This window comes from Mucilaginibacter sp. (assembly GCF_039207105.1).
Taxonomy (GTDB): Bacteria; Bacteroidota; Bacteroidia; order Sphingobacteriales; family Sphingobacteriaceae; genus Mucilaginibacter.
The window spans coordinates 1-48,747 of sequence record NZ_JBCECK010000011.1 but is presented as its reverse complement, the minus strand read 5'-3'; the positions used below and the strand labels follow the sequence as shown (position 1 = coordinate 48,747).

Here is a 48,747-nt window from a genome sequence, read left to right as displayed (position 1 = left end):
CTTAAATTAGGCTTTAATATCTCTTACGCGTCAACTTATCAGGATATCACAAGTTATAATGTAATTGGCAAGATAGTGGGTACCGATCCGGAATTGAAAAATGAATATGTGGTGCACAGCGCTCACTTAGATCATTTGGGTATCGGTAAACCTGTGGAAGGTGATTCTATTTACAATGGCGCACATGACAATGCTTCGGGTGTTGCCAGTTTACTGGGCATTGCTAATGTTTATAAAAATCTGAAGGTTAAACCCAAACGCTCTATATTACTGGTTCTTTTAACCGGAGAGGAACTGGGTGATCTTGGCTCGGGCTATTTTGCTAAATATCCAACCGTACCTGTTAAAAGTATGGTAGCTGATGTTAATACAGATATGCCTACCATTATTGCTCCGTTGTTGTCAATTACGGCTTTAGGAGCCGAGCTTTCATCTCTTTCAAACCAGGTAGCACAGGCGGCTGGTTACCTGAAGTTAGATGTTGAGCCTGATCCAGAGCCCAAGCAAGCCCGCTTTACCCGGAGCGACCAGTATAGTTTTGTTTTACAGGGTATACCAGCCCTGCACATTAAATATGGTAGCAAAACAGCCGATGGTAAAAACAATATGAATGAGATTGTAGCTCCCTGGAGGGCCAAATATTATCATAAGCCCCAGGATGATATAAACGGTATATTTGATTTTGAAGCCGGAAAAAAATATGCCCAGCTCAATTTTTTGATTGGCTATCTGGTAGCTCAACGGCCCAATAAGCCCACATGGAATGCTGGAGACATTTTTGCAGGAGAATAAACCTTAGAGGTATAGAAGAAGATTAGTGTATATAAATAGAATTATCAGTGATTAATAATATTGAACTGACAGCAATGTCATTGTTAACAAATTTAAAATGCCCCGAATGTGGCACTATACATAATGCTGCAGTACTTAATACGGTTTGTATTAATGAAAGTTGTAAATCAACATTGTTTGCCCAATATAATTTAACGGGTGGCATCAGTAAATCTATTTTGCAGGGCCGGCCTGCTACCATGTGGAGATATAAGGAGTTTTTGCCGGTTACTGATGAAAAGTACATCGTTACTTTAGGTGAAGGTTTTACGCCCATTATTCCTGTTGAAAATCTTAAACAATTTACTACCGGGAATGAGGTGTTTTGGAAGGATGAATCAGGCAACCCGACCGGATCTTTCAAAGCACGTGGTATAAGTGCTGCTGTATCAAAAGCTAAAGAGTTAGGTATACATACAATTGCTACCCCCACAGCCGGAAACGCCGGAGGTGCCTTAGCCGCCTACGCTGCCCGCGGTGGTATGAAAGCTATTGTTTATATGCCTAAGCAAACTCCACGAGTTTTTAAAGATGAGTGCCGTTTATATGGTGCTGAATTGGTTGAAATAGACGGTAACATCAGCGATTGCGGCAAACTCGTTAACGAGCATGCTTTGTTGAATAACTGGTTCCAGGTATCAACACTTAAAGAGCCATACCGATTAGAAGGTAAAAAAACAATGGGCTATGAAATAGCTGAGCAGTTTAACTGGCAATTACCTGATGTAATATTTTACCCTACAGGAGGCGGTACCGGATTGATAGGCATTTGGAAGGCTTTTGATGAGATGGAACAATTAGGCTGGATAGGTGCTGAAAGGCCAAGAATGGTAGCCGTACAATCGCAAAGCTGCGATGGTATTGTTAAAGCATTTCATGCAGGCCAATATGTATCTGAATTTACCGATGGTGGTTTCACCATAGCTAATGGCTTGCGTGTGCCAAAACCTTATGCTGATAAAGTGATACTTAAAGTTTTACGCGATAGCAAGGGCACTGCAATAACTATCAGCGACGAAGAAATGAGCATAGCCCTAAAAGAAATAGCCCGGAACGAGGGCATATTGATGGCACCTGAAGGTGCATCTTTATGGCAGGCCTACAAAAAATTAAAAGCATCTCAATGGGTAAAACCCCAGGAAAAAGTATTGCTCATCAATACTGGCAGCGGTTATAAATACCTCGAAAATATTAAGATATAAGAAGTAGGTGTTCGTTAAAAGCAATTATTTGCTTTTAACGAACATGGAAAGGACAGCTAAAAACATATAAACAATATCCGACCTGGAAAACTGGGCTCTTAAATTTTTGAGTGCAGCAATAAGATGGTTTTTTACCGTGTTTTTTGATATCTGCAGCCGATCTGCAATTTCATCATAGGATAGCCCTTCTTCACGACTGAGCCTGAAAACAAGCTGTTGTTGTTTAGGGAGGCTTTTATAGGCAGTTTCTGCAAAGTCCTGCAAATTGTTAAGTAATATGGTTTCTTCGGTATCGTTATGCAGGTATGTAATCGATTGCCAAAGTTTTTCCAAACTTGCTTTTGAGGTTGTAAATTGCCGTAATGCGTTAAGGGTTAATCGTCGACCTATGGTGAACAGAAGGGGGCCAACCGGGTACGATTCGTTGAGCTTAGCCCGGTTTATCCATAGGTTTAAAAAGGCTTCCTGAACAACTTCTTCACTTAATTCTTTGTTTTTCAGAAAACTGTAAACAAAGTTATAAAGCCTCTTACTGTAAATGCGGTAAATCTCATGAAATGCCGCCTGATCGTCTTTTTTCAGACGGGCAGCGTACTTTTCATTATGATCTTCCAATAACTTCACTTAATACAAGGGGTTAAATTACTTCGAGCTATCAAATCTAAAAAAGATTTGATAATAAAAAGATAATGTTGCGATAAAATATCGTGGTGGTAATTAACAATGTTGTATGTTTAATTGGCCTTACTGCAAAATTATATACATATGTTAAGCGATTCCTTAATATTCTATATGGATTTCAGCTAATTTATTACTTTTTAAAAATATTTTAAAAGCGGGTAGTCCTAAACTGCTTCAGATGTGTATTACGTTTATATTCGGCATCGATTGTAATTTAAAATAAACCAGGTGAGTAAGGAACGTATAAGCTTTCTTTTAAAAAAATATACCACTAACAGCATCAATCGGGAAGATTATGATGAACTTATGGGCTACATTTCCAGATCGGGTAATGATGAGGAATTGTATGAGCTTATGGAGAAAGAGTGGGATAATCTGAACGAGGAAGGTTCTTTCCATGATTTGGATCACGCGAACTTGTATCATAAGATTACTTCCGATCCGCGATTTTCCTTGAGCACTGAACCATCTGAAAAGTCAGTTTTTTATTTTAGAAGATGGATGTCAGTTGCTGCCGGAATATTTATGGTGTTTGGTGTAGTGGCTTTTCTATTGCACAGAACAAAACAAATGTCGCAACAACAGGCGGTTGTTTATTATGAAAAAACAGTTCCTTACGGCAAAAAAATACAGATAGGACTATCCGATGGTACGCAGGTTTGGGTTAACTCTGGCAGCAAGCTAAGGTATCCATCCAGTTTTACAGGTAGTAAACGAGAACTATATTTAGAAGGCGAGGCCTATTTTGATGTGGCCCATGATGAAAAACGGCCATTTATAATACATACCGGTAAAGTGTTTACGCAGGTACTGGGAACTGCTTTTAATATTAAGGCTTATGGTTCAAGCAAAATGAGCGTTACCGTGGCACGGGGTAAAGTGAGTGTAGGTTTACAACGTAAGTTGCTGAGTATATTAACACCTAACCAATGCTTAAGCTATAATCAAATAAGTGGCGATGCTAAAAAATATAAAGTTAATGCCTCCAGGCTACGCTGGATGAATGGCGATCTGATTTTGGATGATACCAACCTCGGCGAAGCAGCTCAGGTGATTGAACGTTGGTATAATGTTAAAATAACATTCAATAATCCTGATGTAAAGACTTATCACTTTACCGCGTCATTCTTAAAACATGAAAATATAGATCAAGTAATGAACGTACTTAGCGAACTTACCAGGTTCAGGTATGAGCGCAACGGCAGTGAAATTATTATCAAATAATTATAAAGACACTAATTAACTAAACTTAAAGAAATCAATATATGAGAAAAAAATAACGCAAACCCAGGCCATCAAACCATGATGGTAAACCCTTTATTAAAAAAACCGCTGCGGCGCCAACCGCAACGGCTTTTAGCAGGATAACAGAAGTATCAGTTCTGTTACCGGTCAGAGTTTAAACCAGTTTCCTAAAAACCGCTTAAATCCAAGTAAAATTATGAAATTTTTACTACTTAAATTTTTTTCTGTTCCCAAAAGGAACTCAGACCAATTAACCATACTTCTCCGTATTATGAGGTATACCACCATTACCTTTACAGTTTTACTTACTTGTTGTAATATGCTGTTTGCCCACGTAACCAACGGACAAACTATCAAAAACATCAATGTAGTTATTGGCGTAACAAACCAAAGCCTAAAATCAGCTATCAAACAAATTGAAAAACAAACTGATTTTCGGTTTGCCTACAAAAATGATGAGCTAAAGGCATACAATAATGTTACCATACCTGCAGGCAACCGTACCGTTGAAGAAACACTCAAGCTTTTGTTAGATCAAACAGGCCTGATGTACAAACAACGTAATAACTACATTCTTTTAGTACCTAAGCCAGTTACTCCGGTACAAGCTGAAGCTAAAGCCGAAGTGATGATCCCGGCAACTGATATAACCATCAAAGGTAAAGTTACCGATAAAGCTACAGGCGAAGCCCTGATCGGTGTTTCTATCCGTGTTAAAGGTGGTACTAACGGTGTAGCTACTGATCTGAACGGCGCTTTTTCTATCAATGCTCCTGATAATGCTATATTAGTAGTATCATACCTGGGTTATGTAACCGCAGAAGTAGCTGTTGACAAAAGAACAGCTATTAATATTGCTTTAGATGCTTCATCAAAAGGTTTAAGTGAAGTTGTAGTTGTTGGTTATGGCACGCAGAAAAAGGTGAACCTGACAGGTTCTATCGCTACTGTAAACAGCGACAAATTGGAGAACCGCCCAATGGTTAACCTTGGCGATGGATTACAAGGCCTTATCCCTAACTTAAACGTAAGTTTAGGCGGTGGCCAACCAGGTACAGCTGCTACGTTCAATGTTCGTGGTGGTACAACAATGAGTTTAACAAATGGCGATGCGGCCACTACTCCGTTAGTATTAATTGATGGTGTGGCACGTGACCCTAACCTGATTGATCCTAATGATGTAGCCAGTGTAACTGTGTTAAAAGATGCGGCATCAGCAGCTATATATGGTGGCAGGGCTGCAAACGGCGTTATTCTGATCACTACTAAAAGTGGTAAAGCCGGCCCAACACGGGTTACCTATTCAGGTTCTTACACTATTTCAAGACCTACACGTTTGGTAGAGCAGGTAAACTCGCTTGATTATATCAAAATGTTTAACGAGGCTAATCGCACGGGCTTAAAAAGTGGTGGTTATTCAACCACGCCTTTTACCGCGCTTGACTCTACTATGGCGACTGCATATTTTAATGATCCGGCCAATAACCCTACTGGTTATCCTGATCCTGCTAACCCTAAAAGGTATCGTTACGTAGGTAACACCGACTGGACAAAAGTATTATACCCCGGTTGGGCTCCTCAACAACAACATAACATATCGGTTTCTGGTGGCGAGGGTAAAACAACATTCCTAACCAGTATGGGATATTTCAGACAAGAAGGTTTAGAAAAATCTGCTAACCAGGTTTACCAGCGTTATACCCCAACCTTAAAGGTTAATTCTGATGTGGCTAAATGGTTAACATTGGGTTTAAACATGAGCATGACCCATACCGACAATAACCAGCCTGCATCAACCCGTATTAATCAAGGCGGTGCATGGTTGTATTCAAATATTCCGCCGGTAATGCCTGTTTACAACCCAGATGGTAATTTTGCAGGTCAGGGTAATTACACCAACCCATTGGCAGTTAATGCTTTGTCTGGTCGTGATATTGATGCTCAAAATGATTTCTGGACAACAGGTCGAATAATAATTAAGCCGGTTGATCACGTGTCTGTAAATGTTGATTATACCTGGAACGCGCTGAACGATAACCGTAAGGCTAACCTGATACCATTTAACGAATATGGTGTTAATGGTACATTCCTGGATATTTATCCATGGACAAACCCATCGCAGGTAATTGAAAACAAAACTAATAATAACTACAATGCTTTAAATGCCTTCGCTACTTACGAAAACAGGTTTGGCAAACATTATGTAAAAGCGTTAGTAGGTTACAATCAGGAGTATCAGCACTATCAATTAGGCAGTACATTAGTTAAAAATTTGATTGACCCTAATCTACCAGCATCGGGTATTAACAATGACCCTAAACCACAGGTAGGAAGTGTTGAAACCGAATATGCCCTGGTAGGTACCTTTTCAAGGTTGAACTATATCTATGATGATAAATACCTGGTAGAGATCAATGCTCGTTATGACGGTACTTCACGTTTTCAGCCAAGCAGCCGTTATTCTTTTTCTCCATCTGCATCAGTAGGATGGAACGTAGCTCAGGAATCATTTATGGAGGGTATCAGAGGTACACTTAACCAGTTGAAATTAAGAGCATCTTATGGTCAGTTACCAAATCAATTGGTACCTGGCGTGGGTTCAAATACACAAATGCTCAATATGCTGGCTAATTCTGTAGCTTCGTCAGCATTCCAGTATCCTTACATCGCGGTCCAACAAACAGGTTTGGTTAATTACCTGTTGAATGGCCAGCAAGGTATAATGGTGGCAGCACCTGGTTTAGTAAGCTCATCTTTTACATGGGAAAAAGTGCAAACCAAAAACTTTGGTTTAGATTATGCTTTGTTTAACAGTAAGCTAAACGGATCATTTGATTATTTTATCACCAATATTAAAGATATTCTTGCTCCGGGTGCTCAAACACCATCTACCTTAGGTGCACCCGTTCCGCCAACTAACTCGGCAGCTGTAACATCTCATGGTTGGGAATTTAGTTTGAATTATTCGGATAAGATCAATGAATTAAATTACAGCGTTACACTTGGTTTATCTAACACATCTAATACCCGTGTAACTCAATATGCCGGTAACCCAACACAGGATATTAGTAACCCAATCAATTATATATTTATAAAGGGTCAGGATCTGGGTAATATATATGGTTATGTTAATCATGGTTTTTATAAAACCGATGCTGAAGCGGCGGCTGTTGATAATTCAGCATTAGCGGGTTATAAATGGCTTGCAGGTGATATCAAATACAAAGATTTGAACGGTGACGGCAAGATCAACTACGGTAACAACACGCTCGGCAATATGGGCGATAAGAAACTGATAGGTAACACCACGCCTCACTACAAATTCGGTTTTAATTTAAACCTGTCATACAAAAGCTTTGATTTTGCAACCTTTATCCAGGGTGTCTTAAAACAAGATTTTTATCCTAATGAATACGTGTTTTACGCGTTCAGAGATGATGAGTACAGCATACCATCGCAAATGACAACCAATTACTGGACACCTACTAACACTAATGCCTATTATCCGCGTATCCGATTTAGTGGTGGCGGTAACGAGCAGGCACAGGATAAATATATTTTGAACGCCGCTTATGCCCGTATTAAACAATTAACATTTGGATATACCTTGCCATCGGCAATTGTTAAAAGTATTAAACTGCAAAAACTGAGATTTTACGTGACTGGCGCCAACTTGTTTACGTTTACATCGCTTAATAAAAGCTATGATCCGGAAACAGCTACCAATTTTGGCACATATCCGCTTAACAAATCGTTGTCATTTGGAGTTCAGGCAACATTTTAATCAATGCCTATTGTTTAACCGATGTTAAAAATTATAACAATGAAAAATAAATATATCCTATATATAGCCTGTGTGGCATTAACCATAGTTTCATCATGTAAACGGGAAAGCTTCTTGAACAGGCAGCCTTTGAGTGATATTATCCCGGCAAATTTCTTTAAAAATGAAACCGACCTGCAATTATATTGCAACCAATATTATCCGGCATTAACTATCCAAAACTTCCTGAAACTGGATGATAATTCTGATGATAAGGCTAATGCTACTATAAATGCACTATTGGCAGGTACTTATACTATTCCCAGTACTGCTACCCACAACTATTCAGGAAGTACTACATTAAATTTTGATGCAAATAATATATCTGGTAATGTAAATGTTAATCAATCAGGTACTGATTGGGATTTTGCACTCATCAGAGCTTGTAATTTCTTCCTGATCAATTATCAGAAAGCCGATATTCCTGACGCTACCAAAAACATTTACGTAGGCGAAACACTGTTTTTTAGAGCTAATGATTTCTGGAAAAAAGTGAAAGCTTTTGGCGACGTTCCTTATATCAACAAGTACATCGTTGATACTTCAAAATCTGTTTTATACGGTCCAAGAATGCCGCATAAACAAGTGATGGACTCTGTATTGAAAGATATCAATTTTGCAGTAGCTAATTTGCCTGTATCTCCAGCCAACGGACGTTTGGGTAAATATGCAGCGCTTGCATTAAAAGCACGTGTTTGCCTGTGGGAAGGAACATACAGAAAGTATTCAGGTGCTGGTGATGCAACTACTTACTTACAAGCTGCCTCTGACGCTGCAGAGCAGATCATGAATTCGGGATTGTATAAATTATACACTACCGGAAACCCAGCTTCTGATTACTATAATCTGTTTATTCAGGAAGAGTTACAGGGTAATCCTGAGGCAATATTGCCTATGCGTTATCTGCAAAATATTTTAATGAACGGTATTGATCGCTCATTAGGTGAAGCTGGCGATGGTTACAGCAAAGATTTTGTGAACTCTATTTTATGTTCTGATGGTTTACCTATTTCATTAAGCCCGCTTTATAAAGGTGATAATACGCCTGAAGACGAGTCAACCAATCGTGACCCGCGCTACAAACAACAGATAGCAACACGCGGGTTTGATTTTCTGGCTGGTGACATCATTACTTTGCCACGTATTGGCACAACCGTTACTTCAACCGGTTATCAACCTATCAAAGGTCGTTCAAATAGTTTGGCTGCATGGAACGCTAATGCATCTATATATGATTTCTTTATCTTCCGGTATGCTGAAACTTTGTTGATTGAAGCAGAAGCTAAAGCCGAACTTGGCCAGGCCGATCAAACTGTTATTGATAACACCATCAATAAATTGCGCGATAGGGTAGGCATGCCGCACATGATCATTGCTAACCTGGTTAAAGATCCTAAATCAGATTTTCCTACATTACCTGTTTTGATCGATGAAATCCGAAGGGAACGCCGTGTTGAATTAGGTTCTGAAGGTTTCCGTTTTGATGATATCAAAAGGTGGAGAGCTGGTACACTGATCAACAACCCTAATACTATTTTGGGTATGAAACTTACTCCGGCCTTGCGCGCTCAATATGCGGCGGCCAAGTTAGATGTAAGTAGTGTTGTTGTTGATGCCAATAATTACATACGCCAATATCCGAGTATCACAAACCGTACCTGGAACGATAAAATGTATTTGTTGCCTATCCCAACACAGGAGCTAACGCTAAATCCAAACCTGAAGCAAAATCCCGGATGGTAACCGGTGAGCAAAGGGTATAAATACCAATGCGCAATTTCAGTCCTGTTTGATTAACTTTAGGATGTATCAAACAGGACTGTGTTGTTTTAAAACCATCCGAAATAAATAAGTTTACCTATCAGAAAACTATCTTAAAAAGAATGAAAAAGCTAACAATTGTTGCCTTATTGCTGGTAAATGCATTAACAATCTTTGCACAATCGGCCCCTAAGCCTTACGGTGTGCTGCCTTCACAGTTGCAATTACGATGGCAGGAAACAGAAATGTATTGCATAGTGCATTTTAGTGTGGCCACCTATACTGATAAGGAATGGGGTTTTGGCGATGAAAAGCCTGATATTTTTAATCCTTCAAAATTTAGCGCTTTACAAATAGTAGGAGCAGCTAAAGCGGGTGGGTTTAAAGGTATAGTTGTGGTGGCTAAGCACCATGATGGCTTTTGCCTTTGGCCTACCAAAACAACCGATCATAACATTAGCCAAAGCAGTTGGAAAAATGGCAAAGGCGATGTGGTGAAAGAATACCAGGAAGCGTGTAAGCAATTGGGTATGAAAATGGGTATCTACTGCTCACCCTGGGATAGAAACAATGCAATGTACGGCAAGCCTGCTTATGTAACGGAAGTTTATCGTAAACAGTTGGAAGAGCTTTATGCTAACTATGGCCCCATGTTTATGTCGTGGCACGATGGTGCTAATGGCGGCGATGGTTATTATGGCGGCGCACGCGAGCAACGGAAAATTGACCGCTCGACTTATTATGGCTGGGATACTACCTGGGCCATTACCCGTAAAATGCAGCCCGGCGCGGCCATATTTGGCGACGCAGGTCCCGATGTACGCTGGGTGGGTAACGAAGAAGGCCATGCAGGTGAAACTTACTGGGCAACCTTTACTCCTGAAGCTGCTGATGGTAAAATTCCTTCAAATGGCAACGTGAAATATGAAACAAGTCCTGAAGGTACCCATAATGGAAAATTCTGGATTCCAGCAGAGTGCGACGTGCCTTCAAGACCTGGATGGTTTTACCATAAAGCACAGGATGGTCAAACAAAATCGGCTTATACTTTGCTTGATCTTTACTATAAAAGCGTAGGTCGTGGCGCCTGTCTTGATCTTGGTTTGTCGCCGGATAAAGATGGCGTACTTACTGATGAAGACGTACAGATTCTTAAACAATTCGGTACAGTCATCAAACAAACTTTCGCGGTTAATGAGTTAAAGGGCGCAACGCTAAAAGCAAGTAACATAAGAGGTGGTAATTCAGTAAAATTCGGTACCTCATTTTTATTGGATAATGACCGCTACACCTATTGGGCTACTGACGATGCTGTAACCACACCATCATTAACAGCTGATATGCATACGCCTAAAACTTTCAATGTAATACGCTTGCGCGAGAACATTAAGCTTGGCCAGCGTATTGAAGGCGCGGCTATTGATGTTTGGCAAAACAATGCCTGGAAGGAAATAGCAACTGTACCCACTATTGGTGCAAACAGATTAATACGGTTACCACAAAATATAACAGCCAGCAAAGTAAGGCTACGCATCACCGGTTCGCCGGCGGCAATTGCCCTGAGTGATTTTGGATTATTTAAAGAGCCAACACATTTATCGGCACCAGCAATACTCCGCAGCATTAAAGGCGAAGTAAGCATGAGTACTGAAGCACCTGTAAGCAGTATTCACTATACTACAGATGGCACCGAACCAACTTCAAATTCGCCGGTTTATAAACAGCCATTTGAATACAATAATGGTGGTACTATAAAAGCCGTAAGCTTTGATGGTGCTACAAATCACAGTGAAGTTAAAACCCACGTTTTTGGTGTAAGTAAAACCGGATGGGTAGCATCGGCCCCGCAGGCTGGTAACAACCGGATGCGCCGTGTAGCCAACGCTATTGATGATGATCCTAAAACCATGTACAATACCTGCACTAAAAATGATTCGATCACTTTTAAACCGCAGGAAATTACTATTGATTTAGGTAAATCACAAAGCATAAAGGCTTTCACTTATTTGCCACGTCAGGATAAAAATCCGGAAGCCGAGGGTATTGTAGATAGCTACATTTTCCAGGTAAGTACCGATGGCCAAAACTGGACTCAGGCTGCTGAGGGCGAGTTTTCAAACATCGCTTCAAACCCTATTGAGCAAACTGTAAAACTGAACGCGTCGGTAAACGCCCGTTATTTTAAGTTTACTGCTCATCACGTAATTAAAGGGAATGGGTTTACTGTTGCGGAGATTGGAGTGTTATGATCCGTCGATCAAACTATAATTTATAAGAACAATATTTTCTATGAAGAAGCTTATTCTTTTGCTTTTAATTTTTTCTACCGGTTTGGTTAACGCGCAGAAAAAGCATGTGTTTTCGCTCAGTAAAAATGATTTTTTGTTGGATGGTAAACCTTTCCAAATCATTAGCGGCGAAATGCACCCAGCCCGTATCCCTAAAATTTACTGGCGCCAACGCATCCAGATGGCTAAGGCTATGGGCTGTAATACCATTGCCGCATATGTTTTCTGGAACTACCTGGAGCAGCAGCCCGGTGTATTTGATTTTACTTCTGAGAACAGGAACATAGCCGAATTTATCAAAATTTGTAAAGAGGAGGGGATGTGGGTGCTGTTACGCCCGGGCCCTTATGTATGTGCCGAATGGGATTTTGGCGGCTTGCCTCCATACCTTTTAAAAATACCTGATATTAAAGTACGCTGTATGGATCCAAGATATATGGCTGCGGTTACCCGTTATGTAAGCGTGCTTTCTAAACAGGTTAAGCCACTACTTTGCACTGCAGGTGGGCCAATAATCATGGTACAGGTAGAGAATGAATACGGAAGCTACTCAAACGATAGGGAGTACATTAAAACCCTGAAAAATTTATGGGTAAGCAATGGCATCAATGTGCCTTTTTACACTGCCGATGGTCCTACAGCTTTTATGCTGGAAGCCGGTAGTGTTGATGGCGCAGCTATTGGTTTAGACAGTGGTATCAGCGATGCCGATTTTGAACATGCGGCTCAGCAAAATCCTAACGTACCTGCCTTTAGCAGTGAAACCTACCCGGGTTGGTTAACCCACTGGAAAGAGAAATGGCAAAAGCCTGATAAGGCCGATATATTAAAACAGGTAACTTATCTGCTTGAGCATAAAAGGTCATTTAATTTGTATGTGATTCATGGTGGTACCAACTTTGGCTATAATGCAGGGGCAAATGCGTTTAATCCAACACAGTTTCAGCCAGATGTTACCAGTTATGATTATGATGCACCTGTAAATGAGCAGGGTGCGCCAACCGAAAAATATTTCGCGTTGCGCGATCTGATCGCCAAATATGTGAAATATAAAATCCCTGATGTTCCTAAGGCCATACCTACTACAGAGATACCTGCCTTCCAGATGCAGCCTTTTACCACCGTGTGGAAAGAGTTGCCGGCAGCCATTAAATTGCCGCAGGTAAAACCGATGGAAAGTTTGGGTCAGTACAGTGGGTTTATTTTATATCGTACCAAACTTATTGGTCATAAAAGCGGCAACTTAACTATTACCGAACCTCATGATTATGCTCTGGTTTTATTGAATGGTAAACTGGTTGATTCCGTATATCGCGATGGTGGCAAGTGGACAATCAAATTGCCAAAAAGCGATTTGAAAGATCCAGTTTTGGATATTTTAGTAGAAAATATGGGGCATATTAATTTTGCCCAATACATGATTGACCGTAAGGGTATTACAGATCGTGTTACATTGGAAGGCATGACCCTCACCAATTGGGAAATATACAAGTTACCTATGGACGAAAAGTTTGTGGCTTCGCTTAAACCTAAATATCCCGAAGGTTTTCATGATGGCGTATATTTTGGTGGCAGCTTCGACTTAAATACCGTTGCCGACACCTACCTTGACCTGAGTAATTTCAAAAAAGGAGTGATCTGGGTAAACGGACATAATTTGGGACGCTATTGGAACGTAGGCCCTCAATTTCATCTGTATTGCCCTGCAAACTGGTTACATAAAGGAAAAAATACGGTGACCGTATTTGATCTCCACCAGGAAAAAGCCGCGAATATCAGCGGTGTAAAAACGTTAGAATAACATTAATACTTATACAAGCAAAAAGCCTCATATCGTGAAGATGTGAGGCTTTTTACTTAAAAAAGTTTTTGTGAGGATGACCTGATGATGAGTTCGGTTTCTACCTGTTCAGTAATAAAATCTTCAATGGGCCATTTACTTTCAATGGTTTTTATCAGCATTTCGGTAGCCATTTGCCCAATCTGAAATGCAGGCTGGCGTATCACCGTTAAAGGCGGATCAAATAATTCGGCCACATCTGAGTTGGTAAAGCCTGCAATACCAATGTCCTGTGGTATTTTTATGCCCAGTCTTTTCAGTATATGCATGCAACTAATAGTAAGGCGATCGCTGGCTATAAAAATAGCATCAGGGTGTTCATCCATATTCAGTAGTTCTTTAACAGCTAATTCCACTTCATCCTGTATCATGCCACCGTGATTGCAATGCTTTAAATACCCGGGTTTAAAATCAAGCTGGTGCTTATCAAGAGCGGCTTTAAAGCCGTCAAACCTTTCCCTGCTGATCAACAGGTTATTGGAGTTGGTTAAGTGGGCTATTTTGGTAAAACCGGCTTTGATTAATAATTCAGTAGCGTCAAATGATCCCTTAAAATTATTCGCGATAATTTTATGCGTGTTTACATCGGCTGCTACACGATCAAAAAACACAATCGGAAAACCTTTATCGTGTAGGTATTTATATTGAGAGGTATCAGCGGTTTCGGCAGATAGTGATACCAGCAGGCCATCTACATGTCTTGATAATAAGTGTTTCACGTTGGTACTTTCCCTGTCAAAAGATTCATGGGTTTGCGTAATAATAACATGGTAGCCGCGATTATAAGCTATAGATTCAATACCATTAATAGCCTGCGAAAAATAATCATTAGCAACCTCGCATACTACCACACCAATAGAGTGGCTTTTTTGTTCTTTAAGGCTTAAGGCAATAGGGTTAGGGCGATAATTTACCTTCTCAGCATATTCCAGTACCAGTTTTTTGGTTTCGGCGCCTATTTCATAACTTCCGTTTAATGCTCTTGATACGGTTGATGTTGATAAACCCAGCGCCTTGGCTATGTCTTTAATGGTATAAGATTCAAACATACTTTACTCTCAGATCCTGTAAATAATCGATGAAAACCAAGCGGTTTATAATAATAAGGAATTATTTATTATCCGGCCAATTTACAGTAAAAATTGAGATTTAATAGCTTTCATCAAATGCTGTTAATGTGCAAACGTTCCCGGAAACGATTGCACAGATTTAGTTGCGCATATCTTTTTTTTATTAGCAAAGAGTAATTAATCTTGTTTGGGGATTTGCATTTTCTATGTGCTTAACACAGTGAAAGAGTATTTGCCTTCAACCAATTATAAGCGTTATAAACATGTTCATCATTAAAGGGTCATTAGGTATTGCTACCTTGTTAGTAGCCGGTTTATTAACTGCTTCGGCGCAGGTTACGCCATATTCATGGCAACATTTGCCCAAGGTAAGCAGCCCCGTATTTAAAAAGGATACAGTTAATATCGTGACCTACGGTGCCAAAGCCGATGGCATTACGCTGAACACCAATAGTATCAACAAAGCTATTATTGCATGTAGTGCAAAAGGCGGCGGGGTAGTGCTTATTCCGCAAGGATTGTGGCTTACCGGTCCGGTAATTATGAAAAGTAATGTAAACCTGCATGTAAGCCGGGCAGCCCTGTTACAGTTTACCGATGATAAAAGCCAATATAAACTGGTGGAAGGCAATTATGAGGGTCACCCCGCAGTACGCAATGAGTCGCCTATTTCAGGTACTAACCTGCAAAATATAGCCATAACAGGCGATGGTATTATAGATGGGCATGGCGAGGTTTGGCGTGCCATTGGTAAAGACAGACTTACCGAAGTTGAATGGAAAAAGCTGGTGGCCTCGGGTGGTGTGGTAAGCGAAAACGGCAAAACCTGGTACCCATCTGAAAGTTTCATGACCGGGGCTAAAACACCAGGAGTAGGTGTACTTGGTGCGGGTAAAACTATTCAAGATAATGAGCCTCTAAAAGATTTTTTCCGTCCAAACATGTTAGTGCTTACCAATTGTAAAAAGGTATTACTGCAAAACGTTACCCTGCAAAATTCACCGGCCTGGGATATTCATACTTTGTTGTGCGAAGATCTTACGGTGCAAAATGTGCGAGTGCGTAATCTTTGGAATGCACAGAATGGTGATGGCATTGATGTAGAATCATGCAAAAATGTATTGATCGAGGGCAGCACCTTTGATGCCGGTGATGACGGCATTTGTATTAAATCGGGCCGTGATGAAGAGGGGCGCAAACGAGGCAAGCCTACCGAAAATGTAATTGTTCGTAACAACGTAGTTTACCGGGCGCATGGCGGTTTTGTGATCGGTAGTGAAATGTCTGGCGGGGCCAGGAATATTTTTGTATCCAACTGTACTTTTATAGGTACCGACATTGGTTTGCGTTTTAAAACTACCCGTGGTCGTGGTGGTGTGGTAGAGAATATATTTATCAAGAACATCAGCATGCGTGATATTTTGCATGAAGCCATATTGTTTGATATGTACTATGGAGGGAAATCGCCGGGCGAAGATGGGGATGTAAAAGATGAGGCTGTGATCCCAGTAACAGAAGCTACTCCAGCCTTTAGAGATTTTTATGTAGATAATGTGGTGTGCAACGGCGCCGAAAAGGCACTCCTGATCCGCGGCCTTCCTGAGATGAGCATTAAAGGAATCCATATCGAAAATAGCACTTTCCAAACGAGCAAAGGAGTTGATATTATCGAGGCGCAAAACATCAGCCTTAAAAATATACGGTTAAATAGTAAAGACACCAGCCCATTGATCAATATCAAAAATGGCAATGGTATTGTATTTAACCGTATAACCTATGATCAGGCTCAACTGTTGTTTAAAATAGGCGGTAAAAAATCTGCCCAGGTCAAGGTGGTAAATACAGATGAGTCAAAAGCTAAAACTAAAGTGGAGTTTGAGCAAGGGGTAAATAGCAGTGTACTCACGGCTGCTAAATAAGAATAGGTGTTTAAAATGAGGGGGATAATTTTATTCATATTTACATTTTTGGCACCGGTTATTGCACTGGCGCAAGCAGCTGTGTTCCCGGCTAAGTTTACCGTAGCGCAGGATGGAAGCGGTGATTTTAAAACCATTCAGGAAGCGGTAAATGCTGTGCGCGACCTATCGCAGCAGCAGGTATCCATCTACATAAAAAAAGGTACTTATCATGAAAAGCTGGTTATCCCCTCATGGAAATCCAAAATTTCATTAGTTGGCGAGGATAAGGAAAATACCATTATTACCAATAGTGATTTTTCGGGTAAGCCAAACCCACAGGGTAAAGATGCTTTTGGCAAGGATAAGTTCACTACCTACACATCATACACAATTCTGGTGCAGGGTAATGATTTTGTTGCCGAAAACCTCACAATTATTAATGCTTCCGGCCCAGTGGGGCAGGCCGTTGCCTTTCATGTGGAAGGCGACAGATGCGCCGTGATCAATTGTCGGTTATTAGGCAACCAGGATACGCTATATGCTGCTACTGAAAACAGTCGCCAGTTTTATAAAGATTGTTATATTGAAGGAACTACCGATTTTATTTTTGGCGAAGCCACAGCCGTGTTTCAGCATTGTGTGATCAAAAGCCTTAAAAACTCTTTTATCTCTGCCCCGGCAACTACCGCTCGCCAGCAATTTGGTTTTGTGTATCTTGATTGTGAGCTTACAGCGGTTGATAGCGTTAAAAAAGTTTTCCTGGGTAGGCCCTGGCGTCCAGATGCTAAAGCTGTATATATCAATACGCAAATGGGCAAGCACATAACTGCCACAGGCTGGGACAACTGGCGTAATCCCCAAAATGAAAAGACCGCATTTTTTGCCGAGTACAAAAGTACTGGTAAAGGAGCAGAAGTAAACGGTAGAGCGACATGGTCGCATCAGCTTACGGCGACCGAAGCTAAAATGTATACTATAAAAAATATTCTTGGTGGTCAGGATCACTGGGATGTATCATCTATAAAATAATTTGTATGATCAGGAAACTATTAATATTGTTCACTATTCTTTTTTCGGGTTTGTTGCTTCATGCGCAAACAGAAAAACCGTGGTCGCAGCGCATGGCTGCTACGGCCATGCATTTATGGAAAGATTCGTTACCCAGTAATGCCTGGTCATACGATCAGGGGATAGTTTTACAGGGATTGCAAAGTGTTTGGCTGCAAACGGCGGATAATAATTATTTTAACTATATACAGCGGGCTATGGACAGGTATGTTGGTGCCGATGGCTCTATACGTACCTACAAGGCAGAAGATTATACGCTGGATAATATTTTATCGGGTCGTAGCCTGATGATGCTTTACCAGGTTTTAAATTCAGAAAAATACTACAAAGCGGTTACGTTGCTGCGCAAGCAGCTTAGCCAACATCCCCGTGTACCCGAAGGCGGTTTCTGGCATAAAAAACGTTACACCAACCAAATGTGGTTAGATGGCCTGTACATGGCCGGCCCTTTTTATGCGGAGTATGCCGCGGCCTTTCATGAAGACGCTGATTTTGATGATATAGCCAGGCAGTTTATCCTGATGGAAAAACAGGCACGCGATCCTAAAACGGGTTTGTTGTATCATGGCTGGGATCAAAGCAAAAAAGAAAAATGGGCCGATCCTAAAACCGGTCTTTCTGCAACATTCTGGGGTAGGGCTGTTGGCTGGTATGCTATGGGGCTGGTTGATGCGCTGGATCAGTTTCCGGCTAATCATCCTCAAAAAGCAGCTTTATTGGCTATTTTAAATCGTTTGGCCACAGCTATTACCAATTATCAGGATAAAAGTACCGGAGTATGGTATCAGGTATTGGACAAAGCCGGTGAAAAAGGTAACTATCTGGAATCATCTGCATCGTGCATGTTTGTGTATACCCTGGCTAAAGGCGTAAGGGAAGGTTATTTACCTGCAAAATACCAGGCAGTAGCCCAAAAAGGGTATGATGGTGTTATTAAACAATTTATAGAAACTGATACCAGCGGCCAGGTTAATATTAAAGGTGTTTGCGGTGCTGTGGGCCTGGGCGGGAATCCGTATCGTGATGGTAGCTATCAATACTATACCAGCGAAAGACCTGTTGTAAATGAAACCAAAGGTGTGGGCTCCTTTATGCTGGCCAGCACAGAAATAGAACGACTTGCCAAGGCAAACACAGCCAAAGGAAAAATAGCCCTGCTGGATAGCTATTTTAACGACGAGCATCGCCAAGATAATATCACCGGTAAAAGCATTTCTTTCCATTACAAATGGGAGGAATGGGATAACAACGGCTTCTCCTTACTTGGCCATATTTTTAACAGTAATGGTCTGCATACTGAAACCCTTTATCAGGCACCTGATGCTGAAAATCTTAAAAAATCGGCTGTTTATATCATCACAGATCCTGACATTCCTAAAGAAAACCCACAGGCAAAATACATTGAACAACCTCATATTAAGGCTATAAGCGATTGGGTTAAAAATGGAGGTGTGCTGTTAGTATTAAATAACGATACAGGTAATGCAGAGTTTAAGCACCTTAATCAGCTGATGGTAAAGTTTGGTATCCGCTTTAATGAAAATAGTGTTAACCATGTAATCGGCCGCCAGTTTGAACAGGGCGCTATTGAGATACCTGCTGACAATAGCCTATTTAAAACAGCCCGGAAAGTTTACATGAAAGAGTTAAGCACCCTTGAAGTTACTACCTCGGCAAAGGCTGTGCTAACCCATAAAAACGACATCGTTGTTGCTACCGCTAAATATGGGAAAGGAGTTGTTTTTGCCGTTGGCGATCCCTGGCTTTACAATGAATACACCGACGGCCGCAAACTACCTGCCGATTATGACAATTTTAAGGCCGCAAACGATCTGGTGAACTGGGTGGTACAACAAATAACAGCGAAATAATTTAAACAATATTAAATCCCCTTGAAATTAGTATATGATCTTATCAAAGTATAACCTCAACAAAATAAGTGTTCCGTCGCTTGAATTGCCCGGCGAAAAGGTATTTGACCTACCTGAAAAAGTGCTTCAGTTTGGCACAGGCGTGCTTTTACGTGGCTTGCCCGATTATTTTATAGACAAAGCCAACCGCAACGGCATTTTTAATGGCCGGGTAGTGGTAGTAAAATCAACAGATACTGGTTCGGTAAGTGATTTTGACAAACAGGATAATTTATATACTGTTTATTCTAAAGGTATCGAAAACGGTGCTGAAGTAAACGAACAGGTGATCTGTTCGGCCATAAGCCGGGTGCTTTCAGCTGCTAACGAGTGGGATGCTATTTTAGAAGTAGCCCGTAACCCAAACCTGCAAGTGATAATCTCCAATACAACCGAGGTTGGTATTAAGCTGGTAAAAGAAGATGTGAGTAAGCATCCACCGGTATCTTTCCCGGGTAAGTTACTGGCTGTTTTGTATGAGCGGTACAAGGCTTTTAATGGCAGCACGGATAGTGGACTGGTTATTATCCCGACAGAGCTTATTGTTGATAATGGTAAGAAACTGGAATCAATAGTATTGGAGTTAGCGCATCTCAATAAGTTGGAGCATGCATTTATGGATTGGTTGGAGAATAGTAATAGTTTCTGCAATTCATTGGTTGATAGGATTGTGCCTGGGAGGCCGGAGCAATCAGTAAGTGATGAGCTGGATGCTAAAAATGGTTATACCGATAACCTGAGCATCATGGCAGAAACTTATAGCTTATGGGCAATTGAGGGCGATGATAAAATAGCATCGGTATTATCATTTTGTGAGGCTGATAAGGGAGTGGTGATCACCCCGGACATAGAGCTATTCAGGGAGCTTAAACTGCGTTTGTTAAATGGTACCCATACACTGAGCTGTGCCGTGGCCTATCTTTCGGGTTTTAAAACTGTTAAGGAAGCGATGGATGATGAAGGTTTTACCAAATTTATTACCCAGCTGATGTTTAACGAGATTATGCCGGCTATTCCTTATCAGATTGAACACAATGTGGCTGCTGACTTTGCCGGCAAAGTACTTGACAGGTTCCGCAATCCTAATATCAGGCATGAGTGGCTGAGCATTTCTATGCAATATGCCACCAAAATAAAAATGAGAGTTATTCCGCTGTTGCTTAATCACTATAAACGGAACAACACAGCGCCCGAATGTATGGCGCTCGGGTTTGCAGCATTTATCAGGTTTATGCGGGTAAAGCTAAATGCCGAAGGTCAGTATACAGGCGTCGCTAATGATCTGGAATATAAAGTTACCGATAATCAGGCCGAGTATTTTGCCAAAGTTTGGGAGGCTCAGGATACCGGAACTGTGATACAAAACGTATTAAAGAATAAAGACCTATGGGATGCCGACCTGAGTGTGCTACCTGGTTTTAAGGATGCGGTATTGGAGCAGTTTAATCGTATTGATGCAAACGGCGCTTTGGTATTGGATACCATTTAATATTTAAACATCATGAAACAAAGAATTATAAAAGTACATCCTGCAGATAACGTGCTTGTAGCGCTCACCGATTTGCAAACTGGTGAGGAAGTAGTTTATCAGGGTAATAAATATATACTGGTTGAAACGATACCCGCCAAGCATAAATTTGCCATTAAGGATATCCCCAAAGGCGGCGAAATTATAATGTACGGTGTTTTAGTGGGTAAGGCCCAAAGCTATATACCGGTAGGTGGTTTATTATCAACTGCTAATGTGGTTCATGCCGCCAATAGCTTTTTAACCGGTAGCAGCCACACCGACTGGCACAAGCCCGATGTAAGCAAATGGCAAAGCCAAACCTTTAACGGTTATCATCGTGAAGATGGCAGTGTAGGTACAGCAAACTACTGGTTAGTGATCCCGATGGTATTTTGTGAAAACCGCAACATTGAAGTATTGCAGGAAGCTCTGGTAAAACCGCTGGGCTATGGCCGTAAAAAAACATATGAGATCAAGGCTCAGCAATTGATTAGCAAGATCAAAGCAGGCGGAGCCATAGATGAAGTTTTATACACTGAAATTGAAGGCGATACGGCCCGCAGTAGCAGCGATAAATTGTTTCCCAATGTAGATGGTATTAAGTTTTTAACGCATACAGGTGGCTGCGGTGGCACACGTCAGGATTCAACCACTTTATGTGGTTTATTGGCAGGTTATATTACGCACCCCAATGTGGCAGGCGCAACGGTACTAAGTCTGGGTTGCCAGAATGCCGAGGTTAAAACCTTACAGGAAGAGATAGCCAAGCGCTCGCCGAATTTTAGCAAGCCATTATATATTCTTGATCAGCAAAAAACAGGTAAAGAGTCTGATTTGCTGGAACAAGCTATTCGGCAAACTTTGGCCGGTTTAATGCAGGCCAATGAATATACTCGTATGCCTGCGCCGTTGAGTAAACTGGTTATCGGCTTGGAGTGCGGTGGTTCTGATGGCTTTTCAGGTATTTCAGCAAACCCGGCTATCGGCTATACTTCAGATCTATTGGTTACGCTTGGTGGTTCGGTTATTTTGGCCGAGTTTCCTGAACTGTGTGGGGTTGAGCAAAACCTGATTGATCGCTGCCTGGATAAAGGCAATGCCGAGCGTTTTGCCAGTTTGGTAAGCAGTTATAGCCAGCGCGCAGAAGAAGCTGGTTCTGGTTTCTATATGAACCCATCACCGGGAAATATTAAGGATGGATTGATTACGGATGCCATTAAATCTGCCGGAGCGGCAAAAAAAGGAGGTACTTCCCCGGTGGCTGATGTGCTGGATTATCCTGAAAAGGTAACCAGGCCGGGTTTAAATCTGCTGTGTACTCCTGGCAATGATGTGGAATCAACAACTGCTGAAGTAGGCTCTGGGGCAAATATTGTATTGTTCACTACTGGTTTAGGTACACCAACAGGAAATCCGATCGCTCCTGTTGTAAAGATCGCGACAAACACTACCTTGTACAACCGAATGAGTGATATCATCGATATCAATACCGGTACCATTGTGGAAGGCGACGAAACCATTGAGCAAGCCGGCGAAAGGATACTGGATTATGTGGTAAAAGTAGCCAGTGGCGAAATAGAGGTGAGTGCTGTACGCCACGGTCAGGACGATTTTATCCCCTGGAAAAGAGGGGTTTCTTTATAAAATATTTATTGTAAAATAATGAAGGTACTAACCTGTATAACACCCGGCCAACTGGAATATGGCACCGCTGCCCAACCTGAACTTAAACCCGGCCATTCGCTGTTGAAGATTAAACGCATAGGTATCTGCGGAACTGATTTGCATGCATTTGAGGGAACGCAACCATTTTTTAGCTATCCACGCGTATTGGGCCATGAACTTGCCGCCGAATTGATTGATGCAGGTGATGCAAAGGGTTTTGAAAAAGGTGAATCTGTAACTTTTATTCCGTATTTCAATTGCGGTAAATGTATTGCCTGCCGCTCTGGTAAACCTAACTGTTGTGTGAATATTCAGGTTTGCGGTGTACATGCCGATGGTGGTATGGCTGAGTATCTGCAGGTGCCCTCACATTTGTTAGTACATGGCGAAGGGCTGAGTTTTGATGAGTTGGCGCTGGTTGAACCATTGGCTATAGGTGCGCATGGTGTGCGCAGGGCGCAAGTACAACCGGGCGAATTTGTACTGATAATAGGTGCAGGCCCCATTGGCTTGGGCATCATGGAGTTTGCGCGTATTGCAGGTGGAACTGTCATTGCTGCTGATGTGAATGCCCAGCGTTTAGCCTTTTGCAAGGATAATTTAAAAGTGCCGCATACTATTAATGTAAAGGACGAGGATGTAATGGCAAGACTTTCGGCCATTACCAACGGCGATATGCCTACTGTAGTTATTGATGCTACTGGTAATCAGAAGGCTATAAATGGCGCGTTTCAATATATGGCGCATGGAGCAAGATATGTATTAGTGGGCTTACAGCGCGATGAGCTCATCGTTAGTCACCCTGAATTTCATAAGCGCGAAGCTACATTGATGAGCAGCCGCAATGCCACGCGGCAGGATTTTGTACATGTGATCCGGTCAATGAAGAATGATCTTGTCGATCCGCAGACCTACATTACTCACCGGGCAAAATTTGATCAGGTAAAAGACCAGTTTGAAAGCTGGTTGGATCCGGCCAACGGGGTGATCAAAGCTATGGTTGAATTATAAAGTTGATAATGAGGAGAGCCGTTATATTGGGTTTGATGATCAGTATGTTTTGCCTTAGGCTAAGTAATACTTATGCACAGCAAAAGCATATCCTGGGTTTTGATAAGCTCAAAACTTACGTGAGTTACTTTAATGCTATTGATACCGAAACGGTAAAGAATTACATTACCAATGATCATGCTTATGATTGGCTGGCCAAAAACGTACCATTGTTTGAATGTCCGGATTCCGCTATCCAAAAGATATATTACTATCGCTGGTGGACGTTTCGCAAACACCTCAAACAAACACCCGATGGTTTCATTTTTACAGAATTTATTATCCCGGTAAGTTTTACAGGGGTTTATAACAGTTCCAGTAGTGCCTTAGGTCACCAGGTTTACGAGGGGCGCTGGCTGCATGATCCGCAATACATTAACCAGTATATTAACTTTTGGCTGTATGCAGATCCTAAACAAAAAAAGCCGCATGGGCATGCCTTTAGCAGTTGGATAGATGATGCTGTTTACAATTACTACCTTGTGAACCTTAACAAGACTTTTATTCAGCAAAATATTCAAACCTTAAATCTCGATTATAAGCAGTGGGAAACTGAAAAGCAGCTGCCATCAAAATTATTCTGGCAGTTTGATGTGCGCGATGCTATGGAGGAGTCCATCAGCGGCGGCCGCAAGGTAAAAAATATCCGACCAACCATTAATAGTTATATGTATGGCAATGCGGTTGCCTTATCAAAAATGGCTGCAATAACCGGTATTGATTCACTGCAAACTAAATACACTCAAAAAGCTGCCGAACTAAAAAAACTGGTTCAGGATAGTTTATGGAATGGTGCTGCTTCATTTTTTGAGGTGCGCAAACCTGACGGTCACTTTGCGGATGTGAGGGAAGAACTGGGTTTTATTCCCTGGTATTTTAACCTGCCTGATGATCAACCTGCATATGCTAAGCAATGGAACGAAATAACCGATACCAAAGGTTTCAGTGCTCCCTGGGGTATAACAACTGCAGAGCGCAGGCACCCTTTGTTCCGTACGCATGGTACTGGCCATAGTTGTGAGTGGGATGGGGCAATATGGCCTTTTGCTACTACACAAACACTCAAAGGTTTGGCTAATCTGCTAACCAATTATCAAAATAAAGGCAGCATGACCCCCGCTATATTTTACGATAACTTACATCAATATGCATTATCACATATTAAACGGGGCGTACCTTATTTAGGAGAGTATCAGGATGAAAAAACGGGTTATTGGCTCAAAGGTGATAATCCGCGCAGCAGCTATTATAACCACTCCGGTTTCTGCGATTTGGTTATCAGTGACTTGGTAGGGCTAAAACCACGTGCTGATAACACGCTTGAAATTTCGCCCCTTATTCCTCAAAACAAGTGGCAGTGGTTTGCGCTGGATAATGTATTGTATCATGGTCACACCATCACTATTCTATGGGATAAATCAGGTACTAAATATCATAAGGGCAAGGGTTTCCTGATTTATGCGGATGGTAAAATAATCGCACGGAGTACACAATTAAAATGTGTATTGATAAAGCTCCCGGTTTAACCGTAATATGCTGACCTGTTTATAAGGGAAGATATATGGTAATATCGTATAGCACATGGCGAAAATATCAGATGAATTTACCACCCCATACCGATATTTTTGAATATTATACAACCAATTAAGTATATCCTTAATACCATCTTGACATACCTGCTTCACCAGAACTCCGCGTCTTTTAACGCGGGTTTGGGGCAATAATGCTGAAAAATGAAAGTATACATAACCCGGAGTTACCTGGCATTTTTAGTGCTGTTTTTAAGCTGTTTTTATTCCCCTGTAAAAGCTCATGATCTACCTAAGCAAATAACCATTGTACTACCTGTAAAGCATCATGTTAGGTTAGATTATGGCGCTCAAAAATTAAAAGAGGCATTACAATTTGCCGGTTATACCGTAAATATTCAACGAGGTGGAAAGTTAGTTGCCGGCAATATGGTTTATGCGGGGCTTCTACAGGATGCAAACACCAAAGCAATACTTACAAAGTTATCACTGGCCACCGGCAAAAATCCAGGTAAAGAAGGGTTTATAATCCGAAGTGCAGGCAAGGTAACAGTTATAGCTGGTGCCGACAATTCCGGTGCTTTATATGGCTGTTTGGAACTGGCCGATCGTATAAAGAAAGCTAAAAGCTTACCTGCAAACATATCGATAACTGACCAGCCTGAAATGGTGTTGCGTGGTACTTGTATCGGCGTACAAAAGCCTGCTTTATTACCCGGAAGAGGTACTTACGAATATCCATATACTCCTGAAAACTTTCCCTGGTTTTATGATAAAACCCTGTGGCTGCGTTATCTGGATTCACTTGCCGAAAATCGCATGAATTCCTTGTACCTGTGGAACGGGCATCCTTTTGCATCATTGGTTAAAGTAAAGGAATATCCTTACGCAGTGGAAGTGGACGACACTACTTTTAAAAAGAACGAAGAGATATACCGCTTTTTGGCCAGCGAGGCAGATAAGCGCGGTATATGGGTTATACAGGGCTTTTATAACATCATTGTATCCAAACCGTTTGCCGAAAAAAATCATCTGAAAACGCAGGATCGTAACCGGCACATCGTTCCCATAATTGCTGATTACACCCGAAAATCCATCGCGGCTTTTGTTCAAAAATATCCAAATGTAGGCCTGCTTATTACCCTTGGTGAAGCTATGGAAGGCGTGGGGCAGGATGATATTGATTGGTTCACTAAAACCATTATTCCCGGTGTTAAGGATGGTTTACAAGCCTTGGGCCGTACCGATGAGCCGCCTATTGTACTGCGTGGGCATGATACTGATGCTCCAACGGTAATGAAATACGCTAAACCCCTCTACAAAAATTTGTATACCGAAGCCAAATACAATGGCGAGGCACTCACCACCTATGAGCCGCATGGCCCCTGGGCCGATCTGCATCGTACCCTGAGCAACATTGGCACGGTGCAAATTGAAAATGTGCACATCATGGCCAACCTGGAACCTTTCCGTTATGGCTCGGCTGATTTTATACAAAAATGCGTACAGGCCATGCATCAGGTTTATGGCGCTAATGGTTTGCATTTATACCCACAGGCATCCTACTGGGACTGGCCTTATACTGCTGATAAAATAGACGGGCCAAGATTATTACAGATGGATCGTGACTGGATCTGGTACAAGGCATGGTCGCGCTATGCCTGGAACAGCAAACGCAACAGAAACGACGAAATAAAGTATTGGGCTGACCAGCTTGCGGCTAAATATGGAACTGACGAAACGCATGGCCGTGATCTGTTAGCCGCTTATGAGCAATCAGGAAATATAGCGCCTGAATTGTTGCGCCGTTTTGGAATTACCGATGGCAACCGCCAAACCATGACACTGGGTATGCTGATGAGCCAGTTGGTTAACCCGGAAAAATATGGTTTGTTCAGCCTGCTTTATAATTCTGAAGGCCCGGTTGGTGAAATGATGAGTGAGTATGCCGAAAAAGAATGGAAACATCAGCCCCATACCGGCGAAACCCCTGTTAAAATAATTGACAGTGTAATTGTACAGGGCCGTAAAGCAGTTGAGGCTGCAGATAAAGCTACGGCAGGGATAACTCAAAACAAGGCCGAGTTTTTAAGGCTCAAAAATGATATGTACTGTTATAATGCATTGGCCAATAGCTATGCCTATAAAGCAAAAGCTGCCCTTTGGGTGTTACGGTATAAATATTCTGATGATGTAGCAGATCTGGAAAAGGCGCTTCCTGAGTTACAAACCAGTTTAAAGTATTATGAGGAGCTGGTAAAACTTACAAAGGACACCTACCTGTATGCCAATAGCATGCAAACCAAGCAGCGCAAAATTCCCGTTGGTGGTAATGATGCTAAAATGAAAACCTGGGCTGAGTTGCTGCCGGTTTATCAAAAAGAGTTCAATAATTTTAAACGTAATATCGATTCTCTTAAATCGCCACAAACTTCGGCTAAAAAAGCAGAGAAAATTGTTCTGACTGATGCTGCCACCACCATTAAATTGGCAGATCGATATAAAATGATTGTCGGGGAGCATGTATTTACTGATACTTCAGTCGTAATAAAAAATGTAGCTAAGGAGCTGGAGGGCTTACAGGGTATAAAGTTTTCAAAAGCTATCCAGGTTAAAAACGGCACTGAGCTTAGTTTTAGTAATGCCAAACCGGTAAAAGTGCTTGTGGGCTTTTTCAACGGCAAAGAGCCTGGTTATCTGCCCGAACCACAACTGGAAACCGATGCCAGCGCCAATGATTATGGACAGGCTGATGTGAAAATAGCCAATGCCATTCAGATAGATGGTATGCCACCCGTGAATGTGCACACCTACAGCTTTAAAGCAGGTAACAATACGCTTACTTTAGGTAAAGGGGCCTGCTTAATTTTAGGAGTGGTGGATGATAGCGTTTATATCCCGGTTTATGACGCGGGTTTAAGTAATGCCGGAAATATTAAGGATTTACGCTGGCTGTTTAACTAAATTAGGGCTATGAAAAACAACCTATTATTCATCACTAAACCAATTGGCCTGGCGGCAATGCTGTTCATCTCCACCATCACCGTTAAGGCACAAGCCAACTTGAAATTATGGTACAAACAGCCCGCTCAAAAATGGACGGATGCATTACCCATTGGTAATGGCCGTTTAGGGGCTATGATTTTTGGGGGAGCTATTGTAGACCGTATTCAATTTAATGAACAAACGTTGTGGACAGGCGGCCCGCGCCATTATGAGCGAAAAGGAGCGGTAAAATACCTGCAGCCTATACGCCAATTGTTGTTTGATGGCAAGCAAGCCGAAGCTGAGGCAATGGCCCAGGAGCATTTTATGGGTATAAAAAGTAATGAGGAGAGTTACACTACCGATTCTGCCGCATGGCTCAAAAAAGTAAGTGCTAATATGGCTCCCGCTGCTGTTGGTTTTAATGATGTTAAATGGAAAACTATAACTATGCCCAATGCCAATGGCTGGGAAACCATACCGGGCTTTGAAGGTTTGGATGGGGCAGTTTGGTTACGTACCACGTTTGAGCTGCCAGCAAACATGGTCGGTAAAAATTTGATGCTGAATATTGGGCGGGTGCGTGATATAGATTTTACCTACGTTAACGGCAAGCTTGTTGGCTCGGCTGCTAATACAGCTAATCGTAAGTATGCTATCCCTGCTGATTTGCTTCATCCCGGAAAAAATATTATTGCTGTTCAGGTTATCAACTTTTTTGATAAAGGAGGTTTTACTACAGTTAAAGAGAAATTTGCTGTTTATCCTGAAGGTGATAAACCCGAAAACGGTATCCTGCTAAAACCTGAGTGGAAATATTGGATACAGGATAATAATCCGCCAGAGTATCCCCGTTATAATGCCGATTATCAGCCTTTTGCTGATCTTTATCTGCAATTTCCTAAACAGACAGTAAGTGATTATAAACGCGACCTTGATATCAGCAACGCAACCGCCCATGTAACTTACAAAGCCAACGGCATTACCTATAGCCGAGAATATCTGAGCAGTGCGCCTGATCAGGTAATCGGTATTCATTTAACAGCCAGTAAGCCAGGTAGTATCACGTTAAAAGCTTTACTAAAAAGCCTGCATCAAAACTATATTACCCACAAGGTTGATGACCATACCTTGGCTTTATCTTTAAAAGTTCACGATGGTGTTTTAAAAGGTGTTAGCTATCTGTACGTACAAAACAAAGGTGGCAACCTATTAGTTACAAATAATGATATAGTCATTAGCAGTGCAGACGAAGCTACACTTTACCTGAGCGCGGCTACCAGTTTTAAAAATTACCATGATGTATCCGGCGACCCGGAAGCTATTTGCAAAAAACAAACAGCTGCCATTAAGTCAAAAAAGTATGATACAATTAAAGCTGCTCATATTAAAGATTATCAAAAGTATTTCAATACGTTTTCTATTGATCTGGGCAAAGGTGCTAATGCCGATCTGCCAACGGATGAGCGCATCCTGAAATTCGTATCTGCACCAGATCCTTCATTTGTTACGCTTTACACACAGTACGGACGGTATTTGCTTATTTCATCTTCAAGGCCGGGCAATGCCCCGGCTAATTTGCAAGGTATCTGGAACGATCTGCTTACACCGCCCTGGGGCAGTAAATACACAACTAACATCAATCTGCAGATGAATTATTGGCCGGTTGAGGTATTGAACCTCTCAGCCTGTAGCGAACCATTTTTCAGTATCGTTGATGATCTGTCAAAAACTGGCCAAGCCACCGCCAAAGAGCATTATGATGCACCAGGCTGGGTGCTACACCACAATACCGATCAGTGGCGGGGTACAGCTCCTGTAAATGCCTCCAATCATGGTATTTGGGTTACAGGTGGTGCATGGCTTTGCCATCAGCTATGGGAACATTATTTATATACTCAGGATAAAAACTTTTTACAAAACCGTGCTTACCCCGAAATGAAGGGTGCGGCCGAATTTTTTGTGCACTTTTTAGTGAAAGACCCGAAAATCGGATACCTTATCAGCGCCCCATCCAATTCGCCCGAACATGGCGGGTTGGTGGCCGGGCCAACTATGGATCATCAGATCATTCGCGAGCTGTTTAAAGATTGCATTGCGGCGGCAGAAGTTTTGGCTACCGATAAATCATTTGTAGATAGCCTTAAAGATAAATTTAAACAGATAGCTCCTAATAAAATAGGCAAATATGGCCAGTTACAGGAGTGGATGGAAGATAAAGATGATACCGCCGATACCCATCGCCATGTATCCCATATGTGGGGCGTGTTTCCTGGTACGGATATAACTTTTAAAACACCTGAACTGATGAAAGCGGCCGAACACTCTATGCGTTATCGCGGTGATGAAGGTACCGGCTGGAGCATTGCCTGGAAGGTAAATATATGGGCCAGGATGCGCCAGGGTGATCATGCTTATATGATGTTTACCAAACTGCTTTCGCCCGCTGATGTTAACTCGGGCAAGGAAAAAGGAGGCGTTTACCATAACCTGTTTGATGCGCACCCACCATTCCAGATTGACGGAAATTTTGGAGGAGCGGCCGGTCTGTCAGAAATGCTGTTGCAAAGCCAGGGAGATGATATTGAACTGCTGCCTGCACTACCATCGGCTTTGCCTCAAGGCAACATCAAAGGTATTTGTGCCCGGGGTGGTTTCGAGCTGAATTTTAACTGGCAAAAAGGTGCACTGCAAAGTGTGCAGGTACTGTCAAAAGCAGGAGGTGTTTGCCGCTTGCGTTATCAGGATAAAACTATCAGCATCAATACTCAAAAAGGTAAAACTTATCAGTTTAATAGCGATTTGAAGCAGATATGAGCTTAAATATCTGCAATATAAAAAAAGTGATTTTTGGGTTTAACTATAAGCCTGTTATTGCCTTTTTTATAGTGTTAATGCAATTCATAGCATATGCTGCATCTGCCCAGCAAAGCCGGCAAGATATCTTATTGAGTAATAACTGGCATACAGTTGCAACCGATAGTAATAATAAAGCGTATCCAAGCTTTGAGCAATATTTTTTTAACGATAAAGGTTGGAAAACCGTAAATGTACCGCACAATTGGGATACGTATGAAGGTTACCGACGTATACCGCATGGCAACAGGCACGGATATGCCTGGTATCGAAAGGCTTTTCCCTTAATAAGTAAACAAGCGGGCAAACGTTATTTTTTATGGTTTGAGGGGGTAGGATCGTATGCAACGGTTTGGCTTAATGGTAAGCAGGTGGGTTATCATGCAGGCGGCCGTACATCTTTCACTTTAGATGTTACAGACGCTATAAAAACCGGCAAGCAAAATCTGCTCTGTGTTCGGGCCGATCATCCATCGTACATAAAAGATCTGCCCTGGGTATGCGGAGCTTGTTCGGATGATCCGGGCTTCTCAGAAGGGTCACAGCCGATGGGTATCTTCAGACCAGTTCATTTGGTTGTAACAGATGAGGTTCGGGTTGAACCTTTTGGTGTGCACATCTGGAATGATACAACAGTATCCGAAAATTCGGCAACGCTTAACCTTGAAACGGAGGTCAAAAACTACGGGACACGATCAGCGTCTTTAAAAATCACCAGTAAATTAATTGACCAAAATGGGAAGTCAATTGCAGAAGTGAGTAGTGGAGATCAAATAAGAGCTGGCGAAACAAAAGTGCTTTCGCAGATATTGAAAAACCTTAAGAATGTGCATTTGTGGAATTTAGAGAATCCTTATTTATATACTTTAGTTACTCAAATATGGAAAAATGGTAAGGTAATTGATCAAATTACTACTCCTTATGGAATCCGTTGGATAAGCTGGCCAATTGGTCGTAATAATGGCGATGGACGGTTCTTTCTAAACGGTAAACCCGTGTTCATTAATGGTACAGCCGAATATGAACACTTGATGGGCAAAAGCCATGCCTTTACCCATGCCGAAATCAAAGCACGGATAATGCAGGTTAAAGCGGCGGGTTTTAATGCATTTAGAGATGCGCACCAGCCTCATAATTTAGAATATAATAAGTACTGGGATAAATTAGGCTTGCTTTGGTGGCCTCAGTACTCGGCTCATATATGGTTTGATACCAAAGAGTTTAGGGATAACTATAAAGCGTTATTAGTTGATTGGATAAAGGAGCGTCGCAACAGTCCGTCGGTTATTTTATGGGGTTTACAAAACGAAAGTAAGCTGCCAGCTGATTTTGCACAAGAATGCAGTGCTTTGATCCGTAAACTCGACCCAACAGCTTCATCTCAACGAAAAATAACTACCTGTAATGGTGGCTCAGGAACCGATTGGGATGTACCCCAAAACTGGACAGGTACTTATGGTGGTAATCCGTTAACCTATGCCGAAGATCTCAAAAAACAGATACTGGTAGGTGAATACGGCGCGTGGCGTAGCCTGGGTCTGCATACCGAAGGGCCATTTAACACCAATGGCCCTGTGAGCGAAGATAGACTTAATCAATTAATGGAGACTAAAATACGCCTGGCTGAATCTGTAAAAGATAAGGTTGCCGGGCATTTTGAATGGTTGTTGTATTCACATGAAAATCCCGGTCGTACTCAAGGTGGTGAGGGTGAACGGGAGCTTGACAGGGTAGGCCCAATAAACTATAAAGGTCTGTTTACAGCCTGGGGGCAACCTACCGATGCCTTTTATATGTACCGGGCAAACTATGCGCCAAAAGATAAAGAGCCTATGGTTTACATTGTATCGCATACATGGCCTAACCGCTGGCTTAAACCCGGGAAAAAAGATAGTATAACTGTTTACTCCAATTGCGATGAGGTAGAACTTTTTAATGATATACAGCATGAGTCATTAGGAAAAAGAAAGCGGAATGGCATTGGTGCACATTTTCAATGGGAAAATGTGGATATCAAATACAATGTATTATATGCTACAGGTTATGTAAATGGCAAAGCTGTGGTTCATGATAAGGTAATACTTAACCATTTGCCGGTAGCTCCGCATTTGAAAAAGGATGTGGGTACAGCTATGCTTAAGCCTGCTGCTGGTTATAATTATCTGTATCGATTAAATTGCGGCGGACCTGATTATAAAGATAGTTTTGGCAACTTGTGGATGGCCGACAGGCACCGGGATAACCCTAAACAAGTGGGATCGTTATCATGGACAGATGATTATCCAGGTATGCCAGCCTTTTTCGCCAGCCAGCAACGCACTTTTGACCAGATATCCGGTACAGGAGATAGCCCCTTGTTTCAAACTTTCAGGTACGGTATGAATAAGCTACGTTTTAGTTTCCCTGTACCCGATGGCGACTACCGCGTAGAACTTTACTTTACCGAACCCTGGTATGGAATAGGCGGTGGCATGGATTGTTCCGGTTGGCGTTTGTTTGATGTGGCTGTTAACGGCGAAACAAAGATCAAAAACCTGGATATATGGAAAGAGGTTGGCTGTAATAAAGCCCTAAAGAAAACAATTACTGCGCATGTAAAAGGTGGTATGTTAAGTATATCGTTCCCAAATGTTGAGGCAGGAGAATCCATTATTTCGGCTATCGCCATTAGTTCCTTAAATAAAACTGTTCACGTTACCACTAACAATGGTGGTGTTATCCAGAGCTTGAAAGGTGCTAAAGGCTGGTCGGTACAAAGCTGGCTTGATGTTGGCGAAAACGTATACGCAGATAAAAGTATCAAATTCAGTGATCTTCCACCTGCGTTATATGGTGCCGATTGGATCAAGACAAGTTACGATCAACCGGAAACTGAAACCTCTTTCTCCGTGAAAGCTGAAGCAGACGTTTTTGTAGCCATTGATTTACAATCCACGCAAAGGCCGCAATGGCTGTCAGATTATGAAGCTACCGGGCAATGTATAGAAACAGATGAGGACGATGGGCGCAAGCTACCTATTTATCGAAAAAGGTTTAAGAAAGGGAATATCGTAACCTTAAACAATAATGAAGGTAAATATCCTTATATCGTAGCTGTATTACCGGTCACTACACTTCAGCCCGCAACTGATCTTCGTAAGATTATTAGCTACAAAGCAGAAACCGCCGAACTGCAAAGTGGGGTTGTAAAAGATACGCTGAACGGTAAAAATGTGATCCGTTTTGAAAAGGATGATAGAGTTGTATCGTTCCCGGTTACTCCCGGCGTGGGGGCATTGTATGCGTTTCGTATTAAATACTACAATCCAACAGGTCAAACATTTACCGGAAAAGTAGAGTTGCGCGCTGCTGATGGTACCGTGATGAATCAGGTACAGATCAGTTTTAAACCGGTAGCCAAAAATAAATCGGGCACTGTAGCCACTTCAAGCGGAACAAGTATTAACGCGGGGAATTATAAGCTGGTTATCATGGGCGTTAAGTCGGCAGGTTTGTGTATATCAGGCATCGAAATGCAGTAGAAAATTGAACATGAAAATAATGATCAAAAAAATTTATGTATTGCTATTGTTATTACCAGCCTGCGGTTTTGCTCAGGACTTAAAGGTAGTAAACCTGCAATGCGAGTATAAGCAGAATCCGCAAGGTATTGAATCGCTGATGCCTAAATTGAGCTGGCAGCTACAGAGCAAGCAGCATAACGTTATGCAAACCGCGTATAGGATATTGGTTACAGATGATGTTACAAAGCTCAAGAATAATGAGGGTAATGTTTGGGATTCTAAAAAGGTAACTTCTTCAGCTTCTTTACAAATAGCTTATAAAGGAAAGGTACTGCAAGCCGCTAAAACCTATTATTGGAAGATAATAGGTTGGGATAATCATCAGCATACTTCAGCATGGAGTGATGTGGCCAGTTGGCAAATGGGGTTGTTAACTAAAGCCGATTGGAACGGTGCTAAATGGATTGCTTATGATAAACTTCCTGATACTGCTGCTATTGTGCCGTTTTATCATGGCAGGGGGCCTAAAAAGCTGGGCGCGGCCAATGATGTGCTGCCGCTGGTTCGCAAATCATTTGATGTGCAAAATCAATTGAAAAAAGCTACCCTTTACATTTGCGGTTTAGGGCATTTTGAGTTAAGCCTGAACGGCAAAAAAACAGGTGATCATTTTCTTGATCCGGGGTGGACTAAGTACGATAAACAAGCCCTGTATGTGCCTTTTGATATTACCAACGATTTAAAATACGGGAAAAACACTGTTGGTATAATGTTGGGTAATGGGTTTTACTACATTCCACGTGATAAGCGTTACCGTAAACTTACCGGCGCGTTCGGCTATCCTAAAATGATCTGCCGCCTGGTTATGGAGTACCAGGACGGTCACATTGAAAATGTATTAAGTGATGAATCATGGAAAGCCACTCCGGGGCCCATCACCTTTACCAGCATATACGGAGGTGAAGACTATAATGCCAACCTGGAGCAAACCGGCTGGAATACCAATGACTTTAATGATAATAATTGGCATAAAGCGATCATTGTTGATGGCCCATCGTTGTTAAATGCTCAGTTTGCCGATCCTTTAAAAATAATGGAGGAGTTTGCACCTCAGCGCAAAAATCAACTCAATACGGGTGCATGGGTTTATGATCTCGGTCAAAACTTTTCAGGTATACCGCAGATCACCGTGCAGGGTAAAAAGGGCGATACGGTAAGAATCATCCCTGCCGAGCTGATCAATGCCGATGGCAGTGCCAATCAAAAAGGTTCCGGGGGGCCACATTACTATAATTACATTTTAAAAGGCAATGGGCCTGAAACCTGGCATCCGCAGTTTACCTACTATGGCTTTAGATATTTACAGGTAGAGGGTGCTACACCGCAGAATGAAGCTAATACGAAAAAGCTTCCGGTTGTTATGGATATTAAAGGATTGCATACCCGTAATGCAGCTGCTACAATGGGTAAGTTTACGTGTTCAAATGAACTTTTTAACCGTACATTTAAACTCATGGACTGGGCCATGAAAAGTAATATGGCCAGCGTGTTTACCGATTGCCCGCATCGTGAAAAACTGGGTTGGATAGAGGAAGCGCATTTAGTGGGCAGTTCGCTGCATTATAATTATGATATAGCAGGCCTGGCGCGTAAGTGTATCAACGATATGCGCATATCTCAAACAGATGATGGATTGATACCCGAAATAGCACCAGAATATGTAAAGTTTGAAGAGCCTTTTCGCGATTCGCCGGAGTGGGGGAGCAATGCAGTGATACTACCCTGGTATGTTTATCAATGGTATGGGGATAAAGAAGTACTGACCGAAAATTATGATATGATCAAGCGCTATCTCGCTTATCTTCACAAAAAGTCTGACGGGAATTTGTTGTATCAGGGCTTAGGCGATTGGTTTGATCTGGGGCCAAAGCCACCAGGTGTTTCGCAGTTAACACCAAAAGGTATTACTGCTTCGTCAATATATTACTACGATTTAAATATAGCAGCTAAAATTGCACAGTTATTAGGCAAACCGGCCGATGCCGAAGCTTACAAAAAGCAGGCAGCAACAGTAAAGCAAGCCTACAATAATAAATTCTTTAATCCCCAAACCCAACAATATGGCACTGGAAGCCAGGCCGCCAACGCTATGTCGGTATATGCGGGATTGGTTGATCCACAGTATAAGGCAGCAGTGGTTAACAATATTGTAAAGGATATCCACGAAAGAGGTAACAGCCTTACAGCCGGTGATATTGGCTACCGCTATCTATTAAGGGTTTTGGACGATGAAGGCCGGTCTGATGTAATTTATGACATGAACAGTCGCGATGATAAGCCGGGTTATGGTTACCAGCTGGCTCATGGAGCTACGGCGCTTACCGAATCATGGGCGGCATTACCGGCGGTATCCAACAATCATTTTATGCTGGGGCATTTGATGGAGTGGTTTTACAGCGGCCTGGCAGGCATCCGCCCGGCAGAAGGTGCTATGGCTTTCAATCATATCGAGATCAGGCCCGAAGTTGTTGGTGATGTAAGCTCGGCCAGCGCCAGTTATCAATCACCTTATGGTACTATATCGAGTGCCTGGAAAAAATGGGCTGAGGGATTTGATCTGAGCGTTAGCATTCCGCCTAATACTACAGCTACTATTTATCTTCCGGCCAGTAAGATGGCAGTTATCAAGGTTGATGGACAAAATATCAGCAATAAAAAAGATGTGAAATTGATAGGCTATAAAGATGGAAAAGCTATGCTGAAGATCGGTTCCGGAAATTACACTTTTAACGCTAAATAATATACATGATGGTACATACTTATAAATATTGGGTGTTATTGGTTTGCCTGTTCACAACAGGTAATGTATGCGCACAATCTACCTATAAAGCAGTTCCTGAAAAAGTAATGCAGGATATTTATCAACAGGTAAAAACGCCTTATAAATACGGTATGGTCGTGGTGCCCGACAGTAACTCCAAAAAAATAGATTGCCCCAGCGTGTTCCGCAAAGGAAACAACTGGTATATGACCTACATCTTGTTTAATGGCCGGGGCTACGAAACCTGGTTGGCCAATAGTAAAGACTTACTGCACTGGAAACCCCAGGGCCGCATCCTTTCTTTTTCAGATACAGCCGATTGGGATAATAATCAAAAAGCAGGCTACATTGCGCTACAGGATAATAAATGGGGAGGTTCATATCAGCTGCAAAAATATCAGGATAAATATTGGCTATCCTATTTCGGCGGACAGAGTAGAGGGTATGAAAAAGGATTATTATCAATTGGAATAGCTTATACAGATCAGGATCCGGCTTCTGTACATGAATGGAAACGATCAGGTCATCCTGTGCTGTCAAGTATAGATAAGGATGTAAGCTGGTGGGATAATCACACGCAATACAAAGAAACCGTGATCTGGGATAAAAGCAAATTAACGGGGCATCCCTTTATCATGTATTATAACGCTAATGGCGATAGCGTGAATAAAAAGCGCGGGGCCGAACGTATTGGTATGGCCGTATCTGATGATATGTTGCATTGGCAACGTTTTGGAAAAGACCCGGTACTGAATCATGGTGATGGTATTACCGGCGATCCTTATATTCAAAAAATAGGTGATGTTTATGTGATGTTTTATTTCGGAGCTTTTTGGAAAAACGGCACATCGGGTGTATTCAACCGCTTTGCGGCATCTTATGATCTGGTTCACTGGACGGATTGGACTGGTGGTAAGCTCATTGAATCATCTGAACCTTATGATAATATGTTTGCCCATAAATCATTCGTAGTAAAATACAAAGGTGTGGTTTATCATTTTTACTGCGCTGTAAACAAAGCCGATCAGCGGGGAATAGCTGTAGCTACTTCGAAGGACATGGGTAAAAGCGAATTGAATTTTGTGGCACCACCGGTTAAAAAGAAAAAACAATGAAGAAGATGAAGTATCGCTATTTTTTATTGTTGATATTCTTTGGTTATACAGTTACTGCACAAGCCCAAAACGTACGTAAAACCGAAAACTTTGATGCGGGATGGAAATTCTTTTTGGGTGATAAACCCGAAGCAAAAGATCCGTCGTTTACTGACGCTCAATGGCGAAATCTTGATTTGCCTCATGATTGGAGTATTGAAGGTAAGTTTGATCCTCAAAATCCTACAACTCAGGCCGAGGGAGGTTTGCCTGCGGGCATTGGTTGGTATCGTAAAACGTTTACCTTACCGCCCTCTTCAAAAAATAAAAATATATTTATTGATTTTGATGGAGTATACCATAACAGCGAGGTTTGGATAAATGGCCATTATCTGGGTAAGCGACCAAACGGATATATCTCTTTCAGATATAAATTGAGTACTTACCTGAAATTTAACGGACAAAAAAATGTGATAGCTGTGCGGGTTGATAATTCCGATCAGCCAAATTCGCGCTGGTACACCGGTTCGGGTATCTATCGTAATGTATGGCTGGTTACCACAGCTAAAACGTACATTGTCAATTGGGGTACTTATATCACTACCCCAAAGGTTAATGAACAATTGGCAGAAATAGCCTTGAGCATTCAGTTGCATCGCACAGGGTCTGATAGAAAATTAGCTGTACAAACACGAGTGATTGATTCTTTAGGAAAGGTTGTTACTCAAAAAACATCTCCAATAAACGATGCGGACAGCATAGCCGAGCAAAGTCTGCAAATATATAAGCCCAAACTATGGTCGGTAAGCAGGCCATATCTCTATAAAGTTGTAGTAAATGTGCTTGAGAATGACAAACTGGTAGATAGTTATATAACTAATACCGGCATTCGCTATTTTAATTTTGATGAGAATAAAGGCTTTAGCTTAAATGGTAAAAGCATGAAAATATTAGGTGTTTGCATGCATCATGATCAGGGCGCTTTAGGCGCCGCGGTAAATATGAGGGCTATTGAGCGCCAATTACAGATATTAAAAGCAATGGGTTGCAACGCTATCCGCACATCTCATAATCCACCAGCACCTGAGCTACTTGACTTATGTGACCGTATGGGCTTTCTGGTAATGGACGAGGCCTTTGATATGTGGAAGAAAAAGAAAAATAAATTCGATTATCATCAGGATTGGGACAAGTGGCATGTCCGGGACTTGCAAGATCAGATTCTGCGCGACCGTAACCACCCATCCATCTTTGCCTGGAGTATAGGTAACGAGATTCGGGAGCAATTTGATAGCACAGGCGTTACTATTGGGCGCGAATTGGTAGCTATAGTAAAACAACTTGACAAAACCCGACCGGTTACATCAGCGTTAAGCGATCCTGACCCTAAAAAGAATTTTATATTTCAGTCTGGCGCGCTCGATTTGGTTGGTTTAAACTATCACCAGGAAGTATATGCTGATTTTCAGAAAAACTATCCTGGCCAAAAGTTTATCGGGACAGAAAATATGTCGGCATTGGAAACTCGAGGGCACTATGACATGCCATCGGATAGTATCCGTCGTTGGCCAAAGGATGGTAAAACACCACTGAAGGATGGCAACCCGGATTATACCGTATCGGCGTACGATAATGTATCGGCTTACTGGGGATCAACCCATGAAGAAACCTGGAAGATCATCAAAAAATACGATTTCTTGTCGGGCCTTTTCGTCTGGACGGGCTTTGATTATATAGGTGAACCAACACCATATTTATGGCCCGCACGTAGTTCTTATTTTGGCATTGTTGATCTGACGGGCTTCCCCAAGGACATTTACTACATGTATCAAAGTGAGTGGACAACCAAACCTGTATTGCACTTACTTCCCCATTGGAATTGGAAAGCCGGCCAAACTATTGATGTATGGGCCTATTATAATAATGCCGATGAGGTGGAAGCTTATTTAAATGGTAAGTCATTGGGGATAAAGAAAAAGAATGGTGATGACCTGCATGTAATGTGGCGTGTAAAATACGAGCCGGGAACGTTAAAAGCGGTATCGCGTAAAAATGGGAAAGTAGTTTTAACTACCGAAGTTGCCACTGTTGGAAAACCTTATAAAATAAAGCTGGAGGCAGATCGAAACCGTATTAATGCCAATGGTAAAGACCTTTCTTTTATAACTGTATCCGTACTGGATCAGAACAACAATTTGGTACCTGATGCTAATAACCTGATTAAATTCAGTACAAAAGGGGCAGGAGTACTAAAAGCGGTAGATAATGGTTCGCAAACAGACCTTGATCCATTTGTAGCTCAAGAACATCGGGTATTTAACGGATTAGGGCTGGCCATTATACAGTCAAAAACTCAACAGGGGAAAATCACTATTAAGGCCGCCGCTGATGGCTTACAACCAGCCATCCTCACTATTGAAAGTAAATGATAATATCATATAATAGCAAGTCAAAATATTATATGAAAGCTTAGTACCGTTACATTAAATTTGTTTATACAATTATTAAACCTCTCTGTATAAATTTTAATGAATACCCACTTTAACGCATGAAAGTGCTGCCCGTGCTTGATTTTACCATTATAGGTATTTACCTGATGGGCATGGTATTGGTTGGCTTTTATTTTTCGCGTAAAAATAAAAATGCTGAACAGTTTACCAAGGCATCGGGTTTAATACCAGGCTGGGCTATAGGTTTGTCTATATATGCCACATTTTTAAGTAGTAACACTTTTTTAGGGGTGCCGGGCAAAGCATACGGAGGTAATTGGAATGCTTTTGTATTTAGCTTGTCTATGCCATTTGCTGCATGGGTGGCCGTGAAATACTTTGTACCATTTTACCGTAAAACAGGCGAGATATCTGCCTATACCCATTTCGAAAAAAGATTTGGCCCCTGGGCACGTACATATGCGGTTATTTGTTTTTTGTTAACTCAATTGGCACGTATGGGCTCTGTATTCTTTGGTATTGCCTTAAGCTTACAAGCGCTTACCGGGCTTTCTATGAAAATGATCATGCTGGTCATGGGGATATCTATTATACTTTATACTGTATCAGGTGGAATCAAAGCCGTTATCTGGACAGAAGTTGTTCAGGGAATTATTAAAACCTTGGGTGCAATGTTGATCATTTACCTGGTGGTAAATAGTATTCCCGGGGGCTTTGCAAAAATTAAGGAAATAGGTGAGGCGGATAATAAATTCAGTCTGGGCAGCTTGTCACTCAATTTTACAGCCCCAACCTTTTGGGTGATATTGTTTTATGGCTTTTTTATCAATCTCAATAACTTCGGGATGGATCAAAACTACATACAACGTTATCATGCAGCCAAATCAACTAAACAAGCTGCCAAGTCGGTATGGTTATGTGTGTGGATCTATGTTCCGGCATCGTTCCTGTTTTTTGTAATCGGCTCTTGTTTATATGCTTATTACATCCAGCACCCGGAACTCATCATGAGTATTAAACATCAGGCGGCGGTTGAACGCCTGCCTATAACCGCCACACCTGCACAAATTACCGGCTTGATGACTAAACTAACTCCCGCTGATTATGGTGATAAAATAATGCCACATTTTATGGTAACTAAAATTCCTGCTGGTTTGGTAGGCATCATCGTTGCGGCAATATTGTCAGCAGCTATGAGCACTATAAGTTCCGGAATGAATGCATCGGCCACAGTATTTACAGTTGATATTTATAAGCGATATTTTAAACCGAACTTAAACGATAAACAAACCCTTAATGTACTGCACATAGGTACTGTAGTATTCGGATTAGCAGGAATGGGAGCCGGTATAGCTATGATAGGTGTAAAAAGTATTTTGGATATATGGTGGCAACTTTCAGGAATATTCGCTGCCGGTATGCTTGGGTTGTTTTTGCTGGGCATGATTAGCAGGCAAACAGGTAATCACGAAGCCAAAATTGCCACTTTGATCGGACTTGCAGTTATTTTATGGCTTACCTTCCCAATGCTTATTCCCGATGAATATGCATCACTCCGGAGCAATTTGAATACAAATATGATCATCGTAGCCGGTACACTCACTATTTTCCTGACCGGCGTTTTTTTAACAAAAACAAGACGGGTTTTGGTATAAAACAATAACTAATACTACACAATAACATTAAAATGGAACAGAAGAAAAAAGGTTTTATACCGGTAATGTTAACACCTTTTAAAAACAATGGAGATATAGATTTCGACGTACTCACACAGTTAACCGAAATGTATTTGCAAGCCGGTGCATCGGGATTGTTTGCCAACTGTCTTTCCAGCGAAATGTTTGAATTGCAGGATCAGGAGCGTTTGCAGGTAATAAAACACGTTATAAAAGTGGTTAATGGTGTTGTACCGGTAGTTGCTACAGGTACTTTTGGCGGGGCAATTAATAAACAGGCTGATTTTGTTAAACAAGTACATGATACAGGTACGGCAGCTGTAATTGTTATAACCAGTTTGCTGGCAGATCAAAATGAAACAAACGAAGTATTTAACGACCGAGTTTTTGATCTGATAAACCAAACCGATAATATTCCCCTGGGGTTTTATGAATGTCCGGTTCCATATAAAAGGCTATTATCAGCACAACAATTGAGTGACTTTGTTGGTACAGGTAGGGTAATATATCATAAAGATACCTGTTTGGATATCAATCAAATCAGACAAAAATTGGAGGCGGGTAAAGCTAATGCCGAATTTGGTTTGTATGATGCTTACATGGCTCATGCCGTTGAATCGCTTAAAGCAGGTTCAGCTGGGCTTTCTTGCATCCAGGGCAATTTTTTCCCGGAACTGGTGGTTTGGCTATGCAATAACTATGCTAACACTGGCTTGCAACACGAGGTAGCAGAAGTTCAACAGTTTTTGATTGACAATATGGATGTGATGCACAATGTATATCCCGCTGTGGCCAAATATTGTTTAACTAAACGCGGGCTGAAAATATCAACAACTACCAGGCGCAGTGTAGGCGATTTTTCGCAAACTATTAAAAGCCAGATAGAACATTTATACAATAATTACACTTTATTGCAACAAAGTGTAGGGATTGAAATGGTTTGATTTTTAAGTTGTTGGCTGACCTTTGAGGTATTTTCTTTTGTACTCCAGCGGGGTCATTTTGGTAACCCTTTTAAAATGTCGGTAAAAATTTGATATATTGTTATATCCACACTCAAAACACAATACCTCGGTTGGTAATTTATCTTCAATCAGAAAACGGCAGGCATGACTGATCCTGATCTCCGTTAAAAAATCAAAATATGTTTTTTTGGTCATTAATTTAAAGTACCTGCAAAACGAAGTTACGCTCAGGTTACCAATGGCTGCTATTTTTTCTAAACTGATTTCTGTTTTATAATTAGCCAAAGTATAAGAGCAAACCTTATTAAGGCGGATGGTATCAGATTCATTAGATTGATGAAACTCGTTGGGCGATAATATAATAGGCTCAAATTCTTCGTTCTCTGATAATATTTTGAGTATAGATAGTAGAATGATCACCCGATCAAGATTGGTGGCGTTTACAGCCTGCCTCATTAATTTAGCAAGCTGCTCTCTGGCAGCGCCGCCAATAACCATTCCGCTTTTTGCCTTTTCAAATAGTTTGGGCAACAGATAAGCTTCTGGTAAATTCAAAAGATATTTACCCAAACAATCAGGTAAAAAATGAATAACGATAACTTCTACATTTAATCCTGAATCTGGCTGAAAATATTCGTCTTTGTAGCGCCAGCAGTGCGGAAGTGTTTCACCAAGTAAAGTAATTTCGCCTGGTGAAAAATTGCTGATATTATCACCAATAAAACGCACGCCTTCACCTTTAATTACGTAGTGTAATTCCAACTCAGGATGATAATGCCATATGCCTCTAAAGGTTGGTAAAATATCATGCCTTATGCTAAATGAATTTTGCGGTTTTACAGCAACCTTAAGAAAATGGGGCTTCATTTTAAAAAATCACTAAAGTTTTATCAGAAAAACGAGATATGCTTTGACTGACAATTGGTTTATAATTTTTAAAAATATGAATTTTAAAGCAATTAGAGTTGATAAAAAAGTAACATTCTCTTGACGTTGCTGGTATAAGCTATAAAAACTGGCTTATGCTAATATTGTACAATAAATTGATAAATACAGGGAGAAATAGCAATGACTAATATTTGATATTTGTTAAAGCATCCTGTTTTACAGGAGCGGCTACCCCAATCCATAAACCAATAGTTAAGCGTAACATTTTATAAGTATTAATAAATTATATGTCTTTGATTAATTGTTATAAACACAATTAAATTATAGCAACCATGATGAAAATAGAAGTGCATATCTGTACATTTTTATTCAAATCAGTAACCAATTAAAGTAACAGCGACCAATTAAATTAATTTCCATAAAGATGATCACAAAAAGATATATGATAATGTTTACTATCCTTTTTTGGGCAGGACTAACATTTGCGCAATCATCGGGTTCAACTTCTGATAAGGATAACTATAAAAAAGTAGTTACCGAACGGGCAAACAAGATTGTTGCTGTTCTTAATATCACGGATTCTGTAAAATTTAAAAAAGTACGTGATATAGTAGCGGCACAATATATCAGCTTAAATGATATATATGATGCCCGCAATGCCAGCCGTAAGCAAATAAAAGAACAAACCGGAGATGATAAAACCGCTGCTGCTGCAAAAAATGCAGAAGTTGATAGTAATGTAAATAAGCAAGTTAAAGCCCAGCATGGCATTTATCTTTCAAAATTAAGTAAAGAGCTACAAGCAGATCAGATAGACCAGATCAAGGACGGCATGACTTACAGAGTATATCCTATTACTTATGCAGCTTATCAGGATGAGTTACCAAATTTGACTGAACCTCAAAAGACTAAGATCAAGGCCTGGCTTATTGAGGCCCGTGAAAATGCCATAGATGCTGAGTCGGCTGAAAAAAAACATGCCTGGTTTGGCAAATTTAAAGGGCGTATCAATAACTATTTATCGGCGCAAGGATATGATATGAAAAAGGAAGGCGAGGAATGGCAAAAAAGGATAAAAGAAAGGAATATGAAAAATTAATATCCTCGTTGATAATGAAATTATCTATAACCGGCAGTGTGAGAAGTGTCGGTTACAGTATAATGGAAATAAAACCAATTAATTAACCTATTTATATGAAACCTAATTTAAGTTTTTATGAGAAGAATTTTCCTTCTGCTTTCGGTGCTGCTATTAATAAGTAGTACGTTAATGGCGCAAAACCGTACCATTACGGGCAGAGTAGTAAGCAGCGATAAAAATGAACCGCTTATCGGTGTCGCAGTGCAAATAAAAGGAAGTGCTGTTGGAACCACAACAGATACCAGCGGTCACTTTTCGTTGAAAGCCACCAACTTACAAAGTATTGTAGTTGGCGTAAGGTACATCGGTTACAATTATCAGGAAAAAACGCTAAGAATAGGCGAAATGAATGCCGATTTTAAGCTGGTAGCATCTTCAAATAGTTTAGAAGAAGTGGTAGTTGTTGGTTATGGCACGCAAAAAAAGATCCACTTAACAGGTGCGGTAGCTACTATCAATACTAAAGCTATTCAGGACATTCCCACAACTAATTTGTCACAGGCTATAAAAGGCCAGTTGCCAAACGTTTCTGTTGATGGGGGAGATACCCGCCCAGGTGCTGCAGGTGCTATAACTATCAGAAACCCTAAGTTTGGAAATAACCTTACTTCGGCAACAACAACTCCGCTTTATATTATAGATGACGCTTTCAGAACTCCTGCTGATTTCAATCTGCTTGACCAAAGTGAGGTTGAAAGCATTTCTATCTTAAAGGACGGTGCTGCCGCAATTTATGGTGTACAGGGTGCAAACGGTGTTATTATAGTTAAGACCAAACGGGGTAAAGCAGGTGCTGCTAAAGTAGAATACGCGGGGTCATACGGTTTGTCTGACGCTACCATGCTACCTAAAATGATGACAGGTTTGCAGCATGCCACTTTTCTGAACGATATGGCACAAACACAAAATAATTATAATCTTAACGATCTTGGATTTAATACAGTAACAAATGCAAAAGTTGCAGGATATTATACCCCCGATGAGTTGAGTTACTTTGCAAATCCGGCAAATGAAACTTATTGGCTACCTGTGGCCTGGAAAACGGCAACAGTTGAACGCCATGCTTTAAACGTAAGCGGTGGTACAGATAAAGCTACTTTTTTTGCGGGTGGCAGCTATGTAAAACAAGGTTCAAACTTTGATGGGGTTAATACCAATAAATGGACTTATCGCGCAAGTGCCGATGCAAAGGTTGCTAAAGGCCTTAAAGTAGGCTTATCGGTTAGTGGAGATATTTATCAGTCAAAAAGCTTTTGGTTCAAAACATCGGGCGAGAGTTTGGATGATGATGTTGGTACGCTTGCAAAAGTTCCGCAATGGACTAAATTTTATATTGACGGTAACCCTGTATTGCTTACTCCAAGTGGTAATGCCTCTAAAGACAACATTAACTTTTTTGAAATTCAAAAATCAGGTGACTATACTCAGCAAAACAACTATATATTGAACGTTGCAGCTAACGGACGTTATGATGTACCTTTTATACCTGGTTTAAGTGCTACAATTACTTATAACAGAAATGTAAACAATTTCTTTGGTAAGCAATATGGTTCAACTCATCAATTTTACCAGTATTCGGGTACAGGCACAAACGGTCACATACCCGGTGGCACTATTGTTGGAACGCCGCCTCCTATTAAAAATGGCGATCGTGTAAGGCTAAACCCTAATTATACTAATACCTACCAGTTGAATGATATCATCAACTATCAGCGTAAGTTTGGCAAGCATGATATTTCTTTCCTTGCACTTTATGAGCAATCAGAAAACTATATGGAAGGGGTTGCCGCCAGTGTTGAAGGGACTTTTGATGGTGGTAAGGATAATCAAAACTTTACTTATGGTACCCAGTCGTCTAACCAGGTTGGTTTGGTGAAAGAATATGGTAGAAAGGCGTATGCTACCCGTTTGGATTATAATTACGATAATAAATATATTTTACAACTTGCTTTTAGGGCCGACGCTAATACAAATTTTGCACCAGGCCATCAATGGGGATATTTCCCTTCAGGATCTGCCGGTTGGGTAATGTCTGATGAAAACTTCTTTAAGGATAATCTGAAATTCGTCAACTTTTTCAAAGTAAGAGGATCTGTAGGCCTGTTAGGAAATGATAATACAGCACCGTGGCAGTTTGTAAACAGTTACAAGTTTGCCACAGGACACGCGGCCGTTTTTGGTAATGGTGGTGGTGGTTCAAATACAACCCTTGACAGAGGTACAACTGTTGAACCAAACGTTCTGCTGCCAAATCCTGACGTAACATGGGATAGTAATTTAAAAGTAGATGTTGGTTTCGATGCCGAATTTCTATCACACCGTTTATCAATAACTGCAGATTACTATCATGACCATAGATATAATATGTTGACGAAATTATCGGCATCTGTTCCCTTTTTAATTGGAGCAGCCCTTCCTGCCGAAAATAAGCTTTCTATAAACAGCTTCGGTTATGAAATATCAGTAGGATGGAAAGATCATATCGGAAAAGATTTTACTTATAACTTCAATCCTTATTTCGCATGGTCTGATGCCCGTAATGTAATAATTGATCAGCCAGCCGGAAATATAGGTACTTATCTTGATATAGCCGGTAAATCAGATGATCCTGGATTTTTGGGTTACCGCTATCTTGGGATTTTCAAAAATCAAACGCAAGTTGATACATGGCTCGCTTCACATCCTGGCTATACTATCTTTGGCGAGGCTCCTCAGCCTGGTATGCCTTATTACCAGGATGTAAGAGGACCTAAGGATGCAAACAATCAATATACTGCACCTGATGGTAAAATTAATACCGAGGATTTAGATTATATAGCTAAGAAGTCAAGTAACCATTATAATGTAGGTTTAAACTTTGGTGGATCGTATAAAACAATTTCTCTTGGAGTTACTATGGGTATATCGTATGGCGGATATGATCAGGTAGAAGGGGACGCAACAAGCCCGGCCACTGCATTGGAAAACCGGCCGGCATTTTGGTCTGATCACTGG

27 protein-coding genes are annotated in these 48,747 nt (G+C 41.2%); 24 read left to right on the top strand and 3 right to left on the bottom strand.

The annotated features are described in order from the left end of the window. Both AAGC65_RS04080 and AAGC65_RS04075 read left to right on the top strand, forming a co-directional pair. Positions 1–792 (top strand): M28 family peptidase (locus AAGC65_RS04080; RefSeq protein ID WP_343111135.1); only part of this gene is annotated, 792 nt, incomplete at its 5' end. A gap of 74 nt (positions 793–866) precedes the next feature. Next, complete coding sequence (locus tag AAGC65_RS04075; protein ID WP_343111134.1) at positions 867–2,033, top strand: threonine synthase; 1,167 nt, start codon at positions 867–869, stop codon at positions 2,031–2,033. A 24-nt stretch (positions 2,034–2,057) separates the two neighbouring features. Here the strand turns inward: AAGC65_RS04075 and AAGC65_RS04070 are convergent, their stop codons facing one another. Continuing rightward, the gene (locus AAGC65_RS04070) at positions 2,058–2,657 is read right to left on the bottom strand and encodes an RNA polymerase sigma-70 factor (protein ID WP_343111133.1); all 600 of its coding nucleotides are present in this window, start codon (positions 2,655–2,657) and stop codon (positions 2,058–2,060) included. A 285-nt stretch (positions 2,658–2,942) separates the two neighbouring features. Between AAGC65_RS04070 and AAGC65_RS04065 the strand changes: the two genes are divergently transcribed. The 5 genes from AAGC65_RS04065 to AAGC65_RS04045 all read left to right on the top strand — a co-directional run bounded on the left by AAGC65_RS04065 (position 2,943) and on the right by AAGC65_RS04045 (position 13,632). Further along, positions 2,943–3,938, top strand: coding sequence for a FecR domain-containing protein (locus tag AAGC65_RS04065; RefSeq protein ID WP_343111132.1), 996 nt, complete (start codon positions 2,943–2,945; stop codon positions 3,936–3,938). 217 nt (positions 3,939–4,155) lie between these two features. Further along, positions 4,156–7,743 carry a TonB-dependent receptor gene (locus AAGC65_RS04060; protein ID WP_343111131.1) on the top strand — a complete coding sequence of 1,196 codons (3,588 nt, stop codon included), beginning with the start codon at positions 4,156–4,158 and terminating at the stop codon, positions 7,741–7,743. 39 nt (positions 7,744–7,782) lie between these two features. Continuing rightward, positions 7,783–9,525 carry a RagB/SusD family nutrient uptake outer membrane protein gene (locus AAGC65_RS04055; protein ID WP_343111130.1) on the top strand — a complete coding sequence of 581 codons (1,743 nt, stop codon included), beginning with the start codon at positions 7,783–7,785 and terminating at the stop codon, positions 9,523–9,525. A 140-nt stretch (positions 9,526–9,665) separates the two neighbouring features. Next, positions 9,666–11,792, top strand: a complete 2,127-nt coding sequence (locus AAGC65_RS04050) for an alpha-L-fucosidase (protein ID WP_343111129.1) — start codon at positions 9,666–9,668, stop codon at positions 11,790–11,792. Positions 11,793–11,832: 40 nt separating this feature from the next. Further along, on the top strand, positions 11,833–13,632 hold the full coding sequence (locus AAGC65_RS04045) for a glycoside hydrolase family 35 protein (protein ID WP_343111128.1): 1,800 nt from the start codon (positions 11,833–11,835) through the stop codon (positions 13,630–13,632). Positions 13,633–13,688: 56 nt separating this feature from the next. On the opposite strand, the gene AAGC65_RS04040 is transcribed toward AAGC65_RS04045, so the two are convergent. Continuing rightward, on the bottom strand, positions 13,689–14,720 hold the full coding sequence (locus tag AAGC65_RS04040; protein ID WP_343111127.1) for a LacI family DNA-binding transcriptional regulator: 1,032 nt from the start codon (positions 14,718–14,720) through the stop codon (positions 13,689–13,691). Between the two features lie 284 nt (positions 14,721–15,004). Between AAGC65_RS04040 and AAGC65_RS04035 the strand changes: the two genes are divergently transcribed. From AAGC65_RS04035 to AAGC65_RS03965, 15 genes are all read left to right on the top strand, one after another. Beyond that, positions 15,005–16,660: a glycoside hydrolase family 28 protein gene (locus AAGC65_RS04035; RefSeq protein ID WP_343111126.1), complete on the top strand. Its 1,656-nt coding sequence runs from the start codon at positions 15,005–15,007 to the stop codon at positions 16,658–16,660. 15 nt (positions 16,661–16,675) lie between these two features. Further along, positions 16,676–17,671, top strand: a complete 996-nt coding sequence (locus AAGC65_RS04030; protein WP_343111125.1) for a pectinesterase family protein — start codon at positions 16,676–16,678, stop codon at positions 17,669–17,671. A 5-nt stretch (positions 17,672–17,676) separates the two neighbouring features. Then, on the top strand, positions 17,677–19,581 hold the full coding sequence (locus AAGC65_RS04025; protein ID WP_343111124.1) for a glycoside hydrolase family 88 protein: 1,905 nt from the start codon (positions 17,677–17,679) through the stop codon (positions 19,579–19,581). Between the two features lie 34 nt (positions 19,582–19,615). Then, complete coding sequence (locus tag AAGC65_RS04020) at positions 19,616–21,109, top strand: tagaturonate reductase (protein ID WP_343111123.1); 1,494 nt, start codon at positions 19,616–19,618, stop codon at positions 21,107–21,109. 12 nt (positions 21,110–21,121) lie between these two features. Continuing rightward, the gene (locus AAGC65_RS04015) at positions 21,122–22,774 is read left to right on the top strand and encodes an altronate dehydratase family protein (RefSeq protein ID WP_343111122.1); all 1,653 of its coding nucleotides are present in this window, start codon (positions 21,122–21,124) and stop codon (positions 22,772–22,774) included. Positions 22,775–22,792: 18 nt separating this feature from the next. Next, positions 22,793–23,806, top strand: a complete 1,014-nt coding sequence (locus AAGC65_RS04010) for a zinc-binding alcohol dehydrogenase family protein (RefSeq protein WP_343111121.1) — start codon at positions 22,793–22,795, stop codon at positions 23,804–23,806. 8 nt (positions 23,807–23,814) lie between these two features. Then, a complete protein-coding gene (locus AAGC65_RS04005; protein ID WP_343111120.1) occupies positions 23,815–25,371 on the top strand; it encodes an MGH1-like glycoside hydrolase domain-containing protein in 1,557 nt (518 codons plus the stop codon). Between the two features lie 207 nt (positions 25,372–25,578). After that, a complete protein-coding gene (locus tag AAGC65_RS04000) occupies positions 25,579–28,338 on the top strand; it encodes a hypothetical protein (protein WP_343111119.1) in 2,760 nt (919 codons plus the stop codon). Between the two features lie 9 nt (positions 28,339–28,347). Then, positions 28,348–31,176 carry a glycoside hydrolase family 95 protein gene (locus tag AAGC65_RS03995; RefSeq protein ID WP_343111118.1) on the top strand — a complete coding sequence of 943 codons (2,829 nt, stop codon included), beginning with the start codon at positions 28,348–28,350 and terminating at the stop codon, positions 31,174–31,176. 77 nt (positions 31,177–31,253) lie between these two features. Further along, a complete protein-coding gene (locus AAGC65_RS03990; RefSeq protein WP_343111117.1) occupies positions 31,254–34,736 on the top strand; it encodes a malectin domain-containing carbohydrate-binding protein in 3,483 nt (1,160 codons plus the stop codon). Between the two features lie 19 nt (positions 34,737–34,755). Continuing rightward, positions 34,756–37,518, top strand: coding sequence for a family 78 glycoside hydrolase catalytic domain (locus AAGC65_RS03985; protein WP_343111116.1), 2,763 nt, complete (start codon positions 34,756–34,758; stop codon positions 37,516–37,518). A gap of 5 nt (positions 37,519–37,523) precedes the next feature. Then, a complete protein-coding gene (locus AAGC65_RS03980) occupies positions 37,524–38,654 on the top strand; it encodes a glycosylase (RefSeq protein ID WP_343111115.1) in 1,131 nt (376 codons plus the stop codon). Further along, positions 38,651–41,062 carry a beta-galactosidase GalB gene (galB, locus tag AAGC65_RS03975; RefSeq protein WP_343111114.1) on the top strand — a complete coding sequence of 804 codons (2,412 nt, stop codon included), beginning with the start codon at positions 38,651–38,653 and terminating at the stop codon, positions 41,060–41,062. Before AAGC65_RS03980 ends, galB begins: the two co-directional genes overlap by 4 nt. 119 nt (positions 41,063–41,181) lie before the next feature. Beyond that, on the top strand, positions 41,182–42,738 hold the full coding sequence (locus tag AAGC65_RS03970; RefSeq protein ID WP_343111113.1) for a sodium:solute symporter: 1,557 nt from the start codon (positions 41,182–41,184) through the stop codon (positions 42,736–42,738). 32 nt (positions 42,739–42,770) lie between these two features. Next, on the top strand, positions 42,771–43,703 hold the full coding sequence (locus AAGC65_RS03965; protein WP_343111112.1) for a dihydrodipicolinate synthase family protein: 933 nt from the start codon (positions 42,771–42,773) through the stop codon (positions 43,701–43,703). 3 nt (positions 43,704–43,706) lie between these two features. On the opposite strand, the gene AAGC65_RS03960 is transcribed toward AAGC65_RS03965, so the two are convergent. Beyond that, positions 43,707–44,591, bottom strand: coding sequence for an AraC family transcriptional regulator (locus tag AAGC65_RS03960; RefSeq protein WP_343111111.1), 885 nt, complete (start codon positions 44,589–44,591; stop codon positions 43,707–43,709). Between the two features lie 469 nt (positions 44,592–45,060). Between AAGC65_RS03960 and AAGC65_RS03955 the strand changes: the two genes are divergently transcribed. Both AAGC65_RS03955 and AAGC65_RS03950 read left to right on the top strand, forming a co-directional pair. Further along, positions 45,061–45,711: a DUF3826 domain-containing protein gene (locus tag AAGC65_RS03955; RefSeq protein WP_343111110.1), complete on the top strand. Its 651-nt coding sequence runs from the start codon at positions 45,061–45,063 to the stop codon at positions 45,709–45,711. A gap of 117 nt (positions 45,712–45,828) precedes the next feature. Next, positions 45,829–48,747, top strand: a 2,919-nt coding sequence (locus tag AAGC65_RS03950; RefSeq protein WP_343111109.1) for a SusC/RagA family TonB-linked outer membrane protein, incomplete at its 3' end; no start/stop codon positions are given.

Excerpts from the sequence above, each read along its gene's own strand:
- AAGC65_RS03970 (WP_343111113.1), top strand. The coding sequence starts at position 41,182 with ATGAAAGTGCTGCCCGTGCTTGATTTTACCATTATAGGTATTTACCTG.
- AAGC65_RS04025 (WP_343111124.1), top strand. The coding sequence starts at position 17,677 with ATGATCAGGAAACTATTAATATTGTTCACTATTCTTTTTTCGGGTTTG.
- AAGC65_RS03985 (WP_343111116.1), top strand. The coding sequence starts at position 34,756 with ATGATCAAAAAAATTTATGTATTGCTATTGTTATTACCAGCCTGCGGT.
- AAGC65_RS04040 (WP_343111127.1), bottom strand. The coding sequence starts at position 14,720 with ATGTTTGAATCTTATACCATTAAAGACATAGCCAAGGCGCTGGGTTTA.
- AAGC65_RS03960 (WP_343111111.1), bottom strand. The coding sequence starts at position 44,591 with ATGAAGCCCCATTTTCTTAAGGTTGCTGTAAAACCGCAAAATTCATTT.
- AAGC65_RS04035 (WP_343111126.1), top strand. The coding sequence starts at position 15,005 with ATGTTCATCATTAAAGGGTCATTAGGTATTGCTACCTTGTTAGTAGCC.
- AAGC65_RS03955 (WP_343111110.1), top strand. The coding sequence starts at position 45,061 with ATGTTTACTATCCTTTTTTGGGCAGGACTAACATTTGCGCAATCATCG.
- galB (WP_343111114.1), top strand. The coding sequence starts at position 38,651 with ATGAAGAAGATGAAGTATCGCTATTTTTTATTGTTGATATTCTTTGGT.
- AAGC65_RS04020 (WP_343111123.1), top strand. The coding sequence starts at position 19,616 with ATGATCTTATCAAAGTATAACCTCAACAAAATAAGTGTTCCGTCGCTT.
- AAGC65_RS04005 (WP_343111120.1), top strand. The coding sequence starts at position 23,815 with ATGAGGAGAGCCGTTATATTGGGTTTGATGATCAGTATGTTTTGCCTT.
- AAGC65_RS04015 (WP_343111122.1), top strand. The coding sequence starts at position 21,122 with ATGAAACAAAGAATTATAAAAGTACATCCTGCAGATAACGTGCTTGTA.
- AAGC65_RS04045 (WP_343111128.1), top strand. The coding sequence starts at position 11,833 with ATGAAGAAGCTTATTCTTTTGCTTTTAATTTTTTCTACCGGTTTGGTT.
- AAGC65_RS03990 (WP_343111117.1), top strand. The coding sequence starts at position 31,254 with ATGCAATTCATAGCATATGCTGCATCTGCCCAGCAAAGCCGGCAAGAT.
- AAGC65_RS04055 (WP_343111130.1), top strand. The coding sequence starts at position 7,783 with ATGAAAAATAAATATATCCTATATATAGCCTGTGTGGCATTAACCATA.
- AAGC65_RS04000 (WP_343111119.1), top strand. The coding sequence starts at position 25,579 with ATGAAAGTATACATAACCCGGAGTTACCTGGCATTTTTAGTGCTGTTT.
- AAGC65_RS03965 (WP_343111112.1), top strand. The coding sequence starts at position 42,771 with ATGGAACAGAAGAAAAAAGGTTTTATACCGGTAATGTTAACACCTTTT.
- AAGC65_RS04010 (WP_343111121.1), top strand. The coding sequence starts at position 22,793 with ATGAAGGTACTAACCTGTATAACACCCGGCCAACTGGAATATGGCACC.
- AAGC65_RS03995 (WP_343111118.1), top strand. The coding sequence starts at position 28,348 with ATGAAAAACAACCTATTATTCATCACTAAACCAATTGGCCTGGCGGCA.
- AAGC65_RS04030 (WP_343111125.1), top strand. The coding sequence starts at position 16,676 with ATGAGGGGGATAATTTTATTCATATTTACATTTTTGGCACCGGTTATT.
- AAGC65_RS04060 (WP_343111131.1), top strand. The coding sequence starts at position 4,156 with ATGAAATTTTTACTACTTAAATTTTTTTCTGTTCCCAAAAGGAACTCA.
- AAGC65_RS04050 (WP_343111129.1), top strand. The coding sequence starts at position 9,666 with ATGAAAAAGCTAACAATTGTTGCCTTATTGCTGGTAAATGCATTAACA.
- AAGC65_RS03980 (WP_343111115.1), top strand. The coding sequence starts at position 37,524 with ATGATGGTACATACTTATAAATATTGGGTGTTATTGGTTTGCCTGTTC.
- AAGC65_RS04075 (WP_343111134.1), top strand. The coding sequence starts at position 867 with ATGTCATTGTTAACAAATTTAAAATGCCCCGAATGTGGCACTATACAT.